Below are 55805 nucleotides of genomic sequence, written 5' to 3'. Positions count from 1 at the left end.
TTCCGACGCTGATCGGCCATGCGCTTGCTGGCGACGCTGTTGGGCGGGCTGATGGTCGCAGGCGCTGTTGCCTGGTATCTCGGATGGCGCCCCCCGGCGGCGTGGAACCCCTGGGCGGCGCTCGATGTGCGTCAGCCGCCGAACCTGCTGACGGCCTACAAGCTGTCACGCCTGCGTGACGACCCGGATCTGTGTCGACAGGCACTGCAAACCTCCGCGCTGCGTTATCGGGAACAGGCCGACAGTCCGGAAACGGCGCGTTGTCCGTTACGCAACGTATGGCGTATCGAAGCTGGCGAGGCGCGGTTGAGCAGCAGCTTTCTCGCCAGTTGTCCGCTGGCGGTGGCCTATGCGCTGTTCGAGACTCACGGCCTGCAGCCTGCGGCGCAGCGTGTGTTCGGCCAGTCGGTGGCACAGGTGGATCACCTGGGCAGCTTTGCCTGTCGCAATGTCTATCATCGCGAGCAGGGGCGGCTTAGCCAGCACGCGACGGCCAATGCCCTGGACATCAGCGGTTTTCGTCTGAAGGATGGCCAGCGCATCGTGCTCGCGCGAGACTGGCAGGCGGGCGGGACGAAGGCGCAATTCCTGCGCGAAGTGCGCGACGCGGCCTGCGAGAGCTTCAGTACGGTGCTTGGGCCTGACTACAACGCCGCCCACGCCAATCACTTTCATCTGGATGCGGGGCGGTGGCAGGTCTGTCGCTGATTCAGGCGTGTACGCGCACGTTGTTCAGCACCACCGGGCGCGCCCAGTGGGTGTCGAACTCCAGGTCGGTCTGCTGTTTGGCGAGGGTTGCGTCGTCGAAGGGTTCCGGGGCCGGCTCTAGCAGGTACTTTTCCAGTTCGGCGATCGGCAGGTGCAGCGGACGCGGCGAAGGCGCCGGGCCCGGCTCGGGCGAAGGATGGCCCTGGTTCATCACCAGCGGACGCAGCCAACTGCCGTTGAGGTCGAGCTGGCGCTGCTGCTCGATCAGTTCGCTGGCGCTGAAGGGTTCGGGGGCCGGCTCCAGCAGGTTGGCTTCCAGTTCCGCCTTGGGCAGGAACAGCGGCTCGGGCGGACGCACCTCGGTATCCTGAACCGGCAGCGCGCGCTGAATTTCGATCAATGCCAGCGCCTTGGCGCCACCTAGTGGCTCGCCGCTGTCCTTGTCGTACTGGCGAGTCAATGCCTGGCTGAAGCTGTCCTGCTCTTCTGCGGACTGCTCGGCCATCGCGCGGGCGAAGAAGTCCTGCCACAGGTGGCTGACGCCGCCCAGTGCCTGGGTATTCTGGCGACCGTAGTTGCCGACTGGCGACAGGTAGGTCAAACCGATGGGAAGAGTATCTGACATGGCAGTCGCGCGCGTTGTGCTCTGGCAGAATAGCGGATAGAGCTTTTATCGGCCGTGGCCGGGGTTTCATTAATTTTTTCGAGTGCGGGATCGGATGGCAGAGCAAGAGCAGGGCACAGGTATCAGGGTCGAGGCGCTGTCGGCGTCGTTCCAGGCGCAGGCACAGGAATGGGCGCAGCGTCTGGGCCTGCCGCAGGTGGATGACGCGGCGGAGTTCGCTGTGCAAATCGGTGCTGATGGTCTGCAGATCCAGCAATTGGGCCCGCAGGCCCCCGGCCCGGTGCGGGTAGATTTCGTCGAAGGGCAGGCGGCGCATCGGCGCCTGTTCGGCGGCGGCAATGGACAGATGATCGCAAAGGCGGTCGGTATTGCCCAAGGCGTTCGCCCCCAGGTGCTCGATGCCACTGCGGGCCTGGGCAAGGATGCCTTCGTGCTGGCGAGTCTGGGCTGCCAGATGACCCTGATCGAACGCCAGCCGCTGATTGCTGCGTTGCTCGAGGATGGCCTGGCGCGTGGGCGCCTGGATGCCGAAGTGGCGCCGATCGTCGAGCGCATGCGCCTGCTGACCGGCAACGCCATCGAGCGCATGCGCGATTGGCAGGGCGAGGCGCCGCAGGTGATCTACCTTGACCCGATGTTCCCGCATCGTGACAAGAGCGCGCTGGTGAAGAAGGAAATGCGCGTGTTCCGCCCGCTGGTGGGCGACGACCTGGATGCTCCTGCACTGCTGGAGGCGGCGTTGGCGCTGGCCAGCCACCGGGTGGTGGTCAAGCGCCCGCGCAAGGCGCCGATCATCGACGGGCCAAAGCCGAGCCATAGCCTGGAAGGCAAGTCCAGCCGCTATGATATCTATCCGAAGAAGGCGTTGAAGGCTTAGGGTAAGCCAGCTCTTGAGCATGGCTTTCCAAGGTGTTTGCAATGTGATTGCGTGAGGGCTGACAGGTGCTTGCCTGAAGTTTTTCAGCGCCTACAAGATCGAGCGCCGCGCGGGCGGCGCTCGATCTCATAGGCGCTAAAACCCCTTCGACTAGCACCTGTCAGCCTCTACGCAACCCCCTTAAAAAGCATGACCCCTACCCGCAACTGCCATACGCCCGCATGAACACCCCAACCACCTCGCGCACATGCTGCTCGGCTTCCTCTCCGGCCAGCGGCGGTGCGCAGCCCAGCAGCAGGCGGTAATCGGCAGCGCCCTTGATCAGGCAGAAGAAATGCTCGGCGGCGCGCAACGGATTCTCGATCCGCAGCAACCCACGCTCGTCGACACAGCGCAGCAACGCCTCCATCTCGGCCAGCACCCGCTTGGGCCCCGCCTCGTAGAAGAACTGCCCAAGCCCCGGGTCCTGGCTGCCCAGGGCCATGATCAGGCGCGTGAGCTTGACCGACTCGTCGCTGCTGATCAGTGCCTGGAAGCCTCGGGCGATGTTGAGCAGCACCTCTTCGATCGGCACCCCCTCGGGCAGCTCGAAGATCAGGTCGGGCAACTGCGTTTGGCAGGTAGCCATGACTGCCGAACCGAACAGTGTCTGCTTGTCGTTGAAGTGGCTATAGACCGTGAGTTTTGAAACACCTGCCGCCGCAGCGACCGCATCCATGCTGGTGTTGGCATAGCCAAGGCTGAGGAACAGCGACTTGGCGGCTTCGAGGATGGCCTCGCGCTTGGCGAGATCCTTGGGCCGGCCAGGGCCTGTGGGTGCGTCGATGGGCATTGGAATCCGTGTCTGTCTGATGAAGCGCTCATAGTACCGGGTCGCGCGGCTCGCGGCTGCTACGCACGTCGCGGCGCAAATACATTTTTCTCTCATGCACCTGCTTCCCGGAGTCGTTTCGCTGACTTAATATACCCGCCCGTATAATTATTCGATGCGTCCTCTGCGAAAGGTCTTCCATCATGTTGCGTCGTGCGTCGCCCCTCGTCCTGCCCCTTGCCTGCCTTCTGCTGCTCACTGCCTGCGGCCAGGAGGCTGCTGCACCCGCGGCCCCGCGTCCGGCACTGGTGATCCAGCCCCAGCCCACCGGCGCCTCGGCCGACAGCTATCCGGGCGAAGTACGCGCCAGGTTCGAGCCGGAACTGGCGTTCCGTATTGGTGGCAAGGTCAGCAAGCGCCTGGTCGAGGAAGGGCAGCGGGTCAAGGCCGACCAACCACTGGCCGAGCTCGATCCACAGGATGTGCGCCTGCAGTTGGAGGCCAACCGCGCGCAGATGGCGGCCGCCGAAGCGAACCTGTCGCTGGTGCGGGCCGAACGCGACCGTTACCAGAAGCTGCTCGACCGGCAGATGGTCAGCCATTCCCAGTTCGACAATGCCGAGAACCTCTACCGTGCAGGTCTTGCCCGCCTCAAGCAGGCCAAGGCCGAATTCGACGTGGCCGGCAACCAGGCCGAATACGCGGTGCTGCGGGCGCCGCAGAACGGGGTGATCGCCAAGCGCCAGGTCGAAGTCGGCCAGGTGGTTGCGGCGGGGCAGACAGTGTTCACCCTGGCCGCCGATGGCGAACGTGAGGTGGCCATCGGCCTGCCCGAGCAACAGTTCGCGCGTTTCTCGGTAGGGCAGGCGGTCAGTGTCGAACTGTGGTCGCACCCCGAGCAACGCTTCGAGGGACGTATCCGCGAGCTGTCGCCGGCGGCCGATCCACGCTCGCGCACCTTCGCTGCGCGAATCGCCTTCACATCGACGCAAGCCCCGGCAGAGCTGGGCCAGAGTGCCAAGGTGTACATCGCCCACGCCGAACACTCGCCGCTGTCGGTGCCGCTGTCGGCGGTGACTGCCGAGCAGGGCCAGGCTTATGTCTGGCGGGTTGGCAAGGACAATCGACTGGAGCGTGCGCCCGTGCGTCTCGGCCCTTATGGCGCAGACAGCGTGCCGGTGCTCGAAGGGCTGGGCGCCAGCGACTGGGTGGTCGCCGCGGGTGGCCACGTGCTGCGCGAAGGCCAGGAGGTACGGCCGGTCGATCGCAGCAACCGTGTGGTGAACCTGGCGATCAAGGAGTAAGTCCCGATGGGTTTCAACCTTTCCGCCTGGGCGCTGCGCAATCGCCAGATCGTATTGTTCCTGATGATCCTGTTGGCGGCCATTGGCGCCATGTCCTACACCAAGCTGGGGCAGAGTGAAGATCCACCCTTTACCTTCAAGGCCATGGTCGTGCGTACGCTGTGGCCTGGTGCCACCGCCGAAGAGGTGTCCCGACAGGTCACCGAGCGCATTGAAAAGAAGCTGATGGAGACCGGCGAGTACGACAAGATCGTCTCGTTCTCCCGTCCGGGTGAGTCCCAGGTCACGTTCATGGCCCGCGACTCGATGCATTCGAACGAAATTCCCGAGCTGTGGTACCAGATCCGCAAGAAGGTCGCGGACATTCGTCACACCTTGCCACCGGAGGTGCAGGGGCCGTTCTTCAACGACGAGTTCGGCACCACCTTCGGCAATATCTACGCCCTGAGCGGGGCAGGCTTCGACTATGCGGTGCTCAAGGATTATGCCGACCGCATCCAGATCCAGCTGCAGCGGGTCAAGGATGTGGGCAAGGTCGAGCTGATCGGCTTGCAGGACGAGAAGATCTGGATCGAGCTGTCCAACACCAAGCTGGCGACCCTTGGGGTGCCGCTGGCGGCGGTGCAGCAGGCGTTGCGCGAGCAGAATGCGGTGAGCACCGCGGGCTTCTTCGAAACGCCCAGTGAGCGCTTGCAGCTGCGGGTCAGCGGGCGCTTCGACAGCGTCGAGCAGATTCGCCAGTTCCCCATCCGTGTAGGCGACCGAACCTTCCGCATCGGCGATGTCGCCGAAGTCCATCGCGGCTTCAACGACCCTCCTGCGCCACGTATGCGCTTCATGGGCGAGGATGCCATCGGCCTTGCCGTGTCGATGAAGGACGGCGGTGACATCCTGGTACTGGGCAAGGCGCTGGAAGCCGAGTTCGCCCGCCTGGCGCACAACCTGCCGGCGGGCATGGAGCTGCGCAAGGTGTCCGATCAGCCGGCAGCGGTCAAGGCTGGGGTCGGCGAGTTCATCCAGGTGCTGGTCGAGGCACTGGTCATCGTGTTGCTGGTGAGCTTCTTCTCGCTGGGGGTGCGCACGGGGTTGGTGGTGGCGCTGGCGATCCCGCTGGTGCTGGCGATGACCTTCGCCGCGATGCACTACTTCGGCATCGGCTTGCACAAGATTTCGCTGGGGGCGCTGGTACTGGCCCTGGGGTTGCTTGTGGACGATGCGATCATTGCGGTCGAGATGATGGCGATCAAGATGGAGCAGGGCTACGACCGGCTCAAGGCGGCGAGCTATGCCTGGTCGAGTACCGCCTTCCCGATGCTGACCGGCACGCTGATCACCGCTGCGGGCTTTCTGCCGATCGCCACGGCCGCGTCTAGCACCGGCGAGTACACCCGGTCGATCTTCCAGGTGGTGACCATTGCCTTGCTGACCTCGTGGGTCGCGGCGGTATTGTTCGTCCCCTACCTGGGCGACCGCCTGCTGCCGGACCTGGCCAAGCGCCATGCGGCGCGTCACGGCAATGGCGAGCATACGCCCGACCCTTATGCCACGCCGTTCTACCAGCGTGTGCGCAGGGTGGTGGAGTGGTGCGTGCGCCGTCGCAAGACCGTGATCGTGCTGACCATTGCCGCTTTCATCGGCAGCATCGTGCTGTTCCGCTTCGTGCCCCAGCAGTTCTTCCCGGCGTCGGCGCGGCCTGAGCTGATGATCGACCTGAAGCTGGCCGAAGGCGCTTCGCTGGCCAATACCGCCGAGCAGGTCAAGCGTCTGGAGGCCCTACTCAAGCAGCAGGACGGTATCGACAACTACGTGGCCTACGTCGGCACCGGCTCACCGCGTTATTACCTGCCGCTGGATCAGCAACTGCCGGCGGCGAGCTTCGCCCAGTTCGTGGTGCTGGCCAAGTCGCTCAAAGACCGCGAAGCCCTGCGCAGCTGGGCCATTACCACCCTTGAGCAGGAATTCCCGCAATTGCGCTCGCGGGTCACGCGCCTTGAGAACGGTCCGCCCGTGGGTTACCCGGTACAGTTCCGGGTCACCGGTGAGCACATCGAGAAAGTACGCGCCCTGGCCCGCGAGGTGGCGGCCAAGGTGCGCGAGAACCCGCATGTGGTCAACGTGCACCTGGACTGGGAGGAGCCGAGCAAGGCGGTGTTCCTGGCGATCGACCAGGACCGTGCCCGCGCGCTGGGGGTGAGTACCTCGCACCTGTCCAGTTTCCTGCAGAGTTCACTGACAGGTACCACCGTCAGCCAGTACCGCGAGGACAACGAACTGATCGAGATCCTCCTGCGCGGTACCCGCGAGGAGCGCAGCGACATGGGTAGCCTGGGCAGCCTGGCGCTGCCGACCGACAACGGCCAGAGCGTGGCGTTGTCGCAGGTGGCGACGCTGGAGTACGGCTTCGAAGAGGGCGTGATCTGGCACCGCAATCGACTGCCGACGGTGACCGTGCGTGCCGACATCTACGACAAGGAACAGCCGGACAGCCTGGTCAAGCAGATCCTGCCGACCCTGCAGCAGGTGCGCGAGCAGTTGCCCGACGGCTACCTGCTGGAAGTCGGCGGCACGGTGGAGGATGCCCAGCGCGGTCAACGCTCGGTAAACGCGGGCATGCCGCTGTTCATCGTGGTGGTACTGAGCTTGCTGATGATCCAGCTGCGCAGTTTCTCGCGCACGGTGATGGTGTTCCTCACCGCGCCGTTGGGGCTGATTGGTGTGACCCTGTTCCTGCTGGTGTTCCGCCAGCCGTTCGGCTTCGTGGCGATGCTTGGCACCATCGCGTTGGCAGGGATGATCATGCGTAACTCGGTGATCCTGGTGGACCAGATCGAGCAGGACATCACCGCTGGGCTGGACCGTTGGCAGGCGATCATCGAGGCCACGGTGCGGCGCTTCCGTCCCATCGTGCTGACCGCCCTGGCGGCGGTTCTGGCGATGATCCCGCTGTCGCGCAGCGTGTTCTACGGGCCGATGGCGGTGGCGATCATGGGTGGTCTGATCGTGGCCACGGCGCTGACGCTGTTGTTCCTGCCGGCGCTGTATGCGGCGTGGTTCAGGGTGAGGAAGAACGCCTGAGGCCGACCTTCAGACCGCCGCGATTTCCTCGGCGGTCAGCGTCCTGAACGCACCTGGCGCCAGGGCCGGGTCCAGATGGATCGGCCCCATGCTTTCGCGGTGCAGGCCGATCACCTTGTTGTCGAAGTGGCCGAACATGCGCTTGACCTGGTGATAGCGCCCTTCGACGATCGCCAGCCGCGCGCTACGTGGGCCCAGAATGTCGAGTTGGGCGGGCAGGGTGGTGAGGTCTTCGAAGGCGAAGTAGAAGCCTTGGCGGAATTTGTCGATGTAGTGCGCGCCGATTTCGTCCTCGGTCTCGACCAGATAGATCTTCGCCTGCTTGGTGCGTGGTTGGGTCAGGCGGCGTGACCATTGGCCGTCATTGGTCAGGATCATCAGGCCGGTGGTGTTGTAGTCCAGGCGCCCGGCAATGTGCAGGTCGTCACGCAGGTCGGGCGGCAGCAGGTCGAGTACGGTGGGGTGCTGCGGGTCGCGGGTGGCGCTGACGCAACCGGCGGGCTTGTGCAGCATCAGGTAGCGTGCCGGGCGCCCGGCCTGCAGCAACTGCTCATCGACCTCGACTCGGCTGAATTCGCGCACCTCGTGGCGCGGGTCGATCACCGGCTGCGCGTCGACCCACACACGGCGCTGCACCAGCAGCACGCGCACCTGCTGGCGGTTGTACTGGGGGAAGTTGGCGAGAAATCGATCCAGGCGCATCGTACAAGTCTTAGAGAGGCTGCCGCTGGTCGGCTGCCTTGAGCTGTTCGTCGACTGCTGCACAGCGAGGGCACAGACAGGCTTTGTTACGCAGTTCGTCGGGAAGCGCTTCGAGCACAGCGGAGTCGATGCTGACGCTGAAACACCAGCAGGCCTGGGTGGCACTGCGCGGGTCGGCCAGGGCGCACTGGTTGGCGGCGCCGCAGGCGGGGCAGCGCTGGCTGTCGTTCATGGGGGCTTCCGGGTATTCGAGGTAGATCTGCACAGAGGCGCGCAGTATATCTGCTGACAGCTTTTGTCGCGCCTCTGTCCATTTGTATTTCCGGATCGTTCTGTCTGTTTCAATTTGTTGCGCAAATGGCACCGGATCTCGGGCGCACTGTCTTACTCAGTGTCGATCAACGTGTTGCGATCGACGTCCGCCAGCGCCGCTGTGCCGGGCAATCCAGCGGTCCAGGAGGCCGCCATGTACCCTCGAATCCTGTTGGTCGTTCTGCTTGGCCTGATGACCAGTGCCTGCGCCCCATACTACGGGGGCGGGGGCCATTACCGCAGCGAGTACTACACCGCTGACCGGTACGCCTACCCGGGTTACTACTATCGTCAGGACCGTTACTACGTCGCGCCCCAGCCTCGGTATTACTACCAGACGGCACCGCGTTACTACCGTCCAGCGCCGGCGCCTTACTACCGGCCCTACACGCCACCGGTGGTGAACCAGTGGCATGGCAATCCGCGTTATGACTACGGCAACCGCCAGCGCTATGACTATGGGCGTGACCGCGATCGCCAGGACTATCGTGGTGGTGGGCGGGATGATCGCTGGCATTCCAATGGGCAAAGGGACCGGGGGCGCGGGGATCGCAACTGGCAGCGATAGGATCAGCCCAGATCTGCCAGCGGGTGTCGCCCCTCCCAGACTTTAGCGAAATGCGCGTCGACCACCGCCGCTGGCACCTTGCCGATATCCGGCCAGTGCCAGCGCGGTTGGTTGTCTTTGTCGAGCAAGCGAGCACGCACCCCTTCGCTGAATTCCGGATGCCGACAGCAGTTCAGGCTCATGGCATATTCCATCTGGAACACCTGGGCCAGCGACAGGTGACGGGCGCGGTGAAGCTGTTCCCAGACCAGATGACCCGTGAGCGGGCAGCCTTCATGCAAGCGCTCGCCCGCCTTGGCCAGCAGTGGATCGGCGTGTTGTCTCAAGCCGCACACGGCCCGCCAGGCGGCTACCGGGTCAGCGATATCGAGCAGCGCATCGATCACGGCGCGGCGGGGCAGCCACTGCGCCTCGGGAAGTTCGCCCCAGGCGCGATGCTGCTCGGCCCTGAGCAGGCTGTTCAGTTGCAGGTCGGTCTGTTCCTGCCAGTTCAGTTGCAGCAGTTCTTCAATCAGCGCCGCCTGCTGCGGCTCGCCGAGGAAGCGGTCTGCCAACCCCAGGTCAAGGGCGTCACGGGCATTGATCGGCGCACCGGTCAGCGCCAGAAACAGGCCAAGCTTGCCCGGCAGGCGGCTGAGGAACCAACTGGCACCGACATCCGGATACAGACCGATGCTCACCTCCGGCATCGCCAGGCGGCTGCTGGGGGTGACGATGCGTACATTGGCACCCTGCAACAGGCCCATGCCGCCGCCCAGCACATGACCGTGGCCCCAGCACAACAGCGGCTTGGGGTAGGTGTGCAGCAGATAGTCGAGGCGGTATTCGGCGGCGAAAAAGGTTGCCGCCAGCGGCGGCACGCTGCCGGGATGCTCGCGACAGGCCTGTACCAGCGCCCGTACATCGCCGCCTGCGCAGAAGGCCTTTTCGCCATCGCCGCGCAGCAGCACGCAGACCACGCCCGGATCGCGTGCCCATTCGCGCAGGTGCGAATCGAGCATCTCGATCATCGGCAGGGTCAGGGCGTTCAGGGTCTTGGCGGCATCCAGGGTGGCGATGCCGATACGGGCGCCATCGGCGCCGGTGAGTACCTCGCAATGAATGGACATGGACAACCTCGCGCAAGTCGTCGCACAAGTATGGCTTGCCTGGCCGATCGTGCTTGTCACCGGTCGGAGCGATTGACAAGCCGGGGCGGCTTTCCTAGTGTCGCGCCCACTCTGATTCAGGATGGCGCCATGACCGACGACGATCGCATCAAGCTCGAACCTAGCTGGAAGGCCGCATTGCGTGCCGAGTTCGACAAGCCCTACATGCAGCAGCTGCGCGAATTCCTGCGCCAGGAATATGCCGCGGGCAAGGAGATCTATCCACCTGGGCCGCTGATCTTCAACGCCCTCAACACCACGCCGCTGGACAAGGTGAAGGTGGTGATCCTCGGCCAGGACCCTTACCACGGCCCCGGCCAGGCCCATGGTCTGTGCTTCTCGGTGCAGCCGGGCGTGCCGACGCCGCCTTCGCTGGTGAACATCTACAAGGAGCTGCAGCGCGACCTGAACCTGCCGATCCCCAATCACGGCTACCTGCAGAGCTGGGCCGAGCAGGGGGTGTTGCTGCTCAACACCACCATGACCGTCGAGCGTGCCAATGCTGCGTCGCATGCCAAGAAGGGCTGGGAGTTCTTCACCGACCGCATCATCGAGCTGGTCAGCGAGCAGTGCGAGAACGTGGTGTTCCTGCTGTGGGGGGCCCATGCGCAGAGCAAGCAGAAGCTGATCGACGGGACCAAGCATCTGGTGCTCAAGTCGGTGCATCCGTCACCGTTGTCGGCGTATCGCGGGTTCTTGGGCTGCGGGCATTTCAGCCGGACCAACGGCTTCCTGCAGCAGCGCGGATTGGAGCCCATCAACTGGGCGGTGCCGCCGTTGTAAGGGCTTGCGGTCGGGTTGGTCTCTTCGCGGGCAAGCCTGCTCTCAGCCAGTAGGAGCGGGCTTGCCCGCGAAGAGGCCGACCGCTCAATCGCCCTGGCGCACCCAATACCTGAACATCGGTTCTGCCAGAAACAGCACGAACAGCAGCCGCATCACCTGCAATGCCGTCACCAGCGGCACCGACAGTTGCAGGGTCTCCGCCGTCAGACTCATCTCGGCAATCCCCCCCGGCATCATCCCCAATGTCAGCGAACGCAGGTCCAGGTGGCTGAACAGGCTCAGCACCCAGGCCGCTCCACCTGCGATCAGCATGCACAGGGCCGTCGCCACCAAGGTGCGCCCCAGGAATGCCGGTGCACGGCGGAAGAACGCGCGGTTGAAGTGACAGGCCAGGCCACTGCCGATCAGCCACTGGCCGATCTGGCTGGCGCCGTTGGGCAGGCCGATCTGCAGGTTGTTTGCCAGGCTGATGCTGGCGGCCACCAGCAGTGGCCCGAACAACCAGGGGTTGGGCTGGCGCAGGCGCTGCCAGAGCAGCGCCATGCCGATGCTCAGCGGCGCGATCAGCGCCAGCCAGCCCCAACTGACGCTGCCGGCATGGTTCAGCGCCACGCCATTGCCCAGCAGCAGCTTGAACAGCGCCGGTACGCACAGCACCACCGCCAGCACGCGCAGGCTCTGCGCTGCCGCTACCTGGCTGAGCACTGCGCCGTTGCGCGCGCCGAGGTTGACCATCTCGCCCGAACCGCCGGGCATGCTGGCAAAGAATGCCGTGGCACGGTCCTCACCGGAGCGGCGCAGCAGCCACACGCCGACGCCGCTGGAGACCGTGGTCAGCAGCGCGCCGAAGAAGATCAAGCCGAAATGGCTGGCAACCTGTTCGATCACTTCCGGGGTGAAGTGCAGGCCGATACCGATACCGATGACCCACTGCCCGCATTTGCGGCCGTTGGGGATTTCCGACAGCTGCCAGGGGGTGAGGCAGCGTACTGCGATGATTGCCAGCAGCGAGCCGACCATCCACGGCAAAGGCCAGCCGACCTTGCTGGCGATGAAACCGCCAGCAAGTCCGACCAGCCCGGTGGCCCAGAACAGCGGCAACGACCGATCAGGCATCAGCCATGGCCCGGCGCTGCAGGCTGCGGCGGCGCCAGATGCGCAGCAGCGGGAGGGCCAGCATGCAGAACACCAGTGCCCACACGCTCATGCTGATCGGGCTCGACCAGAGGATGCCCAGCTCGCCGTTGGAGATCGACAGCGCACGGCGCAGGTTCTGCTCCATCAGCCCGCCGAGGATGAAGCCCAGCAGGATCGGCGACAGCGGGAAGTCGAGCTTGCGCAGGATGTAGCCCATGATGCCGATGCCAACCATCAGGAACAGGTCGAAGGTGGTGGCGTGCACGGCATAGACGCCGATCGCGGTGATGATCGCGATCACCGGCACCAGCGCCCAGTTCGGCACGGCAAGGATGCGGGTGAAGATGCGGATCATCGGGATGTTCAGGATCACCAGCATGATGTTGGCGATGAACAGCGAGGCGATCAGGCCCCACACGATGTCAGGCTGCTGTTCGAACAGCAGCGGGCCGGGGGTGATGTTGTACAGGGTCAGTGCACCGATCATCACGGCGGTGGTGCCCGAACCTGGTACGCCCAGGGTCAGCATTGGCACCAGGGCGCCGCAGCAGGATGCACCGATGGCGGTTTCCGGGGCGGCGAGGCCACGGGCATCGCCCTTGCCGAACTTGCCGCTGGTCCCGGCGATACGCTTCTCGGTCATGTACGCCACGGCGCTGGCCAGGGTGGCACCGGCACCGGGCAGCACGCCCATGAAGAAGCCGAGCAGGCCGCAGCGAATGTTGACGACGAAGACCGAGGCCGCTTCCTTGAGGTTGAACAACATGCGCCCTGTGGCCTTGACGGCCTGGTGGCCATGGTGGGTCTTTTCCAGCAGCAGGAGAATCTCACTGATGGAGAACAGGCCCAGTACCAGCACGACGAACTGGATACCGTCGGCCAGGTGCACGCTGTCACCGGTGAAGCGGTACACGCCGCTGTTGGCGTCGATGCCGACGGCGGACAGGAACAGGCCGATCAGCGCGGCGATGAAGGTCTTCAGTGGCTTGTCGCCGGCCATGCCGCCGAGGGCGACGATGGCGAACACCATCAACACGAAGTACTCCGCCGGTCCGAAGGCGATCGCCCATTTCGCCAGCAGCGGGGCGAACAGCACCATGCCGCAGGTAGCGATGAAGGCACCGATGAACGAGCTCCAGGCCGACAGTGACAGGGCGACACCGGCCAGGCCCTGGCGGGCCATCGGGTAGCCATCGAGGGTGGTCATCACGGTCGAGGCTTCGCCCGGGATGTTCAGCAGGATCGAACTGATCCGGCCGCCGTACTCGCAGCCCAGGTACACCGCGGCCAGCAGGATCAGCGCCGACTCCGGCGGCAGGCCGAGGGCAAAGGCGATGGGGATCAGCAGCGCCACGCCGTTGATCGGGCCCAGGCCTGGCAACAGGCCGACCACGGTGCCGATCAAGGTGCCGCTCAGGGCAGTGACGAGGTTGTAGGGGCTCAGGGCGACGCCGAAGCCCTGGCCGAGGTAGCTCAAGGTATCCATGTGTCAGTTCTCCAGTACGTCGAGCAGGCCGAGGGGCAGGGGGACGTCCATCACCCGGTCGAACAGCCAGTAGAGGAAGATGCTCATGCCCACCACCACCATGGCGCTGTGCAGCCAGCGGCCGCCATACAGGCGGGCCATGGGCAGGCCGGCGAGGACGGCGCTGAGGATGAAGCCCAGCGACTCGAAGGTGGCAGCGAAGACGATCAGCAGGCCGATGCAGGCGGCGATCTTGGTGAGGGTCTCGCGGTCCAGGGGAACTTCGTCGTCCTTGTGCACGATGGGCGTCGGACGAATCGCCAGATACAAAAGGCCCAGGCTCATCAGGCCGAGCATCAGCAGCGGATAGGCACGCGGCCCTACCGGCTCATAGGAAAACGCCGCCTGGTACGGCCAGGCCATGACGGCCAGGGCGGCGCAGACTGCCAGCAGGACCAGGGCGAAGATGCGTTGCAGGATCATGAAGGAATCCTCGATAGAAGCGGCTTTCATGCTTCCCTGTGGGAGCGGGCTTGCCCGCGAATGGAACAGACCAGGCAACGATGCTGCTGCGACTGGCGAATTCGCGGGCAAGCCCGCTCCCACAGAGATCGCAGGGGCTTACTGAATCAGGCCGAATTCCTTGGCCAGGGTCTTGTAGTCGGCGACCTGCTTCTTCACGTAGCCATCGAGCTCTTCACCGGTCATGGCGAACGGGAACAGCTCGCGCTGGTCACGCAGCTTGGCGAAGTCTTCCGAGGCCAGCAGCTTGTCGAACGACTCCTTCCACCAGGCGTAGTCTTCGTCGCTCACCTTCGGGCCGAGGTAGAAGCCGCGCACCACCGGCCAGACGATGTCGTAGCCCTGCTCCTTGGCAGTCGGGATGTTTTTCATTTCAGGCTCGTCCAGGCGATTTTCCGAGAACACCGCGAGGATGCGCATGCTGCCGCTCTGGATGTGTGGCATGGAGTCGGAAATGTCGGTCGAACCCACCTGGATATGGCCGCCGAGCAGCGCGGTGGCGATTTCGCCGCCGCCTTCCAGGGCGACGTAGCGCAGGTCGCGCGGGTTGATGCCGGCAGCCTTGGCGATCAGCGCGGTCTGCATCCAGTCCTGGCTACCCACGGTGCCGCCGGAACCGATCACCACCTTGCTCGGGTCCTTTTTCAATGCCGCAACCAGGTCATCGAGGGTCTTGTAGGGCGAGTCGCTTTTCACTGCGATGGCGCCATAGCTGGTGCCGACGGCGGCCAGCCATTTCACCGCGTTCTCGTCGAAACGGCCGAACTTGCCCTGGGCCAGGTTCAGCAGCGAGCCACTGGACCAGGCGACCAGCGTGCCACCATCGGCCGGACGCTGGGCCACCACGGCGTTGTAGGCCACGGCGCCAACACCGCCTGGCATGTAGGTGACGCGCATGGGCTTGCTGAGGATCTTCTCCTCGACCAGTGCGCTCTGCACCAGTTTGCAGGTCAGGTCGAAACCGCCGCCGGGCGAGGCCGGGGCGATGCATTCTGGGCGTTTCGGTTCGGCGGCCAGGGCGTTGCCTGCCAGCACCAGGCAGCCGGTGGCAAGGACGAGTCGGCGTAGTGAAAGGTTCATCGTCTATCTCCGTGAGCGTTGTTGTTATGGGTTACCACAGGGCCACGCTGTAGCTGACCAGCAGGCGTACTTCATCGGCGTCGCGGGCGAAGTTGGAACGGAAGGTGGCGTTGCGCAGGCGCACTGCGACGTTCTTCAGCGGACCGCTCTGCACCACATACTTGAACTCGGTGTTGCGCTCCCATTCCTTGCCTTCGCTGCCATCGGCGCGGCTGACATTGTCGCCGTTGATGTAGCGGGTCATGAAGGTCAGGCCGGGGATGCCCAGGGAGGCAAAGTTGTAGTCGTAGCGGACCTGCCAGGAGCGCTCGTCGGCGCCGGCGAAGTCGTTGATCTGGACGAAGTTGACCAGGTACGGGTCGGCGCCGTCGACATAGGGGAAGGCGCTGTCGCCAGACAGGTGCTGGTAGGCGGCGCTGAACTTGTGGCCGCTGAGCGCGTAGCTGAGCATGCCGTTGACCGTGGTGTTGTCGATCTTGCCGGCCAGGGCCTTGCCCTGTTCGTCGCTCTTCGACAGGCGCAGGTCGGCGCCGAAGGTGCCCGGGCCCCAGGGCTGGGTGGCGACCATGCCGACGAAGTGCTGACGGTAGATGTCGTCGAGCTGGGCGAAGTGGTAGCTGCCGGTGATGCGGTCGGTGAACTTGTAGTCCAGGCCGCCCAGGTCGAAGTGATCGGCGCGGAACGTACCACCGAAGCGGCCGTTCTTGTTGTTCAGCGCCAGGTCTTCCCAGTTGGTGTCGTCACGGTCCTTGGCCTTTTCCAGGCGCCCGCCGGTGAAGGTCAGGTTCTTGATCTCGCGGGAGGTGAGCACGCCGCCTTCGAAGGTCTGCGGCAGGATGCGCCCGTCGTTGGGCTGCAGCGTCGGCAGTTCCGGGATCAGGGTGCCGACCTTGAGTTCGGTCTGGGAGATCTTGACCTTGCCGGTCAGGCCGAGCTTGGAGTACTCGTTGGCCGCCTTGCCGTCGTCGTGGGTCGGCAGCAGGCCGGTGCCTGTGCGGTCCTTGCTGGAGTCGAGCTTGATGCCGAGCATGCCCAGGGCGTCGAGGCCGAAGCCCACGGTGCCGTCGGTATAGCCGGATTCGAAGTTGAGCATGAAGCCCTGGGCCCATTCGTCGCGCTTGGATTGCTGCGAACTGGTGCCATCGCGGAAGTCGCGATTGAAGTACATGTTGCGGGTTTCGAAGGTGGCCGTACTGTCTTCGAAGAAGGCGGCCTGGCTCATCGGGGCGACGCCGGCAAGGGCGATGGCGCTCACGAGCGTGGAAGGGCGGGCGGAAAGGGACCGGCTGGGCTGCATTGACAGCATCGTCGTCTGACTCCGTTTTATTGTTCTTATTGGTTGCACCTTGCTGGTGCTTTTTTTCGGCGCGTGGCGCGACCGTGGTGCGATGCTAGGTAACGAACCTTTCGCTAACCTTTCAGCGAGAAAGGTTTGTTACAAGGGGCTTCACAGAGTCGGCGACGGCGGTACACTCCGCGCCACCGCCCAACCCGAGCAGGGAGAATCCAATGCGTGTGCTGCTGGTCGAAGACCATCTGCCGCTGGCTGAAAGCGTGGCCCAGGCCCTCAAGAGCCAGGGCTTGACCGTGGATGTGCTGCACGACGGCGTGGCCGCCGACCTGGCCCTGGCCAGCGAGGATTACGCGGTTGCCGTGCTCGATGTCGGCCTGCCGCGCATGGACGGCTTCGAGGTGCTGGCGCGCCTGCGCTCGCGGGGCAAGACCCTGCCGGTGCTGATGCTCACCGCGCGCAGTGACGTCAAGGACCGCGTGCATGGCCTGAACCTTGGGGCCGACGACTACCTGGCCAAGCCTTTCGAGCTCACCGAGCTCGAGGCGCGGGTCAAGGCACTGCTGCGCCGTAGCGTGCTCGGTGGCGAACGTCAGCAACGTTGCGGGCCCCTGGTGTACGACCTGGACACGCGGCGCTTTGCGCTGGGTGACGAGCCGCTGACCTTGACCTCGCGTGAACAGAGCGTGCTCGAGGCGCTGATCGCCCGTCCCGGGCGGGTGATGAGCAAGGAGCAATTGGCCGCCCAGGTGTTTGGCCTGGACGAGGAAGCCAGCCCCGATGCCATCGAGATCTATATCCATCGTCTGCGCAAGAAGCTCGATGGCCATCCGGTGGCCATCGTCACCTTCCGCGGTCTGGGCTACCTGCTCGAGCATCGTGATGCGTGATAACGGCAGCCTGCGCGCGCGCCTGCTCGGCAACCTGGCGCTGTTGCTGGTGGTGCTGATGTTGGCCAGTGGCCTGAGCGCTTACTGGAATGGCCGCGAGGCCGCCGACACCGCCTATGACCGCACGCTGCTGGCCTCGGCGCGGACCATTGCCGCCGGCCTCTCCCAGCGTGATGGCACGCTCAGCGCCGATGTGCCCTATGTCGCGCTGGACACCTTCGCCTACGACAGCGCCGGACGCATCTACTACCAGGTGCTGGATATCCACCAGAAGTTGATTTCCGGTTACGAGAAGCTGCCGCCGCCGCCGCCTGGCACGCCGCGCACCGACGACTATCCGGCACTGGCGCGCTTCTACAACGCCACCTACCTGGGGCAGGACGTGCGCGTGGTGAGCCTGCTCAAGGCTGTCAGCGAGCCGAACATGAACGGCATGGCCGAGATTCGCGTGGCCGAGACCGAAGAGGCGCGGGTGAGCATGGCGCGTGGGCTGATGGCCGATACCTTGCTGCGCCTGGGCATGCTTGCGCTGGGTGCGCTGGTGATGGTGTGGTTTGCAGTCAGTGCTGCGCTGCGTCCGCTGGAGCGCCTGCGCACGGCGGTGGAAGCCCGTCAGCCCGACGACCTGAGGGCCCTGCCGGTGGTGCAGGTACAGCATGAGCTGGGGCCGCTGGTGCGGGCCTTGAACCATTTCACCGAGCGGCTGCGTGGGCAGTTCGAGCGCCAGGCGCAGTTCATCGCCGATGCCGCCCACGAGTTGCGCACACCGCTGGCGGCGCTCAAGGCGCGGGTGGAGTTAGGCTTGCGCTCGCGGGAGCCCGAGGAGTGGCGCCAGACCTTGGAGTCCGCGGCCCAGGGTACTGATCGCCTTACCCACCTGGCCAACCAGCTGCTGTCGCTGGCCCGGGTGGAAAATGGCGCGCGGGCGATCGCCGAAGGCGGTGCAAAGCGCCTGGACCTCAGCCAGCTGGCCCGCGAACTGGGCATGGCGATGGCACCGCTGGCCCATGCCCGTGGTGTTGCCCTGGCGCTGGAAGCCGAGGCGCCGGTGTGGCTGAAGGGAGAACCGACCTTGCTCAACGAGCTGCTCAGCAACCTGGTGGACAATGCACTGGCCCATACGCCGATGGGCGGCAACGTGATTCTGCGGGTGCTGGCCCCCGCCGTACTGGAGGTCGAGGACGATGGCCCGGGGATTCCACTGGATGATCGCGAGCGTGTGTTCGAGCGCTTCTACCGGCGCAGTGCCCAGGGCAGTGGGCTGGGGTTGGCGATCGTCGGCGAAATTTGCCGTGCGCATCTGGCGCAGATCAGCCTGCATGATGGCGACAACGGCGGTTTGAAGGTGCGGGTGAGTTTCATCGCGGATTGACCGCCGCACCCGCGGCATTCAGCGCAACATGTCACGCGCCTCGACCAGTTCCATCAGGTCCAGCTCCTTGCCCTCCGGCAGGCGCAGCAGCTTGTAGGCGGGCAGGCTGGTCAAGGGCTGGCCGCGCCCGCGCAGGCTGAGCGAACGGGCGATCTGGACGATGCCGATGTAGTCGATCTTGTCGGTCTCGCGCTCCAGGTTCTGGACCTGGCTGGGCAGGTTGACCAGTTGCTCTGGAAACTCCCAGGCGCTGAGGATCTTGTCGCCCAGCACCGGTTGGATCTGCTCGATCACATAGTGCAGGCACACGGGGTCGGACAGCAGCTCGTTGTGCTCTTCGGCGTAGATCAGCACCGGCAGGGCGCCGATCTGGTGCACGAGCCCGCCCAGGGTGGCCTGATCGGGTTTGAGGTGGGTGTAGCGCCTGCATATTTCGTAACTGATGCCCGCCACTTCCAGGCTGTTTTCCCAGATATCGCGCAACTTGTGCTCCACCGCCGCCGAGCGGGCATGGAAGATCTGTTCGATCACCAGGCCGATGGCCAGGTTGCAGCTGTAGTTGACGCCCAGGCGCGTGATCGCGGTGTGCAGGTCGGTGACCTCCACCAGTGCGCGCAGCAGTGGGCTGTTGACCACCTTGATCAGGCGCGCCGAGAGCGCGGCATCGCGACCGATCACGCGGCTCAAGGCGGCCACGCTGATTTCGCTGTCTTCGGCGGCTTCGCGGATGCTCAGGGCAACCTCTGGCAGCGTGGGCAGGACCAGGTCGTCGTTGTCGATGGCAGCGAGCAACTGCGCTTGAACCATCTCGGCCAGCTTGTTCATGGACTTCTCTACCGCAGTGGTGGGGCTGCCCCGCCGCAGCGGCGGGGCGGGCTGGTCAGCGCTGGATTTCCCGGTCGCGGTCCAGTTCGTAAGGCAGGTCCAGCAGGGTCAGGCGTGGCCCTTCGAGGCTGCCCAGGTGCAGGTTGTCATCTTCCACCGAGTCGGCGCTGAGCACTGCCAGCAGTTCGACACCTTGCTCGGCGGGTGCCGCGATGACTACCTCGCCGACCGACGAGCCGTGGGTGGGCGAGAAGATTTCTGCGCCTGGTGCGGGCGCTTCGTCCACGGGCAGCGAGAGGCGATACTGGCGACGCTTGAGCTTGCCCAGGTACTGCATGCGCGCGACGATTTCCTGGCCGGTATAGCAGCCCTTCTTGAAGCTCACGCCGTCGACGGCCTGCAGGTTGATCATCTGCGGGATGAACAGTTCACGGGTCGGGCCCATGACCTGGCCGATGCCGGCGCGGATCTGGCCCAGCAGCCAGGCATCCAGGGTGCCTTCGGGCAGCGCGGCGGCGAGGGTTTCGCGCACGTTGGCGGCCTGTTCGGCGGGCACCCACAATTCGACGCGAGCGGGCGAGACGGCGATGGCCAAAAGCCCTTCATGACGTACGGTGGCGCCGGCTGCCTGCGGTGTTTCAAGCCCCAGCGCCTGCAGCGCGGCATCGCCCTGCTGCAAGCCGAAGCGCACCCAGGCGGTACTTTCGTCGGTCAGCGTGGCCTTCGAAAAGACCGCATACTTCTTCAGGTCCGCCAGTTGCGCCTCGAGCAGTTCGCTGGCCATGGCAAGTAGGTAGCCATTGCCCTCGGGCAGGATGCGGAAACTGGATTGCATGCGGCCTTTGACCATGCAACGCGCGCCGAGACTGGCGTGCTGCAGATTCAGATAGTCGAGGTTGCAGGTCAGCTGGCCTTGCAGGAATTTTCCGGCGTCGGAGCCGCGGACAGCGAGGATGCCCTCGTGGGACAGGGGACAGAAGAAAGCGGAGTCGGCCATGGGTCATCGCGGTAGCTATAAAGACTGGCGGCCATCATAGAACGCCAGTAACAAAATAGGTAGGTGACTAGACCAATGCCTCGTGCCGCTGCGGTTGCAGCGCGGTATACTGCGCGACCATTCGAGGAGGGCCCCATGGTCGAACAAACTGAACTCAACCGGCTTTTCTGGCACAGCCGCCGCGGCATGCTGGAGCTGGACGTGCTGCTCGTCCCCTTCACTCAAGAGGTCTACCCGAACCTGAGCGAAGCGGATCGCGAACTGTATCGCCGCCTGTTGACCTGCGAGGACCAGGACATGTTCGGCTGGTTCATGGAGCGTAACGAATCCGAAGACCCTGAGCTGCAGCGCATGGTCCGCATCATCCTGGACCGTGTCCAGCCCAAGTGAGTGCTTCGAGTGCCGTTGGCAAGGCTCGCGCCTGCTGCTGACGGCCTATCTTTGCGGGCAGGCGCTGGCGCTCGCCACCCTGTGGTCAGTCGAGTTGCCCTGGTGGTTGGCAGCTTTTGCACTGATTGGCTGCCTCGCCCATGCCTGTTGGGTGATTCCCCGCCGTATCCTTCTGACTCATCCCGATGCCGTGACTGGCTTGCGCCGTGATGCGCGTGGCTGGCAGGCGTTCAGCCGTGCCCGTGGCTGGGAGCGGATAAGGTTGTGTCGTGACAGCGTCGCCCTGCCGCGGATAGTGGTGTTGCGCTTCGTGCGCGAGGGGCGGCGGGTTGCCCAGAGTCAGTGCATTCCAAGGGATGCGCTGACGGCGGATGAACACCGGCGGCTGCGTGTGCGCTTGAAGTTCAGCCGGCGCCGGTGGGTGATGGCGCCAGAGTGAGGTGAGAGTTGCCGACCTCCTCGCGGGCAAGTCGCCAAAGGCGAAAAGGTCGGCGCCAGGCTCAGGTCGGGCTGAGTACCGTATCCCTGGCCTCATCCAGCATCCCCGGATAATCCAGGGTGTAGTGCAGCCCACGGCTTTCCTTGCGCTGCATCGCCGAGCGAATCATCAGCTCGGCCACCTGCGCCAGGTTGCGCAGCTCGATCAGGTCGCGGCTGACCTTGTAGTTGCTGTAGAACTCGTCGATTTCGTCGAGCAGCAGACGCACCCGGTGCTCGGCGCGCTGCAGGCGCTTGCTGGTGCGCACGATGCCCACGTAGTCCCACATGAATCGCCGCAGTTCGTCCCAGTTGTGCGCGATGATCACGTCCTCATCCGAATCGGTGACCTGGCTGGCATCCCAACAAGGCAGGGCCTGCGGTCTGCTGACTTCGTCCAGGTGCGCCTCGATGTCCGCTGCCGCCGCACGTCCGTAGACGAAGCACTCCAATAGCGAGTTGCTGGCCATGCGGTTGGCCCCGTGCAGGCCGGTGAAACTGGTTTCGCCGATGGCATACAGGCCCGGCACGTCGGTGTGCCCGCGCTCATCGACCATCACGCCGCCGCACGTGTAGTGGGCCGCCGGTACCACGGGGATTGGCTGGCGCGTGATGTCGATGCCGAAGGTCAGGCAGCGTTCGTAGACCGTGGGGAAGTGGCTCTTGATGAACTCGACAGGTTTGTGGGTGATATCCAGGTACACGCAGTCCACGCCCAGGCGCTTCATTTCATGGTCGATGGCGCGGGCGACGATATCCCGTGGCGCCAACTCTTCACGTGGGTCGAAGCGCGGCATGAAACGCTCGCCGTTGGGCAGGCGCAGCAGTGCGCCTTCGCCGCGCAGGGCCTCGGTGATCAGGAAGCTCTTGGCTTGCGGGTGGTACAGGCAGGTGGGGTGGAACTGGTTGAACTCAAGATTCGCCACCCGACAGCCAGCGCGCCAGGCCATGGCAATGCCATCACCGCAGGCGCCGTCGGGGTTGCTGGTGTAGAGATAGACCTTGGCTGCACCGCCTGTCGCCAATACCGTGAAGCGTGCGCCGAAGGTGTCTACCTCGCCGCTGTTGCGGTCGAGCACGTAGGCGCCCAGGCAGCGGTCGCCGGGCAGGCCCAGGCGCCGCTCGGTGATCAGGTCCACGGCCACACGCTGTTCGAGCAGGTCGATGTTCGGGTGCTGGCGGGCCTGTTCCAGAAGGGTGGTGAAGATCGCGGCGCCCGTGGCATCGGCGGCATGGATGATGCGGCGGTGGCTGTGACCGCCTTCACGGGTGAGGTGGAACTCGAAGCCGCCGTCGTCGACGCCGTGGTGTTCGTCGCGCGTGAAGGGCACGCCCTGCTCGATCAGCCACTCGATGGCTTCGCGACTGTGCTCGACGGTGAAGCGCACGGCGTCTTCATGGCACAGACCTGCGCCTGCATTGAGCGTGTCCTCGACGTGCGACTGCACCGTGTCGGTGTCGTCCAGTACTGCGGCGACACCGCCCTGGGCCCAGAAGGTAGAGCCATTGGCGAGGTCGCCCTTGCTCAGTACGGCAACGCGCAGGTGGCTGGGAAGGTTCAGTGCCAGGCTGAGACCAGCGGCGCCACTGCCGATCACCAGGACATCATGTTGGAATTGTTGGCTCATGTCGGGACACTAGTAACTAGGGAAGGGGAGCGGCACAATAGGCATGCGTATATGGCATTGTGAAACTATTGGAAAAGTGCCGGGATGCCTTTATAGCAGCCCCCGGCGTCGGATTTCCAATGGCGGTTGCGCAGGCGCGGCGACTTTGTGGGAACTTTCCAGCACCCCTGCAAATCTCAAGAAGGCTGCCCGTCTGCCACGATTGCCGAGGCGATGCAGGACAGCAGCTCTACCCGGGCTGAAACCTGTGTATTCGAAACACCGATTATCGACGCAGCCGGCTGCGACCGCGCTGTGTCTTTTTCGTGCGAGCCGACCAGAGGCCGCAGGAAACTTGCTTGGAGGGGAGAACTTTTGCGCAAAGCCCGAGTCTATGGTTGCAAGCCTGAACGATGGCTGTCGCAACGCTCCTTTGAGTTCACTGAGGAGTGTTCATGCTAACCCAGGAAGAGGATCAGCAGCTTGTCGAGCGCGTGCAGCGCGGTGACAGGCGAGCGTTCGATCTGTTGGTGCTGAAGTATCAGCACAAGATTCTCGGGTTGATCGTGCGTTTTGTACACGACACCCATGAAGCGCAGGACGTGGCACAGGAAGCGTTCATCAAGGCCTATCGTGCGCTTGGCAACTTCCGCGGTGACAGCGCGTTCTACACGTGGCTGTACCGCATCGCCATCAACACGGCGAAGAATTACCTGGTGTCCCGTGGAAGACGGCCGCCAGACAGCGATGTGAGCTCCGAGGATGCGGAGTTCTACGACGGCGATCATGGTCTCAAGGATCTCGAGTCCCCAGAGCGCTCGTTGTTGCGGGATGAAATCGAAGGCACTGTCCATCGCACCATCCAGCAACTGCCCGAAGACCTGCGCACGGCACTGACCCTGCGCGAGTTCGACGGACTGAGTTACGAAGACATTGCGAGTGTCATGCAATGTCCAGTGGGTACCGTGCGCTCTCGAATCTTCCGCGCTCGGGAGGCCATAGACAAAGCCCTGCAACCCCTGTTGCAGGAAACCTGAGACAGCGGCGACAGCCAAGAGAGGAACCGCCATGAGTCGTGAAGCTTTGCAGGAATCGCTGTCCGCGGTAATGGATAACGAAGCGGACGAACTGGAATTACGTCGCGTGCTGAACGCGGTCGATGATGCCGAGACCCGTGCCACCTGGTCGCGTTACCAGGTCGCTCGCGCAGCCATGCACAAGGAACTGCTGCTGCCCAAGCTCGACATTGCCTCGGCCGTTTCGGCTGCGCTGGCCGATGAAGCCGTACCGGTCAAGGCCAAGCGTGGCCCGTGGCGCAGCATTGGCCGCCTGGCCGTTGCCGCCTCGGTGACCGTCGCTGTGCTGGCAGGTGTACGCCTGTACAACCAGGACGAGATCAACGGTGCGCAACTCGCTTCGCAGCAGCCTGTGCAGCAGGGCATCACCGTGCCACAGGCTCAGGGCCCAGCCGTTCTGGCAGGCTATAGTGAAAGCAGTGAGCAACCGACCGGTCCGATGGCCAACGGTGTGCTGCAGAATCAGGCTGGCTGGGATCAGCGTCTGCCAGGTTATCTGCGCCAGCACGCTCAGGAGTCTGCGCTGAAGGGCACCGAAACCGCTCTGCCTTATGCCCGCGCCGCCAGCCTGGAAAATCGCTAAGTAAGGAGGCTCATGCGCGCGCTACCTCTTCTGTCGCTGCTGCTCGGCAGTTGCATGACGGTGCCGGTATTGGCGGCCAACTCTTCGCCCGAGGCGAGCGAGTGGCTCAACAAGCTGGCACAGGCCGAGCAAGGGCAGAGTTACCAGGGTTCTTTCGTCTACGAACGTAACGGCAGTTTTTCTTCCCACGATATCTGGCATCGAGTCCAGGACGGCAAGGTCAGCGAGCGGCTGTTGCAGCTTGATGGCGCCGCCCAGGAAATCGTGCGGGTCAATGGCAAGGTGCAGTGCGTCAGTGGTTCCCTGGTCAGCGGGGTCGGTACACCGCCCGATTCCGCCCCGCGTTTACTCGATCCTTTGAAGCTGATGAGCTGGTACGACCTGGGTGTGGCTGGCAATGCCCGAATCGCCGGGCGCGACGCGGTGATCGTCACGCTCACGCCACGCGACCAGCACCGCTACGCCTTTGAGCTTCACCTGGATCGCCAGACCGGCCTGCCGCTGCGTTCGTTGATGCTCAACGACAAGGGGCAGTTGCTCGAGCGCTTCCAGATGACCCGCCTGGACACCGATGATGTGCCGACCGATCGCGACCTGCAGGCCAGTGCCGCGTGCAAGCCGGTGGAACGTCTTGCGGCGACCAAGTCCGAAACAGTCGCTGGCTGGCGTTCCGATTGGCTGCCGCCGGGGTTCGAGTTGGTCAACAGTGCTATTCGCCGTGATCCGGAACGCAACAGTACCGTCAGCAGCCTGATGTACGACGATGGGCTGGCACGTTTTTCGGTCTTTCTCGAGCCGATCAAGGAAGACGCCGGTACCGATACCCGTGCGCAACTGGGGCCGACTGTCGCTGTTTCGCGGCATCTGAACACGCCCAAGGGCAAGGTCATGGTGACCGTGGTCGGAGAGATTCCGCTGGGCACTGCCGAGCGCGTGGCGCTGTCGATGCGCGCCCAGGATGTCCAGGCACGGCAATGACCGTCGCAGACCCTTCCTACAAGCTGCCAGGCATGCAGCTGACATGAAATTAAAGCATTGTCATTTGCAATCAACTGGTAAATTTCCTATAGGTCAGACTCCCTGGAGTCTGGCCTTTCCTGCATCTGCAGGGGCCCTTCTGCTAACTACGCTCGTTGTGACGGGAGCCGTATGTCAATACCACGCTTGAAAACCTACCTATCGATGTTCGCCGCCGTGCTGATGCTCGGCCAGGTGCTCACCGCCCAGGCCGAAGAAGCCCTGCCGGATTTCACCACCCTGGTCGAGCAGGCCTCGCCGGCAGTGGTCAACATCAGTACCAAGCAAAAGCTGCCGGACCGTCGCGTGGCCGCTGGGCAGATGCCCGATCTGGAAGGCCTGCCGCCGATGTTCCGCGAGTTTTTCGAGCGCAACATGCCGCAGCAGCCGCGTTCCCCGCGTGGCGGCGACCGCCAGCGTGAAGCGCAGTCCTTGGGCTCGGGCTTCATCATCTCCAGTGATGGCTATGTCCTGACCAACAACCATGTAGTTGCCGACGCCGACGAAATCATCGTCCGCCTGTCCGACCGCAGCGAGTTGCAGGCCAAGCTGGTCGGCACCGACCCGCGCACCGACGTGGCGCTGCTCAAGGTCGATGGCAAGAATCTGCCGACCGTCAAACTGGGCGATTCCGAGAAGCTGAAGGTCGGTGAGTGGGTGCTGGCCATTGGCTCGCCGTTCGGCTTCGATCATTCGGTGACCAAAGGTATCGTCAGCGCCAAAGGGCGCACCTTGCCCAACGACACCTATGTGCCGTTCATCCAGACCGACGTCGCGATCAACCCGGGTAACTCCGGCGGCCCGCTATTCAACATGAAGGGCGAGGTCGTAGGTATCAACTCGCAGATCTTCACCCGCTCCGGCGGTTTCATGGGTCTGTCGTTCGCCATCCCGATCGACGTGGCGATCGATGTCTCGAACCAGTTGAAGAAAGACGGCAAGGTCAGTCGCGGCTGGCTCGGCGTGGTGATCCAGGAAGTGAACAAGGACCTGGCTGAATCCTTCGGGCTCGACAAGCCTGCCGGCGCCCTGGTGGCCCAGGTGCTGGAAAACGGTCCTGCGGCCAAGGGCGGCCTGCAGGTTGGTGACGTGATCCTGAGCATGAACGGCCAGCCGATCATCATGTCCGCAGACCTGCCACACCTGGTCGGCGGTCTTAAGGATGGCCAGAAAGCCAAGCTCGAAATCATTCGCGAAGGCAAGCGCCAGACCCTGGACATCACTGTCGGCGCACTCCCTGAAGACGATGCCGACATTGGCACCGGTGGTCAGGCCGGCGTGGAGCGCAACAGCAACCGCCTGGGCGTCTCCGTCGCCGACCTCAGCGACGAGCAGAAGAAGTCGCTCGAGCTCAAGGGCGGCGTGGTCATCAAGGAGGTTCAGGATGGCCCGGCTGCCCTTATTGGCCTGCGTCCGGGCGACGTTATCAGCCATCTGAACAACCAGGCCATCAGCTCGGCCAAGCAATTTACCGAGATCGCCAAGGACCTGCCGAAGAATCGTTCGGTATCGATGCGTGTGCTGCGACAAGGGCGCGCCAGCTTCATCACCTTCAAGTTGGCTGAATAGGCTGAGTGAAGGGTAGGAAAGGGCAGCTTCGGCTGCCCTTTTTCATGAGCGTGTCATGATTTTCTGTGGGAACATCAGCGAGCCGAGCAAATTCATGTCGCATTTGCAGGTGTGCGTGGCGATAGAGGAATCTCCCATATCCCTCCGGCTTGAGGTACAATTCCCGGCTATTTTTCCGCGGGCGTCCGGCTCGCAGCCTTTTCGAGTGTTGACCCGTGAGTGATTTGAGTCATATCCGCAATTTCTCCATCATCGCCCACATCGACCATGGCAAGTCGACGCTGGCCGACCGTTTCATCCAGATGTGCGGTGGCCTGACGGCGCGCGAAATGGAAGCCCAGGTCCTCGACTCCATGGACCTCGAGCGTGAACGCGGTATCACCATCAAGGCCCACAGTGTCACCCTGCATTACAAGGCGCAGGACGGCAAAACCTACCAGTTGAACTTCATCGATACCCCCGGCCACGTCGACTTCACCTATGAAGTCTCGCGTTCGCTGGCGGCGTGCGAGGGCGCGCTGCTGGTGGTCGATGCCGGCCAGGGCGTCGAGGCGCAATCGGTCGCCAACTGCTACACCGCCATCGAGCAGGGCCTCGAGGTCATGCCGGTACTGAACAAGATGGACCTGCCCCAGGCCGATCCGGACCGCGTCAAGGACGAGATCGAGAAGATCATCGGCATCGACGCCACCGACGCCGTGGCCTGCAGTGCCAAGAGCGGCATGGGCGTGGACGAGGTGCTCGAGCGCCTGGTACAGACCATCCCCGCGCCGGAAGGCGAGATCGACGCACCCTTGCAGGCGCTGATCATCGACTCCTGGTTCGACAACTACCTGGGCGTCGTGTCGCTGGTACGCGTGCGTCAGGGCCGGGTCAAGAAGGGCGACAAGATCCTGGTCAAGTCCACCGGCAAGGTGCACCTGGTCGACAGCGTCGGCGTCTTCACCCCGAAACACACCGCCACCGCCGACCTCAAGGCCGGTGAAGTGGGCTTCATCATCGCCAGCATCAAGGACATTCACGGTGCGCCGGTCGGCGACACCCTGACGCTGTCCTCGACCCCTGAGGTCGAAGTGCTGCCAGGCTTCAAGAAGATCCAGCCGCAGGTGTACGCCGGCCTGTTCCCGGTCAGTTCCGATGATTTCGAGGACTTCCGCGACGCCCTGCAGAAGCTGACGCTCAACGACTCGTCGCTGCAGTACATGCCGGAAAGCTCCGATGCACTGGGCTTTGGCTTCCGTTGCGGCTTCCTCGGCATGCTGCACATGGAGATCATCCAGGAGCGCCTGGAGCGCGAATACGACCTGGACCTGATCACCACGGCACCAAGCGTGATCTACGAGCTGGAGCTCAAGACCGGCGAAACCATCGTCGTCGACAACCCGTCGAAGCTGCCGGATGTCTCGGCGGTCGCCGATTTCCGCGAGCCGATCGTCACCGCGACCATCCTCGTGCCGCAGGAGCACCTGGGCAACGTCATCACCCTGTGCATCGAGAAGCGTGGCGTTCAGCGTGACATGCAGTTCCTCGGCAGCCAGGTGCAGGTGCGCTACGACATGCCGATGAACGAAGTGGTGCTGGACTTCTTCGACCGTCTCAAATCCACCAGCCGCGGCTACGCCTCGCTGGACTATCATTTCGATCGCTACCAGTCGGCCAACCTGGTCAAGCTGGACGTGCTGATCAACGGCGACAAGGTCGATGCCCTGGCATTGATCGTGCATCGTGACAACGCGGCCTACAAAGGTCGTGCGTTGACCGAGAAGATGAAGGAACTGATTCCTCGGCAGATGTTCGACGTGGCGATCCAGGCAGCTATCGGCGGCCAGATCATTGCGCGGACCACTGTCAAGGCGCTCAGAAAGAACGTACTGGCTAAGTGCTATGGCGGTGACGTCAGCCGTAAGAAGAAACTGCTGGAGAAGCAGAAGGCCGGTAAGAAACGCATGAAGCAGGTGGGCAACGTGGAGATCCCACAGGAAGCCTTCCTCGCTGTGCTCAGGTTGGATAGCTAGGTCCTATGTCGCTAAATTTCCCGCTGTTGCTAGTCATCGCCGTTGCTGTCTGCGGTCTGTTGGGTCTGATTGATCTGCTGTTCCTGGCCCCGCGCCGGCGAGCGGCGATCGCCAACTACCAGGGCAGCGTCAGCCAGCCCGAAGTTGCGGTGGTCGAACGCCTGAACAAGGAGCCGTTGCTGGTCGAGTACGGCAAGTCGTTCTTCCCGGTGTTGTTCATCGTGCTGGTGCTGCGCTCGTTCCTGGTCGAACCCTTCCAGATCCCGTCGGGATCCATGAAGCCGACCCTGGAAGTGGGCGACTTCATCCTGGTGAACAAGTTCTCCTACGGCATCCGCCTGCCGGTGATCGACAAGAAGGTCATCGAGGTCGGTGACCCGCAGCGCGGGGACGTCATGGTGTTCCGCTACCCGAGTGACCCGAACGTCAACTACATCAAGCGTGTGGTTGGCCTGCCGGGCGACCGGATCCGCTACACCAACGAGAAGCACCTGTACGTCAACGACCAACTGGTCGCCGAGCAACTGGTGGGCACCGAAGCCGGATCGTTGGGCAGTGCCGAGCTGTACAAGGAGAAGCTGGGCGCAGCCGAGCACCTGATCCGCAAGGAGATGAGCCGCTACCGCATGCCGCCGGACCAGCAGTGGACCGTGCCTGCCGGGCATTACTTCATGATGGGCGACAACCGCGACAACTCCAACGACAGCCGCTACTGGGACGATCCGAGCATCCCGCGCGAGCTGCAGGGCATGGTCCCGGACCGCAACATCGTCGGCAAGGCCTTCGCAGTCTGGATGAGCTGGCCCGAGCCCAAGCTCAGCCACTTCCCCAACCTGTCGCGGGTCGGCCTGATCCATTGATACCCTTCGGCGCTGTCAACAGACAGCGCCGAATGCATTTCTGACATAGGCTGTGTTCTCAGGGATGGGTAAATTCGCCGCTGCACGACGGCGTGACACAGCCAAACAGTCTTTCAGGATGTTGATTTGAACGCGTTTAACAACGAAGGGGTGGCTGCATGAGCGCTTCCCTCGAACGCCTGGAGCGCAAGCTCGGCTATACCTTCAAGAACCAGGATCAGATGCTCCTGGCACTCACGCATCGCAGTTATGCCGGGCGCAACAACGAGCGCCTGGAATTTCTCGGTGATGCGATTCTCAACTTCGTGGCGGGCGAGGCGCTGTTCGAGCGCTTCCCCCAGGCTCGCGAAGGCCAGTTGTCGCGCCTGCGCGCACGGCTGGTCAAGGGTGAGACCCTGGCCCGCCTGGCCCGCGGCTTCGACCTGGGCGACTATCTGCGCCTGGGCTCGGGCGAACTCAAGAGCGGTGGTTTTCGCCGTGAATCCATTCTTGCCGATGCACTCGAAGCGCTGATCGGGGCGATCTATCTGGACGCCGACATGCAGACCGCCCGCGAGCGCATTCTCGCCTGGCTGGCCGGCGAGTTCGATGGGTTGACGCTGGTCGACACCAACAAAGACCCCAAGACCCGTCTGCAGGAGTATCTGCAGTCGCGTGCCTGCGAACTGCCGCGCTACGAAGTGGTGGATATCCAGGGCGAACCTCATTGCCGCACCTTCTTCGTCGAATGCGAAGTGGTGCTGCTGAACAACAAGAGCCGTGGTCAGGGCGTGAGCCGGCGTATCGCCGAGCAGGTCGCCGCTGCCGCTGCACTGATCGCCTTGGGCGTGGAGAATGGCAATGACTGAGAACAATCCGACCCGCTGCGGTTACGTGGCCATCGTCGGCCGCCCCAACGTGGGCAAGTCCACGCTGCTCAACCACATCCTCGGGCAGAAGCTGGCGATCACTTCGCGCAAGCCGCAGACCACCCGTCACAACATGCTCGGCATCAAGACCGAAGGTGATGTGCAGGCGATCTACGTCGACACCCCCGGTATGCACAAGGCCAACGACAAGGCCTTGAACCGCTACATGAACCGCAACGCCTCGGCAGCGCTCAAGGATGTCGACGTGGTGATCTTCGTGGTCGACCGCACTCGCTGGACCGACGAGGACCAGTTGGTGCTCGAGCGTGTGCAGTACGTCACCGGCCCGCTCATCATCGCGGTCAACAAGACCGACCGCATGGAAGAGAAGGCCGAGTTGATCCCGCATCTGCAGTGGTTGCAGGAGCAACTGCCGAACGCCGAAGTGATGCCGATCTCGGCTCAGCAGGGGCACAATCTGGACGCCCTGGAAGCCCAGATCGCCAAGCACCTGCCGGAAAACGACCACTTCTTCCCGGAAGACCAGATCACCGACCGCAGCAGCCGCTTCCTGGCAGCCGAACTGGTACGCGAGAAAATCATGCGCCAGCTCGGCGCCGAGCTGCCGTACCAGATCACCGTCGAGATCGAAGAATTCAAACAGCAGGGGCATGTCCTGCACATCCACGCCCTGATCCTGGTCGAGCGTGACGGCCAGAAGAAGATCATCATCGGCGACAAGGGCGAGCGTATCAAACGCATTGGTTCCGAGGCCCGCAAGGACATGGAGGTGTTGTTCGACTCCAAGGTCATGCTCAACCTCTGGGTCAAGGTCAAGGGCGGCTGGTCCGATGACGAACGCGCCCTGCGTTCGCTGGGTTACGGCGACCTCTAAGCCTCGCCGCGCACCTTGTAGGAGCGGGCTTGCCCGCGAACACAGGCAACGCCTGTGCCATGCATCCACGGTGCCTGGGCTGGCCTCTTCGCGGGCAAGCCCGCTCCTACAGGTGTGCGCTTTGCCTGAGACCGAGTAACCGCTCATGGACCAACCCACCCCGCAACCCGCCTACGTCCTGCACAGCCGCGCCTACAAGGAAACCAGCGCGTTGGTGGACTTCTTCACCGCCCAAGGCCGTGTGCGGGCGGTGTTGCGGCGCGCGCGGGGCAAGGGCGGTAGCCCGGTGCGCCCTTTCGTGCCGCTGGAAGTCGAGTTACGCGGGCGGGGCGAGTTGAAGAACGTCGGTCGGTTGGATACGGTCGGCCTTGCCGGGTGGCTGCACGGCGACGCGCTGTTCAGCGGTCTGTATCTCAACGAGTTGCTGATGCGCCTGCTCCCTGCCGAAGCGCCGTTTCCTGCCCTGTTCGAGCATTACACCCTGACCCTCGAGGCGCTGGCTGCCGGCCGCCCGCTGGAGCCGCTGCTGCGGGCCTTCGAATGGCGTCTGCTGGACGAGCTGGGCTATGCCTTCTCGCTGACCCACGACGTGAACGATGATGCGGTCGTCGCTGAGGGGCGCTATCGGCTCCAGGTGGACGCGGGGCTGGAGCGGGTCGAGCTGTTTCAGCCTGGTCTGTTCAGTGGTACGGAGCTGTTGGCCCTGGCCGATGCCGACTGGGATGCCCCGGGCGCGCTGCTTGCGGCCAAGCGCCTGATGCGTCAGGCGCTGGCCGTCCACCTGGGGCCCAAGCCACTGGTCAGCCGGGAACTGTTTCGCAAGCGTTGAGCACGTCGTATGCTGTGGGGCTCAATCTTCAGGAGAGCCTTTCGTGACTCACAGCAACCGCATGCTTCTCGGCGTCAACATCGATCACGTGGCCACTCTGCGCCAGGCCCGGGGCACCCGCTATCCGGACCCGGTCAAGGCCGCGCTGGACGCCGAGGAAGCGGGTGCCGACGGTATTACCGTGCATTTGCGCGAAGACCGCCGGCACATCCAGGAGCGTGATGTGCTGCTGCTCAAGGACGTGCTGCAAACGCGCATGAACTTCGAGATGGGCGTCACCGAAGAGATGATGCTTTTCGCCGAGAAGATCCGCCCGGCACACATCTGCCTGGTGCCCGAGACCCGCCAGGAGCTGACCACCGAAGGTGGCCTGGACGTGGCAGGCCAGGAGGCGCGGATCAAGGCTGCAGTGGAGCGCCTGGCGCGCACCGGCGCCGAGGTGTCGCTGTTCATCGATGCCGACGAGCGGCAGATCGAGGCGTCGCGTCGCGTGGGCGCGCCGGCCATCGAGTTGCATACTGGTCGCTATGCCGATGCACAGACCCCGACCGAGGTAGCCGAGGAGCTCAAGCGTATCGTCGACGGCGTGGCCTTTGGCGTGGGGCAGGGGCTTATCGTCAATGCCGGACATGGCCTGCACTACCATAACGTCGAAGCAGTGGCGGCGATCAAGGGGATCAATGAGCTGAACATCGGCCATGCCCTGGTGGCCCATGCATTGTTCGTCGGCTTCAAGGCGGCGGTGGCAGAAATGAAGGCCTTGATCGTGGCGGCTTCGCGTTGATATTGGGGCGGCCTCGCGAGCTTGCGCGCGAAGCCGCCGCCATCACTCGGCCTGAAACACCAGGCTGAACCGAGTCGGTCCTTGCGCTGCGCTGCTGAGCTCGACCCGGCCTCCATGCAGTTGCATGATCGATTTCACGATCGCCAGCCCCAGCCCTGTACCACCCTCCAGACGCGAGCGACCACAGCCGGCCCGGTAGAAGCGCTCGAACAGATGCGCCAGGTGCGCCTCGTCAATCCCCGCGCCCTGGTTCTGCACCCACAACCAGACCTGGTCCTGGCGCCGCTCGATCCCCAGTTCGATCACCTGGCCCTGTGGGCTATGGCGGATGGCATTGCTCAGCAGATTCGACAGCGCTCGCTGGAACATCAATCGGTCGGCCAAGGCCGTGCCCCAGCCGTGTGCCCGTAGCTCGATTCCTTTCAGTTCGGCGCTGAGGTCGAACAGCTCCATCACCCGTGCGGTTTCATCGGCCAGGGACAGTGGCTTGAGCATGGCCAGTGCCTGGGGTTGGCTGACCTGGGCCAGGAACAGCATGTCATTGATGATGCGGTTCAGGCGGGTGAGCTCCTCGACGCTGTCCTCCAGCGCCTCGCGGTAGCGGTTGCCGTCGCGCTCGCGGGACAAGGTGACCTGGGCCTTGCCCATCAGGTTGCCGATGGGGGTGCGCAATTCGTGGGCCAGGTCGTCGGAGAACTGCGACAGCTGGCGAACACCCTGGTCGAGGCGATCGAGCATGATGTTGATGCTGCCGGCCAGCTCCGCGAGTTCCTGGGGCAGGCCACTGGTCGGCAGACGATGCGCCAGGTCGTGCGCGCAGATCTGCCCGGCGATACGGCGGAATCGGCGCAGGGGGGCGAGCCCACGCTGCACCAGTTTCCAGGCACCGATGCCGATCAGCAGCAAGAGTATCGGCAGCGCCAGCAAGGTCGAGTTCAGGTAGGCCTGGAGCAGCGCATTGTCGTCGGCGCGGTCCAGCGACATCATGACTCGCACCGGCTGGTCGTCGCGCAGGCGCATCAACTGGGTGACGGTGAGGATCTGCCGCCCGTCGCTGTCACGCCATTGCGTGAAGCTTGGCTGCTGCCCCGCGGGTAGCTGGCGCAACGCCTGCGCCTCCAGTGCCGGGCCCAGGCTCAGCAGCGATGGGTGCCGGCCGTTGATCGCCAGCACATTGAGACTGAGGTTGTCGTGCCCCATCACCAGGTCGAGCAGGGGATGAGCGCGGGCGCCAAGGTCGTCGCTGCGCAGGTCCACCCGCAGGTTGTGCTCGACTTGCAGCATCTTGCGCGCCAGGTCGCGACGGGCGCGGCTGTCCAGCTCGTGGTCGAGGGCAAACACTGCCAGGCAGGCCAGCAGCAGTACCAGCGCGGCGCCCATCAGGGTGACCGAAAGCCCGAGGCGCAGCGACAGGGTACGGCCCTTCACGCGCGTGCCTCGAGCACGTACCCCACGCCGCGCAAGGTGTGTATGAGCTTGTGCTCGAAGGGGTCATCGATCTTCGCCCGCAGACGGCGGATCGACACCTCGACCACATTGGTGTCGCAGTCGAAGTTCATGTCCCACACCAGCGAGATGATTTGCGTGCGTGAGAGCACCTCGCCGCTCTGGCGCATCAGCAGATGCAGCAGGGTGAACTCCTTGGCGGTCAGGTCGATGCGCTGGCCGCCGCGCCAGGCGCGATGACGGCCGGGATCGAGTTCGAGATCGGCGACCTTCAGGGTGTCTGGTTGCAGATGCTGATCGTTGCGCCGCAGCAGGCTGCGGATTCGCGCCAGCAGTTCCGGAAACTCGAAAGGCTTGAGCAGATAGTCGTCGGCGCCCAGGTCCAGGCCCTTGACCCGGTCGGCCAGGCGACCATGGGCGGTGAGCATCATGATCCGAGTCGACGATTCGGCGCGCAGGCGCTGTAGCACGCCCCAGCCATCGAGCTCGGGCAGATTGACGTCGAGGATCACCAGATCGTAGCTGTGCTGGCGCGCCAGGTGCAGGCCGTCGGTGCCCGTGTATGCGCAATCGACCACGTAGCCGTTTTCGCGTAGGCCCTGCTGCAGGTAGTCGGCGGTACGGGGTTCGTCCTCGATGATCAATAGGCGCATGGTGGGCTCTGAGGAGTTGAAAGGGCGCGATTCTCAAGCCTGTAGGGGCTTTAGGGTCAAGCTGCAGGATGTTACGGCATGAGAATGCGTTGTCGGCGCAGATAACCGATTTGTAATGCGGGCGTCATCTGGCTGCCTGTTTGGGGCCCTTCGCTTGGAAACACCGCCCGCAGGACCACATTGCAAGACTGTAATGCCGGGCTCACCTTGGCGTTAGCTGCCGCTGGCTAGGATGGCGCTGTCTGAACGGTGATCATGAGGCAAGCACGATGAACCTGATCAAATATCTGCTGCTGGCGACCCTCGCGATGGGCAGCACCAGCGTTTTCGCCGAAGGTGGCGCGGAGCGTTCACAGCAGTTCGTGGATACCTTTCTCAAGGAGCAGGAGCGGCTGTTCGGCGACCGGCAGCAAGTGCTGGTCAAACGTGAGCGCCAGGCGCAGGAGACGGCCCGTGAGGTAGCCAAGGACTAGCGGTAGTCAGGCACCGGCGCTGCGACAGCTCCTCGCTGCTGGTGAACTTGGGCGCCCTTCGGGGCGCTTTTTTTATTTACGCGCCAGGAGCGTGGCGCGGCGGGGGGCCGGGAGGCCTTCGATGGTCTTGCTGTGGTCGTTCGGGTCGAGGAAATCGGCCAGCGACTGATAACGCATCCAGTCGGTGCTGCGCTGCTCCTTGACGCTGGTGACGCTTACATCCACGCAGCGTACATCGCTGAAGCCGGCGCGGCGCAGCCAGCGCTCCAGCGCGGGTACCGACGGCAGGAACCAGACGTTGCGCATCTGTGCGTAGCGGTCCTCGGGCACCAGCACGTGCTGCTCATCGCCCTCGACCACCAAGGTTTCCAGCACCAGCTCCCCGCCTTTGACCAGGCAGTCCTTGAGCGCCAGCAAATGCTCGATGGGGGATCGACGGTGATAGAACACGCCCATCGAGAACACGGTGTCGAAGCCTTCGAGGTTGGCGGGCAGTTCTTCCAGGGCGAAGGGCAGGTGCCAGGCGGGCAGGTCTGGCAGGTATTTTTGCACCGCCTGGAACTGGCAGAAGAACAGCCAGTTCGGGTCGACACCGACCACCATGTCGGCACCAGCGCCGAGCATGCGCCACTGGTAGTAGCCGTTGCCGCAGCCCACATCGAGCACGCGTTTGCCCTTGAGGTTCAGGTGCGGACCGACACGCGACCACTTCCAGTCCGAGCGCCATTCGGTGTCCACGTGCACACCGAACAGGTCGAACGGCCCCTTGCGCCACGGCGAGAGCCCCATCAGCGCCTGGTACACCTGAGCACGGGTGGCGTCATCGCAATTGCTGTCCAGACGCAATCCGTCGACCAGGTCGATTTTCTCGGGCGTCAGGTCAGGCAGCGCATCCAGGGCGCCGCGCCAGCGCTCGAGGTCGCCATGGCCCTTCTCCAGCTTGGTGTCGAGTTGTGCTTGCAGCCCCAGGGACCAGGAAGCCAGTGGCGTGCCCGCCAGACGGCGGACGAGGGGAGACAGATCGATCATGGCAGGGCTATCAGCGAGGCGAAATTGAGGCATTGGAACCAGGGTACGACTTTCGAGAAGCCGGCGGCGTGGAGGCGCTCCTGGTGGGCTTGCAGGGTGTCGGGCTTCATCACGTGCTCGATGGCGCTGCGCTTCTGGGCGATTTCCAGATCGCTGTAGCCATTGGCACGCTTGAAGTCCAGGTGCAGGTCGTTGAGCAGGTCCTGTTCCTGTACGTCGTCGAAGCGCAGTTTCTCGGACAGGATCAGCGCGCCACCCGGCAGCAGGGCTTGGTGAATGCGTGCGAGCAGAGCCAGGCGCTGCTCAGGGGCAATGAATTGCAGGGTGAAGTTCATCGCCACTACCGAGGCGGGCTCGAAGGGCAGGGCAAGGATGTCGGCTTCGATTACCTGCACTGGCAGCAGTTCCTGGAACATCGAGTCCTGTGCGGTGAGGTACTGGCGGCAGCGTTCGACCATGGCTGCTGAGTTGTCCACCGCGATCACCCGGCAACCGTCGTGGCGCACATGGCGGCGCAGCGACTGGGTCACGGCGCCCAGCGAGGCGCCAAGATCGTACAGCGCGGTGTGGGGTTGAGCGAAGCGTGCGGCGAGCACGCCGAGGTTCTCGACAATGGTCGGGTAGCCGGGTACCGAGCGCTTGATCATGTCCGGGAACACACGCACCACGTCCTCGTTGAAGACGAAGTCGGGCACCTGCTCCAGGGGTTGGGCGAAAAGGCGGTCGGGGTCTTGGCTCACAGTGGGCTCGGGGAACAGACAAAGGCGACATTCTAGCCAAGCCATGCGGTGCTGCATACCGGGAGTGCGGCCAGTGATCGGTGGGTCTGGGAAGAAAGTGGTGACTCGAAAGAGCTGTATTTCTGCCAAGTGGAAGCGAATTGGATGTCACCAAGCCAAGTCTAGAGCCACGGAAGACGAGTGGGGCGCGACGTATGGTGAGGCTTGCTCTGCGCTGTACTGGCGGAGCACCTCATCCGACCCTCAAAGGACGATCACTATGGAAGTGCTAGAGAATGAGTCGTTAGCAACTCTCGACCCGCAGCTGAAAGCAGAGCTGATACCGCTGCAATACATCGAGACGATCAGCGATCCGATAAAGACTGACCAGCAACCTGGGTTGATCTTCAGCCGCGAAAACCTGCTGGTGATCAAACGCTACGTCAAGGCCGTGGATTCGTTTCCGGGCGCATCGGAGCCAATCAGCGAGTGGATCGACTTCGTGAAGCTGGGCCTGGATGGCGAGGGGGTTAGTAGTTTTATCTCCGACTTGAACCAGCATGCCGAAGGGTGGGAGCCATTAGAGCGCGAAACTCAAGCCCTTAGCGTGAAACTGGAAAATTTCGCGCAGACGTTCGCCACCGAAGGCGCGCTGCTCGTGAGTGAAATCCGCAGTATGCACGGCAATAGTCTCTCCGATATCGAGGATGCGGTGTTGGAGCAACTGGAGACAGTACCGCTTGATGAAAACGAACGTACGCTTAAGGCTGAATCCATCCTCGGCGCGATCGAGGATATCAAAGAGCTGATCGACAGGATGTCGAGGGATATTGATCAGGTTCAAACGCGTGCAGATCGCTTCTATAAGGATGTCGAAGATATTTTGCTGCCAAAGTTGGCAGTGCTGGATTCGACGCTTGACATTGCCGGTGCCGGCGAAAGGGAAGCAGCGCTTGCAGACAACTTGCGAGTATTGGACCAGGAAATCGAGTATCAGTCTTCGATCATTTCCGGCTTCACGGGCTATACCCTGTTTGGGCTGACATTTTCGCTCCTGGGGGTTGGGCTAACCTATTCGCTGTTCGGTGAACTGGCAAAGTCTGCGAAACAAGATAAGCAGAAGCTGCTGGAACGTCGCGAAGCGCTGGTGATGGAGATGCAAGCGTTTACCCCGCAGTTGGCGAACCTGGCCACACTGTCGGGTCTGCTCAATGACATCAAGAGCCGACTCAAAGAGGTCAATACGGCCGCCTGGAACCTGCGCTACGTTATCCGCACCTTGAGTGACCATACAAAAGTCTCCCGTGACGAACTTGACCTGCTCGATACCAATGTCAGCGTGGAACGATTTGCGCGTCGGATCGATCGTGTGGTCCGCCCGTGGCACAAGATTGGCAATATTTCGCACGAGTTGGCATTGATTTTTAACGACGTCATGAACAGTTTTAATCAGGAGAATTGATATGGATATTAGCAGCCCGATGATTGTGAAATACCCCGATGTGTCTGCAATGCGATTGATGCAAGGTGAAATTTCCAAGTTTGTGAATATGCAGGCAAAACATCTGAGCTCGTCTATCCGGGAGAATGTCTCGGATTTGCTGAGGCTGCTCAGGGAGTGCGACGCTCAAATGAAAGACCAGGTATTGAGTGCCACGCTCAATCTTGCGCACCAGAATTGGTCGGAGATAAATGCCGCAGCCGTGAGTTCGCAAAATGGCCAGAACCAAGGCATCAAGAAAGATATCGAAGACGAGCTGGTGCGTCTGCGGGGTCGATTGAAGGCGTCGTTGCAGGTGTTGGGCCAGCGAGTCAGCGCAATACAGGTTTATCGCCTGTCGGAATTGGAGGAGCGCCGTTCACAGCTGGCAGGGACCAAGGAACGTATGCAAGCCAGTGTCGACCACCTGCTGGAAGTGGTTGCAGGCATGGAGCGTCAAAAGAACGAGCTGGACCAGATCATCAAGACGTTCGAAGTGCCAACGCTGCTCAGTACTATCAAGGGCATGATTCCGACAGAGGAGGAAGTGGACCTGTTGATGAGCAGCATCAAGAACCCCACGGTGAGCCCTGAACTGGTGAAGGCAGCCGTCAAGAAGTTCGAGGCCAATCTGGATGTCATAGGCGAAGGACGCAAGTTCTCGGATCTTGTGTCAGCCCGGGCGACGTGTGTAGGGCAGATTGCCGAACAGCGACAGGCATTGTCGTCGTTGCAGAGTTTGTTGCAACAGGCTGTTCAAGAACATGACGAACTGGTCACTGCTGGCAATGTCGACAGTTGGCGTGATCGCTGGGTACTGGAAGCCCAAAAGCTGACGACGACTTGGCAGAGCCATCAGGCTGCTGCACAACAGGCGACTGAATTGGGCACGCTTGGCAATGCCCTCATGGCGTTGTCCGTCTACCTGGCGGAGGTACGCCGCAACTTCGAGACCGTCTGAGCGCACGCATCGCTCCAGGTTTCAACGCACGGTTATCTGGCACTCGAAGGTTTGTACGGGCGCGACCTCAGGGGCCCAGGGTTGTTGGTAGATCAGGGCAAGCGTGGCAGTACCCTCGGCCTTGGCCTGGAAGCGCCAGTTTGAAAGACCTGCACTGCCGACGATACCGGCCTCTTCCGGAGTGCTGTATACCTCTGGGCCCAGGCTGCGTAGCACGCTTGAGGCTGGGTCCTTGAGCGTCCAGCGATAGCCGGTGGAAGGATTGCTGGCCAGCGACAGCGATAGAGTCTGACCGACCTGCAGGCGCTTGGGACATTCGCTGTCGGCATCCAGCTCGACGGTTTGCCGCGGTTGCTGCGCGCAGGCGGCGAGCAAGCTGAGACTCAAGGGGAGCAGCAGGCGGGAGAGGGTCATGGTGGCTCCTGAGGCGGACGATGGCCTGAGGATAACCGATGCGCTTGTGTATGTGGGGCTCTGTGGGGCCATCGCGGGCTTGCCCTGCGATGGCCCCTCAGAGCCCTGTGTTTATCAGAACAACACTTTCGCCACGTCGGCAAAGCGCTTGGCGAAATGCACCGTCAGCCCTTCGCGCAGGTAGTCGGGCAGTTCCTCGAAGTCCCCACGGTTCGCCTCCGGCAGGATCAGTTCGAAGATCTTCTGCCGCTTGGCGGCGATCACCTTCTCGCGTACCCCGCCAATCGGCAGTACCTGCCCGGTCAGTGTCAGCTCGCCAGTCATCGCCACGCCTTTTTTCGGTGCCTGGTCGCGCGCCAGTGACAGCAGGGCGCTGGCCATGGTCACGCCAGCGCTGGGACCGTCCTTGGGCGTGGCGCCTTCGGGGACGTGCAGGTGGATGAACGCTTCGTTGAAGAAGCCTGGGTCGCCGCCATACTGCTTGAGGTTCGCGCTCACGTAGCTGTAGGCGATTTCTGCGGACTCTTTCATCACCTCACCCAGCTTTCCGGTGAGCTTGAAGCCCCGGTTGAGCGTATGGATGCGTGTTGCCTCGATCGGCAGGGTGGCGCCCCCCATGCTGGTCCAGGCAAGGCCTGTGATCACGCCCTTGCCCGCCAGTACTTGCTCGCTGCGGAACACCGGCATGCCCAGTGCTGCCTCGAGGTCCTTGGTGCCGATCTTGAGCTTGGCATCCGGGTTCTCCAGTAGCTTGACCACTGCCTTGCGCACCAGCTTGCCGAGCTGTTTCTCCAGTTGACGCACGCCAGCCTCGCGGGCGTAGCCTTCGATCACCAGGCGCAGGGCGCTGTCGCTGATGCTCAGGCTGGTCTTGGCAACGCCAGCCTTGTCCAGCTGCTTGGGCCACAGATGGCGTTTGGCAATGGCCAGCTTCTCTTCGGTGATATAGCCGGACAGGCGAATCACTTCCATGCGGTCGAGCAGCGGGCCGGGGATCGAATCCAAGGTGTTGGCAGTGCAGACGAACAGCACCTTTGACAGGTCCAGACGCAGGTCCAGGTAGTGGTCGAGGAAGTCGACGTTCTGCTCCGGATCCAGGGTTTCGAGCAGTGCCGAGGCGGGATCGCCCTGGTAGCTCTGGCCCATCTTGTCGATCTCGTCGAGCATGATCACAGGGTTCATCACCTCGACATCCTTCAGTGCCTGTACCAGTTTGCCGGGTTGGGCGCCGATGTAGGTACGGCGGTGACCCTTGATCTCGGCTTCGTCGCGCATGCCGCCGACACTGAAGCGGTAGAAGGGGCGCCCCAGGGATTCGGCGATGGATTTGCCGATGCTGGTCTTGCCAACGCCCGGCGGGCCGACCAGCAGTACGATCGAGCCGCTGATCTCGCCTTTCCAGGCACCGACGGCGAGGAACTCGAGGATGCGCTCCTTGATATCGTCAAGCCCGGCGTGGTGCTGATCGAGCACTTTGCGTGCGTGCTTGAGGTCGAGCTTGTCCTGGCCGTATACCCCCCAAGGCAACGCGGTGGCCCATTCGAGGTAGTTGCGGGTCACAGCGTATTCCGGCGAGCCTGTTTCGAGGATCGCCAGCTTGCCCATTTCCTCGTCGATGCGCTTTTTAGCCTGCTCGGGCAGGGTCTTGCCTTGCAGGCGCTGTTCGAACTGTTCGAGGTCGGCGCTGCGGTCGTCCTTGGTCAGGCCCAGCTCCTGCTGGATGACCTTGAGCTGTTCCTTGAGAAAGAACTCACGCTGATGCTCGCCGATCTGCCGGTTCACTTCGGCGGAAATCTCGTTCTGCAACCGCGCAACCTCGACTTCCTTGCGCAGCATCGGCAGGACCTTCTCCATGCGCTTGAGCATGGGGACGCAGTCGAGCACTTCCTGCAACTGGTTGCCGGTGGCAGAGGTCAGGGCAGCGGCGAAGTCGGTGAGGGGCGAGGGGTCGTTGGGGCTGAAGCGGTTGAGATAGTTCTTCAGCTCTTCGCTGTACAGCGGATTGAGCGGCAGCAGTTCCTTGATCGCATTGATCAGGGCCATGCCGTAGGCCTTGACCTCGTCGGTGGGCTGCGCGGGCTGGTGCGGGTACTCGACTTCGACCAGGTAGGGTGGTCGATGGTGCTTGAGCCAGGTGCGGATGCGTACGCGGGTCAGGCCCTGGGCGACGAACTGCAGCTTGCCGTTCTCGCGGCTGGCATGGTGCACCTTGACCAGGGTGCCGTATTCCGGCAACGCCTTGGTGTCGAAGTGGCGGTGGTCTTCGGGCGGCGTGTCCATGAAGAACAGGGCCAGGGAATGATGATCGGTCTTGGCGACCAGGTCGAGGGTTTCGGCCCAGGGTTCCTCGTTGACAATCACCGGCAGCACTTGCGCGGGGAAGAACGGACGGTTGTGGATCGGGATCACGTAGACCTTGTCCGGCAGTTGCTGGCCGGGCAGGGCAAGGGCGCGGCTGGTCTCGGCCTTGGCCTCGAGGTGTTCGATTTCGCTCTGTGCGTCGGGGTGTTCCGGGAAATCCTGCTGGTCGCTCATGGGGCACCTGCGTGAATGACTATGGTGCTTAGATGGGGCGGGGAGGGATGGGTTTCAATGGTAGACGAAGGCAGGAGGGGAAGGCTTTCATCTTTGCCGGCCGGTGCCGGGCCGCTCGCGGGCCTGCCCGCGAAGGCGGCGGTGTGGCCACCGCCGCAGTCGAGGCTTATTCAGCCAGTTTGTAAGCGATGATGTAGTCGCCCATCTTGGTGCCTAGCGAGCCATGTCCTCCGGCCACGATCAGCACATACTGCTTGCCGTCCTTGCCCGTGTAGGTCATTGGCGTGGCCTGGCCACCGGCTGGCAGGCGAGCGCTCCACAGTTCCTTGCCGTTGTGCACGTCATAGGCGCGCAGGTACTGGTCCAGGGTGCCGCTGAGGAAGCCCACGCCACCGGCGGTGACGATCGAGCCACCCATGCTTGGTACACCCACCGGCAAGCCGATCGGTACAGGGGTGCTGTCACGAGTGGTGCCGTTCTTGCGTTTCCACACCACCTTGTTGGTGAACAGGTCGATAGCGGCCACATAACCCCAGGCCGGTGCCTGGCACGGCACGCCCAGTGGCGACATGAACGGGTGCATGGTCACGGCATACGGGGCGCCGGTGTTCGGCTGCACGCCGCTGGTCTCGCTTTCGCGCTTGCTGCCTTCGGCTACCTGCTCGCGCGGGATCATCTTCGACACGAACGCCATGTAGTTCGGCGAGGTGAACAGCAACTGACGCACCGGGTCGACCGACACGCTGCCCCAGTTGAACACGCCGACGTTGCCGGGATACACCAGCGAGCCCTGTTCGGACGGCGGGGTGTACTGGCCTTCGTAGCGCAGCTCGCGGAACTGGATGCGGCACAGCATCTGGTCGAATGGCGTGGCGCCCCACATGGCCTGTTCGGTCAGCTCGGGGCCGAGCAGGTTGAGGTCGGAGCGGGCTTGGGTCGGCGCCGTGTGATCGCCCTTGACCGCGCCTTGCGGTACCGGGATCTCGCGGATCGGCACGATCGGGGTGCCGTCACGACGGTCGAGCACGTACAGGCTGCCCTGCTTGGTCGGCACGATGACCGCAGGCTTCACGCCGTCGTCGGTCTTCAGGTGCACCAGGGTGGGCTGGCTGCCCACGTCCATGTCCCACAGATCGTGGTGGGTGAACTGGTAGTTCCAGCGTGCCTTGCCGGTGGCCAGGTCCAGGGCGACCACGCCAGCGCTGTACTTCTCGGCGCCTGGGGTGCGGTTGGCGCCCCACTGGTCAGGGGTCTGGTTGCCCAACGGCAGGTAGATCATGCCCAGGTCTTCATCGACGCTGGCCAGCGACCACATGTTCGCCGAGTTGCGGCTGTAGGTCTTGCCCGGCGCCAGGGGCTTGGTGTCGTCGGGGTTATTGCTGTCCCAGTTCCACACCAGGCGGCCGTCGTGCACGTCGTAGGCGCGGATCACGCCGGACGGCTCGTTGGTCGACTCGTTGTCGGTGACATGCCCGCCGATGATCACCAAGTCACGGGTGATCGCCGCTGGCGAGGTGGAGTAGTAGCCGCCGGCGGTGAATGGGCCGATGCCGGTGGTCAGGTCGATCGCACCCTGGTTGGCGAAGCCTTCGCAGACCTTGCCGTTGTCGGCGTTGATCGCGATCAGGCGGGCATCGGCAGTGGGCAGGTACAGGCGTCGTGGGCAAGTCTGGGCAACGACCTGGCCGGCATCGGAGATCTTCGGCGCAGGGCTGCCGTCACGGCTGACGTAGCGGTTCTCGTCATAGTACGAAACGCCGCGGCAGGTCATGTGGGCGAAGCCCTTGAAGGTCTTGACCGGGCTCTTGACCTGCGGGTCGAAGCGCCAGATTTCGGCACCGGTGTCTGGGTCAAGGGCCAGCACCTTGCTGTGCGCGGTGCAGGCATAGAGCATGCCGTTGGCCTTGAGTGGGGTGTTCTCGTTGGTCAATTCGACCGGGTCGTTTTCGGTCGGCAGGTCGCCGGTGCGAATGCGCCAGGCTTCTTCCAGGCGATAAGCGTTCTGCGGGGTGATCTGGCGCAGGGGCGAGTAGCGGTCGCCGTGTTCGGTACGCCCGTAGGCCTGCCATTCGCCGTCCGGCATGGAAGGGGCTGCACTGGCCATTTCGCTGCTGTCACGCCCCAATTCGCCGAAGATCTCCCCGGGATGGGTGAACTGGCTACCAACTGCGGTTGCGCCGGAAGCGACCACGGCGGCGGCCAGCAGGGCGCCGTTGACCTTAGAGGCAGGCCCAAGCAGCGGGCGGCGCGCCCAGGGCAGCAGCAGGACCACGCCGAGGGCGAACCAGATGGCCAGGCGTGGCACCAGTTGCCACCAGTCCAGACCCACTTCCCATAGCGCCCAGGCGGTGCTGGCCAGCAGCACCACGCCATACAGGCCAAGGCCGATGCGGCGCAGGGCGATCAGCAGGATGCCCGAAAGGGCAAAGCCGATCCCGCCGATCAGGTAGTAAAGGGATCCCCCCAGCTGGCTCAGCTTGATACCGCCTGCGATCAGGGCCAGGCCCATCAGCAACAGCAGCACGCCTACGAGGCGCGGTAGCCAGCGGGTTCCATTCTTGGCACCGTCAGTGCTCATCGCATGTTCTCCGTTCGTTCAAGGTTGGGTTCAGAAACTGCTCTGGATCTTCAGGCCGCCGATCAGCGCGTCATCGACCTGCGACACCCCGCCCGGATGGCGGATGTACTGCAGGTTAGGACGCACGGTGAGCCAGTCGGCCAAGTGAATGCCGTAGTAGAGTTCGGCGCTGTATTCGGTGTCCTGGACGGGCAGGAAGCCGGGATTGTCGTAGTCGACGACGGCGTTGGCCTGGTTGGCCAGGCGCGCGTTCTTGCGGTAGGCGGGGTTGACGTGCACGCGGGCGAGGGCGAAACCGATGTCGTCCTTGGCGCGGGCATCGAAGGGCCCCTTGTACACCACACCTGCCTGAACGTAGTTGTCGATGGCATTGGTCTTCTTGTCATGCATCGTTGCATTGGCGAACAGGCTTAGCCCGCGGGAGGCGTCCGAGGCGCGCGAGGTCACCTGCTGCTGGGCGCCGAGCCAGAAACCATGCTTGCTGGCGCTGCTGCGGTAAGCCTGGCCGCTCAAGGCCGCCGGTTGGCCGTTGCCGTCCTTGTAAACATCCTGTGCCTTGGCATTACTGTAGTAGTAGCCGGCGCGATATTCCCCTTTCAGGCCATTGACCCTTGGGGTCCACACCAGTTCGATCGGCATCAGCGCACCTTGCGTACCGCTGCCACTGAGCTTGAAACCATTGCCGGATTCAAGGTTGGAGGGATTCTGTTCGAAGACGCCGACCTGCGCGTAGAGGTCGTCAGTGAGGTTGTACTTCACCCGCAGCGCCCATTGGCTGACCGGCCAGTTGTACCAGATGCCACCCACCCAGTTACCCACCTGGGAACCGCAGAACGCCAGGTTCTGGAAGTCGCAGGGGAAGCTGTTGAAGTCCTCGCCTTCACCGAAGCGGCCGACCTTCACGTCCAGTGCGCCATCGAAGTATTTCTGCTTGATCCACATTTGTGTCAGACGCCAGGTTTCGCCGCGGCCCCAGACTTCCTGGGCGGAGGTGAAACCTCCCACGCGCGGGTCGTTGATCCGGTCGTTGCTGATGTTCTGGCCGTGGCGTTCGGTGACCGTCAGCTGGAATTCGCTGTCGTGCCAGCCGAGGATCTTTTGCAGGTCCAGATGGGCGCCCAGGGTGAACTGGTCGCTGTAGCGTGCGGTGCGATCGTGATCGAAGCCGCCGTGCAGGTTACTGCCCATTTCGCCGGTGTAGCCGAAGGTGAAGTCGTAGCCCTGCGCCTGGAGTGCGGTGCGGGTACCGTCCCAGTCACCGAACATCCAGGGTGAGTCTTTGGCGAAGGGCGCGTCTGCGCTGGCGCTGGGCGAAAAGCCGCTGAGCAGGGCGGTGAGGGCGAGGCCCGGGTATGGATTCTTCGGCAGTTGAAGCATGAGATAGCGCTGTCTTTTGATTATTGAGAAAAACGCAAGCGCATCGAGGAGCGAACGCTTCGATGGAAACGGTGGAGGGTTTATTAGTGAAGCGTTTCAGCTTGCGGTGCGGAGGATATAGGGGAAGTTGTAAGAAAAAAAGACAAAATGTCGCAGGGGATTGTTGTCGCAGACGTAATAGTGGGTGCAGTTCCTGTAGGAGCGGGCTGGCCCGCGAAAAAAACACCACGCTGTCTGGCACGGGCGACGCCCGTGTTCGCGGGCCAGCCCGCTCCTACTCGGATTGGGCTGGCCTTTAGATTTTGAACAAGACAGTTGCGCCTGCAAGCAGGTCAGAAGCTGGTGCGCAGCCCGACTTCGACGCTACGCCCCGGTGCCGGCGCGATATCGCGCAGGATGGAACTGGCGTAGCGCACGGTCTGGTCGGTCAGGTTCTCGCCACGCACGAAGGCGAGCCACTGGCTCTGGCCAATGTCGAAGCGATAACCGACGCTGGCGCCGAGGGTGGTGTAGCCGTCGGTGCCGTGTTCGTTGTCCGGCTTGCGGTGCTGCGAGGCGGCGTGTTGCACGTCCACGCGCGCCTGCCAGCGATCCAACTCCCACAGCAGGCCGGTGCCCAGCCGCAGCGGGGCGATGCGTGGCAGTGGCTCGCCGGTGTCGAGGTTCTTGGCGCGGGTATAGTCGCCAGACAGCTCCAGGGTGAAGCTGCCGTAGCGGTTTTCCAGCAGCTTCCAGCGATCCTGGGCCTCGATACCGTAGAAGCGCGCACGCACGCCCTGATACAGGTACTCAGGAATCCCGCCGTCGTCGTGGTCATGATCATGGTCGTGGTCGTCGTCACCATGGTCATGATCATGACCTTCACGCAGATTACCGCTGCCGATCAGGCCGATGTAGTTGCGAAAGTGGCTGTAGAACACGCCGACACTGCCCTTGTGCGTGCCGTTGTCGAAGCGCAGTGCCAGGTCGCCGGAAATCGCCTTCTCCTTGTTCAGGTTCGGATCGCCGACTTCATAGGCGCCGGTGGCCACGTGCGCGCCGTTGGCATACAGCTCGTAGAAGGTCGGTGCGCGCTCGGTGTAGGCCAGGCTCGCCGCCAGTGCCCAGACCGGATCGAGCTGGTACACCGCGCCCGATGACAGGCTTGCGGCATTGAAGCTGGTCGATTTGTCGGCACCGACGAAGTTCTTGTTACCCTTGGCATCCGGATCGATGCGGGTGTGCTCCAGGCGTGCGCCCAGGCTCAGGTTCAGGCGTTCGGTGGCCTGCCATTGCTCGAGCATGAACAGCGCCAGGCTGTCGGTGTCGGTGTGCGGCACGAAGGCTTCTTCGCCCAGCGCCGAGAACTCGTTGCGACTGACCTGGGCGCCGATCACCCCTTCGACGGGGCCGATCGGCTGGTGGCGGGCTTCGATGCGCGCCTCATAGCCTTTGTTCTTGAAGGTGGTGTGGACCTCGCCCTCTTCGATCTCGCGGTGTTGGTAGTCGGTGTAGCCGGCGTCGACCTTGACCGAACTGAACGGCCCTTCGAGGTCGCGCAGTTCCGAGGCGAAGGCGTAGTGGTCCTGTTGCATGTCCAGGCGCACGCCGGGCTCGGCCACCGAGCCGTAGTTGCTGTCGTAGCGGCTATAGGACAGGCCTGCATAGCCATGGTCCCAATGGTAGGAACCACCGATGGCGCCGCCGTCCTGGCGGCCGTCGCTGTTTTCCAGGCGATGCTTGCTGCCGGGTTCGTCGGCGTCGCGCACCTTCGCGCTGCGTGCATAGCCGGGGATGCGCAGGTCGTTGAACTGACGGCTGTTGGCGTCCAGGTGCAGGGCGAAATTGCCGTCGCCGGCTTCGAGCTTCCCAGCACTGCTGCGCGTGGTGTCGGCGCCGCCATAGCGCAGCTCGCCTGCACCATGGATGCCATCGATAGGCGAGTCGGGAATGCGGTTGTCGAAGGTGTTGACTACACCACCGATGGCGTTGCCGCCGTAGAGCAGCGCAGCCGGGCCACGGACGATCTCGACGCGTTCGACGGTGACCGGGTCCAGCGGCACGGCGTGGTCATAGGACAATGACGAGGCATCCAGGGCACCGACGCCGTTGCGCAGGATGCGGATGCGGTCGCCATCCAGGCCGCGGATCACCGGGCGACTGGCGCCTGGACCGAACCAGGTGGAGGCGACACCGGGCTGTTTGTTGAGGGTTTCACCGAGGCTGCCGTGCTGCTGTTGCAGCAGGTCATCGCCTTCGAGCACGGTGCTTGGGGCGGCGAGCTGGCGGTTGCCGAGCGGGTTGGCGGTGATCACCTGGGGTTCGAGCTCCACCGCCTGGCTGGGCGATGACGCCAGCCACAAGGCGACAGCGAGGGGAGAGAGGCGCAGGGACTTGGACAACATGAGCGCGTGACGTTCCTTGGCAGATATTTATAGTGAAGATACGAATGGATACAATATAACATTTCTATTTCATCACAGAGGTTTCCTGTCTGGCCAGGGGTTTGTGCTGTGGAAGGCTCTGGCCTGGGCTGGGAGCGCAGGCGGTCCGCATCCTTGCACACCAGCCCACTACACTCGTGTAAGGTGCGCATCTTTCAACGCGGGAGCACTGCATGAGCACGGCCCAACACAACGCACTGCACGGCAAGACGCTGGAGCAGATCCTCACCGAGCTGGTGGCCCACTACCAATGGCAGGGGCTGGCCGAGCGCATCGACATCCGCTGCTTCAAGAGCGACCCGAGCATCAAGTCGAGCCTGACCTTCCTGCGCAAGACGCCCTGGGCGCGGGAAAAGGTCGAGCAGCTGTACATCAAGCTGTCACGCAAGGCTTGAGGGTGCCGCGTCCCTGGCTGACCCTGGCCGCGCTGCTCGGCTGGACGGGGTTGGCGGTGCAGTTGTATCTGGTGCTGCTGGCGCGCTGGCAGGAGCAGGCCAGCTTGATCGGTGGCATGGTCAATCTGTTCGGCTATTTCACCGTGCTGAGCAACACCCTGGTGGCCACGGTACTGAGCCATGCGGCGTTCGGCCGTGAGACGGCGGCGCGGCGCTGGTTCCTGACGTCGGCGGTGAGCTCCGGTGTGCTGGTCAGTATCGTGCTGGTGGCAGTGGCCTACAGCCTGCTGCTTCGGCACCTGTGGCAACCCGAGGGTTGGCAGTGGCTGGCCGACGAACTGTTGCACGACGTGATGCCGCTGGTGTTCGTGCTGTACTGGTGTCTGGCGGTGCCCAAGGGGCGCTTGCGGCTATGGCACCTGGGCGCCTGGAGCCTGTACCCGTTGGTGTATTTCCTGTTCACCTTGTGGCGGGGGCATGAGATCGGGGTCTACCCCTATCCCTTCGTCGATGTGGCGAGCCTGGGGTATGGGCGGGTGCTGATCAATGCGCTGGCGGTGTTGGCGGGGTTCTGGGGGATCGGGTTGCTGGTGATCGGGATGGATCGGTGGTGGGGGCGGGTGAAGGGATGAGTCGGGACGAGTCGCTGCGCCGCGCCCCGCGACAGGGCCGCATCGGTCTTACTGGCTACTCATCATCCGCAGTGCCCTCTGCGCGCCAGTAAGCAGCTGCCTTGAGCGCATCCTCGGCCACGCCCTTTTCCAGCAGCAAAGCCTTGGCCTGCCGGGTCAGGCCCTTCTCCAGCGCTACCCAGCCATACAGCCGGCCCTGCGGCAACGCGAGGTTTTTCACCAGGCCGAGCAGGTCCTCTGCCTGCCGACGTACCCAGATGACCTCCACCTGCGCCTTGCTCGGCAGCGGCTGGCGCTCCTGTTCATCCTCGATCTGGATGACCGCCAGCACCTGGCGTCCGGCCGGCAGCTCCTCGAGCCGTCGGGCAATCGCGGGGATGGCGGTTTCGTCGCCGATCAGCAGGTAGCTGTCGAAGATGTCCGGCACCACCATCGACGCGCGTGGGCCGGCGATATCGAGGTGCTGGCCCGGCGCGGCCTGGGCAGCCCAGGTCGAGGCAGGGCCGTCGCCATGCAGGACGAAGTCGATGTCCAGCTCCAGGGCGTCCAGGTCGATGCGCCGCGGTGTGTACTCGCGCATGGTCGGTCGTACGCCGCCGTCGCGGCCCAGGTTGCGGGCCTCGATCGCTTGTTGCTCCTCGGGCGTGCAGCCGAACAGCACCTTGACGTGGTCGTCCGTGCCCAGGCTGGTGAAGCCTGCCAGTTCCGCACCGCCCAGGGTGATACGGCGCATGCGCGGGGTCAGGTCGGTGACCCGCAGCACCTGCAGACGGCGTTGGCGGATCTCGTGGTTGACGCGATGAATGGTGTCGCTCATGGGGTTTTCTCCTGAACGGAATCGGTCGGCCCGCCTGCGATGGCCCTGGCCGTGTCGTTGAGCAGGCCGCGTACCCGCTCGATTTCCTCGGGTGTCCAGCGGCCGCTGTGCATGTGCAGGGCATGGCGCAGATTGCCGACCGCCTCGTTGATCTCTGGCGGCCGGTCATGTCCGCGCAGGGCACGCTTGCTCAACTCGATGCGCATGCGTACGCCGTCGAGGGCGACGGCTTGTTCGGCGAGTGATTGGCGACCGACTTCGGTGATGACATAGAGGCGCTTGCTGCCCTGAATCTGGCCACTGATCAGCTCGGCTTCCTCAAGAAAGTTGAGGGTCGGGTAGATCACCCCGGGGCTGGGGCTGTAGCTGCCATCGAATAGCCCTTCGATCTGACGAATCAGGTCATAGCCGTGGCCGGGTTGCTCGGCGAGCATCGACAGCATCAGCAGTTTCAGATCGCCAGGGGCGAACACCCGCGGGCCGCGCTCACCGCGACCGGGGCGGCGCTCGAAAGGATCATGGGGGGCGTGGTCACGCATGAGGTGCAGGCTCCTTGTGTTTCGATATATCGCAAGATATTACTCAAGATATATCTAAACACAAGGCTTCAAATGCAGATGATTATCATCTGGTTTTTTGATGGGTGCCTTGCCTGTCAGTGCATCGCCAGTTGCGGCGCCTTGCATTCATTGGGGTTTCCCGGCTCCAGGTATGGCATGAGAATCGGCGCCATACCCTTGAGTACCTGCACGGGCAGCGCCGAGGTGAACTTGAACGACTCCGCCGTGCGTCCCGGCACGAAGGCGGTGAGCGTGCCGAAGTGGTTGTCGCCGAGGAAGAACACGAAGGTGGCAGTGCGGTTCAGCGAGCGTGAGCCGATCAGCCGTCCGCCGGCGCCGTAGCTCTGCAGGCGGTTGTCACCCGTCCCGGTCTTGCCACCCATCACCAGCAAGGTACCGTCGTGCAGCTTGAAACTGCCGGAAATACGCCGCGCGGTACCGGCATCGACCACCTGCGACATCGCGCCTTTCAGGGCCCGCGCCACTTCCACCTTGAGAATTCGTTGGCCGCGGTCGGGGTCGCTGATCAGTTTGGTTTCATAGGGGGTGCCGGCCGCGAAGTGCAAGGTGTCGATGCGCAGGGTCGGCAGGCGTACGCCATCGTTCTGGATGATGCCTACCAGTTCGGACAGCGCCGCAGGGCGGTCGCCCGAGCTGCCAATGGCCGTGGCCAGTGACGGTACCAGGTGATCGAAGGGGTAGCCGACGCGCTTCCAGCGCTGGTGGATGTCGAGAAACGCCTCGATTTCGACCATGGTGCGGATGCGGCTGTCACGGGCGCCCTGGTGACGGCTCTTGAACAACCAGCTGTACACCTCCTGACGCTCGAAGCGGCTGGCGTTGACCATCTCGGTGGGGGTGGCGCCAGGGTTTTTCAGCAGGTAGCCAAGCAGCCACAGGTCCAGAGGGTGGACCTTGGCGATGAAGCCCTGATCGGGCAAGTCGTACTTGCCGGGACCGTAGGCGGCGTACATTTCAGAAAGGCGGCCATCGTTGAGCTTGGCCATGGCGGCCTTGTCCTTGGCGCTGTGCGCGCGGACGAAGGCGTTGAAGGTTTCCTGGCCGGCCTCGGGGAACAGGTAGCGGTGCACCGCCGCCAGGCGCTGGGGGGTGACGCGCATGCTGTCGAGGAAGGTGTCCAGGCGTTGCTGGGAGGTCTTGCGCTGGTACTTGCGCCAGAAGCGCATCAGGTAATTGGTGCCCTCGCGATCGGCGAAGCGTGCCAGGTACTCCTGGCGGCGCGGGTCGGCGTCATCCTTGAGCAGCGGCTCGCGGTTGTACGGTTGCTGGTAGGTGACGTAGCGCACCAGATCGCGCATCAGGCGGATGAACGGCAGGTTGATCGACTCGCGCAACGCGTCCTTGAGGGTCGGGTTGCGGCCGTTGTCCTCCTTGCGGAAGTTGTTGAACACGTGCATGCCGCCACCGGTGAAGAATGCCTCGCCGGTATTGGCCGAGTACTTGCGCTCCAGCGCGGCGTCGAGCATGGCATCGAGGTTCTGGTTCTTGCTGTTCTGCATCAGCCATTCCAGTGACCACTGGGTGATGCGGTCCAGGTCGGCCACCTCTACTTTCTTGAGCTCGGCTACCGGCTTGCCGGCGTACTTGTCGTGCAGCTCGGCGACGATTTCAAGGTACGTGGTCAGCACTCGCAGCTTGGCGGTCGAACCCAGTTCCAGCTTGCTGCCCTCGTTGATGTCGAACGGTTGGTTGGTGCTGTCGGTCTGCACCCGAACCCGCGAGCCGTCGGCGGTGCGCTCGAACAGGGTGAAGCTGTAGCTGACCTGGTCGGTGGTCTTGCTGGTCAGCAGGCGCTCGCCGATCAGGCCCATCTGCGCGGCGAACTCGGGGTCGGCGAGGTTCTTCAGGTACTGGCTGACCTGGGTCTGCAAGTCGGCTTGCAGGGTGCTTGTGGCGGAGAGGTCGAGGCGATCGAGGTCGTACAGCGGGCGGTTGAGCATGGCTGCCAGGCGGTTACGGGCCAGGCTGATGCCCTTGTTGGTGATGATCGGCACGATGGTCGGCTGAGCCACCCAGTCGCGGTACACCGCCTTGCTGGCCAGCGCGGCGTCGGCCAGCGGGCGATCGATGATGCCGTTGGCAGCGAGCACGCGGATATGCGAGTCGGTGAGCTCGGCCAGCTCGACGCGGCCTTTGGACAGGTAGTGCGAAGGCCGACGCTGGGCAATCATCAGTGACAGCACTTCACGCAGCGCCAGGCCGCGAGCGGCCATGCTCTGGGCGTCGGTTTCGGTCGCGGTGAGCGCCTTGTTCACCTCGGCGAAGTCTGCGCCGTACCAGACCCGTAGCCCTTCGGCCATGCCATGCACTTCACCGTGCCCGGGTACCGCCGAGAGCGGCACGCTGTTCAGGTAGTCGCGCACGATGCGCTGGCGCGCCTCGGTGGTGTCCGGCCCGCCCTGATAGGCGCGCACGCTGGCAGAAATCATCTGGCGGATCTTCTCGGCGCCATTGACTGTCAGGCCGTCCGGCGAGTGCCGGTATTTTTCCAGTTGTGTGGCCAGGGTGCTGCCGCCCGCCGACTGGCCGGGCAGGGCCAGGTACTTGGCGACCTGGCTGTAAGCAGCCTTGGCGAAGCGTGGCCAGTCTACCGCCGGGTTGTTCTGCGGGTCCTTGCTGTCGAGCAGGTCGCGGTTCTCGATGAACAGCAGGCTGTTGACGATCACCGGTGGGATCGAGGCGAAGTCGTCGTACAGGTGCTGGGGGTAGTGATACTGGTAGAGGGTGTCGCCGCGGCAGTCGGTGATCGACAGGCCGGCTTGGATCTTCTCGACGTAGGGCACGAACAGGCCGTGGTCGACATAGCGCATCAGCGCCGGGGAGAAACGCACCTGCTCGCTGATCAGGTAGTCGCGCTTGAGCAGACGCGGCAGGAACTGGCCCAGGGCGCTGTAGCCCAGGCGTTTGTCGAAGGGGCCGTCGCCTGGGTAGACGATCGCGTCGCTCGGCCCGCGCTCCAGCGAGTAGGTGAGGGTGCTGGCCAGGCGGCTGAATTCACGCGATTGCAGGTCCGAGCTCTGCACCTCCTCATAGACGGCAAAGCCCACCGCCACCATGGCCACCAGCACGATCAGGATGATCAGTCGCCACCACAACCGACGCTGACGAGGTGGCTTCGGCTGTGGTGGCTCGGCCAGAGGTGCTTCGGGTGCTTCCGTTCTGGTCTGTTCCGATTGCCACAGTGCGCCCATAGAGTTCAGTCCGGCCAAGTATTTTCGTCTTGCTTGTCTGAAGCTTAGACGCTGGCCGGACTTGGTGAAAAAATTGTGAGGGCGATGAACGGTGTACCCGGATCAGGCCGCGGCTTCGCTGTGCGGCTCGAAACTGTCGGCGCGGGCCAGTTGCCACATCCGCGAGTAGAACTGCCCGTCCACCTCGCCGGTCAGTAGTTCGCCGGGCTTGAGGAACACGTGCATCTGCGAGAACAGCTTGATCTCGGTGGCGGAAATACGCCGCACCAGGTGCTTGGCCTCCAGTTGCGCAGGGTGCTCGAGGCCTGCAGCGGCCAGCATTTCGGCCAGGGCGCGCAGGGTGTTGTGGTGGAAGTTGAGCACCCGCTGGGCCTTGTCGGGCACCACCAGTGCGCGCTGGCGCAGGGCGTCCTGGGTAGCAACGCCGGTCGGGCACTTGTTGGTGTGGCAGCTCTGCGACTGGATGCAACCGATGGCGAACATGAAGCCGCGTGCAGAGTTGGCCCAGTCGGCGCCGATGGCCAGCACGCTGGCGATGTCGAAGGCACTGACGATCTTGCCACTGGCGCCGAGCTTGATCTTGTCGCGCAGGTTCAGGCCGACCAGGGTGTTGTGCACGAACAGCAGGCCCTCGCGCAGGGGTACGCCGATGTGGTCGG

The 55805-nt window shown here is 63.5% G+C and carries 52 protein-coding genes (1 of these 52 only partly in view); 26 read left to right on the top strand and 26 right to left on the bottom strand.

Going from position 1 to position 55805, the window contains the following annotated elements; genetic code table 11:
* On the top strand, positions 1-12 hold the final stretch of the coding sequence (locus VA602_RS02080; RefSeq protein WP_323452347.1) for an isocitrate lyase/PEP mutase family protein. Its footprint begins 819 nt before the window's first position; only the last 12 of its 831 coding nucleotides appear in the window; the start codon falls outside the window, past its left edge; it ends in the stop codon at positions 10-12.
* A gap of 6 nt (positions 13-18) precedes the next feature.
* Positions 19-708: an extensin-like domain-containing protein gene (locus VA602_RS02075; protein ID WP_153773979.1), complete on the top strand. Its 690-nt coding sequence runs from the start codon at positions 19-21 to the stop codon at positions 706-708.
* 1 nt (position 709) lies between these two features.
* Here the strand turns inward: VA602_RS02075 and VA602_RS02070 are convergent, their stop codons facing one another.
* Positions 710-1333 carry a hypothetical protein gene (locus VA602_RS02070; protein WP_054895054.1) on the bottom strand — a complete coding sequence of 208 codons (624 nt, stop codon included), beginning with the start codon at positions 1331-1333 and terminating at the stop codon, positions 710-712.
* Positions 1334-1427: 94 nt separating this feature from the next.
* On the opposite strand from VA602_RS02070, the gene VA602_RS02065 reads away from it, so the two are divergent.
* Positions 1428-2210 (top strand): class I SAM-dependent methyltransferase, encoded by a 783-nt coding sequence (locus VA602_RS02065; protein WP_054895053.1) that lies wholly within the window; start codon positions 1428-1430, stop codon positions 2208-2210.
* Between the two features lie 196 nt (positions 2211-2406).
* Here VA602_RS02065 and VA602_RS02060 read toward each other — a convergent pair whose 3' ends face one another.
* Complete coding sequence (locus VA602_RS02060) at positions 2407-3042, bottom strand: TetR/AcrR family transcriptional regulator (protein WP_054891858.1); 636 nt, start codon at positions 3040-3042, stop codon at positions 2407-2409.
* Between the two features lie 182 nt (positions 3043-3224).
* Here VA602_RS02060 and VA602_RS02055 point away from each other — a divergent pair, with 182 nt between their 5' ends.
* On the top strand, positions 3225-4325 hold the full coding sequence (locus VA602_RS02055) for an efflux RND transporter periplasmic adaptor subunit (protein ID WP_200603177.1): 1101 nt from the start codon (positions 3225-3227) through the stop codon (positions 4323-4325).
* A 6-nt stretch (positions 4326-4331) separates the two neighbouring features.
* Positions 4332-7400, top strand: a complete 3069-nt coding sequence (locus VA602_RS02050) for an efflux RND transporter permease subunit (protein ID WP_323452346.1) — start codon at positions 4332-4334, stop codon at positions 7398-7400.
* A gap of 9 nt (positions 7401-7409) precedes the next feature.
* On the opposite strand, the gene VA602_RS02045 is transcribed toward VA602_RS02050, so the two are convergent.
* Together VA602_RS02045 and VA602_RS02040 are read right to left on the bottom strand one after the other, a co-directional pair.
* Positions 7410-8102: a pseudouridine synthase gene (locus tag VA602_RS02045; protein ID WP_323452345.1), complete on the bottom strand. Its 693-nt coding sequence runs from the start codon at positions 8100-8102 to the stop codon at positions 7410-7412.
* A gap of 10 nt (positions 8103-8112) precedes the next feature.
* Positions 8113-8334, bottom strand: a complete 222-nt coding sequence (locus tag VA602_RS02040; protein ID WP_153773982.1) for a cysteine-rich CWC family protein — start codon at positions 8332-8334, stop codon at positions 8113-8115.
* Positions 8335-8568: 234 nt separating this feature from the next.
* Between VA602_RS02040 and VA602_RS02035 the strand changes: the two genes are divergently transcribed.
* Positions 8569-8982, top strand: a complete 414-nt coding sequence (locus VA602_RS02035) for a hypothetical protein (protein WP_323452344.1) — start codon at positions 8569-8571, stop codon at positions 8980-8982.
* Between the two features lie 2 nt (positions 8983-8984).
* Here the strand turns inward: VA602_RS02035 and VA602_RS02030 are convergent, their stop codons facing one another.
* Entirely contained in the window at positions 8985-10091 is a 1107-nt protein-coding gene (locus VA602_RS02030; protein WP_323452343.1) for an enoyl-CoA hydratase/isomerase family protein, read from the bottom strand.
* 129 nt (positions 10092-10220) lie between these two features.
* Here VA602_RS02030 and ung point away from each other — a divergent pair, with 129 nt between their 5' ends.
* A complete protein-coding gene (gene ung, locus VA602_RS02025) occupies positions 10221-10913 on the top strand; it encodes a uracil-DNA glycosylase (protein WP_323452342.1) in 693 nt (230 codons plus the stop codon).
* Between the two features lie 84 nt (positions 10914-10997).
* Here ung and VA602_RS02020 read toward each other — a convergent pair whose 3' ends face one another.
* The 5 genes from VA602_RS02020 to VA602_RS02000 form a co-directional block, all read right to left on the bottom strand.
* Positions 10998-12029 carry an AbrB family transcriptional regulator gene (locus VA602_RS02020; protein ID WP_323452341.1) on the bottom strand — a complete coding sequence of 344 codons (1032 nt, stop codon included), beginning with the start codon at positions 12027-12029 and terminating at the stop codon, positions 10998-11000.
* Entirely contained in the window at positions 12022-13536 is a 1515-nt protein-coding gene (locus VA602_RS02015) for a tripartite tricarboxylate transporter permease (RefSeq protein ID WP_054891849.1), read from the bottom strand. The genes VA602_RS02020 and VA602_RS02015 overlap by 8 nt, the downstream gene beginning before the upstream one ends.
* Before the next feature lie 3 nt (positions 13537-13539).
* Positions 13540-13998, bottom strand: a complete 459-nt coding sequence (locus tag VA602_RS02010; RefSeq protein ID WP_063546661.1) for a tripartite tricarboxylate transporter TctB family protein — start codon at positions 13996-13998, stop codon at positions 13540-13542.
* A 138-nt stretch (positions 13999-14136) separates the two neighbouring features.
* Positions 14137-15117: a Bug family tripartite tricarboxylate transporter substrate binding protein gene (locus tag VA602_RS02005; protein WP_323452340.1), complete on the bottom strand. Its 981-nt coding sequence runs from the start codon at positions 15115-15117 to the stop codon at positions 14137-14139.
* 31 nt (positions 15118-15148) lie between these two features.
* A complete protein-coding gene (locus tag VA602_RS02000) occupies positions 15149-16423 on the bottom strand; it encodes an OprD family porin (RefSeq protein WP_323452339.1) in 1275 nt (424 codons plus the stop codon).
* A 203-nt stretch (positions 16424-16626) separates the two neighbouring features.
* Between VA602_RS02000 and VA602_RS01995 the strand changes: the two genes are divergently transcribed.
* Both VA602_RS01995 and VA602_RS01990 read left to right on the top strand, forming a co-directional pair.
* Positions 16627-17298, top strand: coding sequence for a response regulator (locus tag VA602_RS01995; protein ID WP_054891845.1), 672 nt, complete (start codon positions 16627-16629; stop codon positions 17296-17298).
* On the top strand, positions 17291-18670 hold the full coding sequence (locus tag VA602_RS01990) for a sensor histidine kinase (protein ID WP_054891844.1): 1380 nt from the start codon (positions 17291-17293) through the stop codon (positions 18668-18670). The genes VA602_RS01995 and VA602_RS01990 overlap by 8 nt, the downstream gene beginning before the upstream one ends.
* A gap of 18 nt (positions 18671-18688) precedes the next feature.
* Here VA602_RS01990 and VA602_RS01985 read toward each other — a convergent pair whose 3' ends face one another.
* Entirely contained in the window at positions 18689-19495 is an 807-nt protein-coding gene (locus VA602_RS01985; protein WP_054891843.1) for an HDOD domain-containing protein, read from the bottom strand.
* Between the two features lie 55 nt (positions 19496-19550).
* Positions 19551-20492 carry a CAF17-like 4Fe-4S cluster assembly/insertion protein YgfZ gene (gene ygfZ, locus VA602_RS01980; RefSeq protein ID WP_323452338.1) on the bottom strand — a complete coding sequence of 314 codons (942 nt, stop codon included), beginning with the start codon at positions 20490-20492 and terminating at the stop codon, positions 19551-19553.
* A 135-nt stretch (positions 20493-20627) separates the two neighbouring features.
* Between ygfZ and VA602_RS01975 the strand changes: the two genes are divergently transcribed.
* Complete coding sequence (locus VA602_RS01975; protein ID WP_054891841.1) at positions 20628-20882, top strand: FAD assembly factor SdhE; 255 nt, start codon at positions 20628-20630, stop codon at positions 20880-20882.
* The gene (locus VA602_RS01970; RefSeq protein ID WP_323452337.1) at positions 20866-21321 is read left to right on the top strand and encodes a protein YgfX; all 456 of its coding nucleotides are present in this window, start codon (positions 20866-20868) and stop codon (positions 21319-21321) included. The genes VA602_RS01975 and VA602_RS01970 overlap by 17 nt, the downstream gene beginning before the upstream one ends.
* Positions 21322-21382: 61 nt before the next feature.
* On the opposite strand, the gene nadB is transcribed toward VA602_RS01970, so the two are convergent.
* Entirely contained in the window at positions 21383-22987 is a 1605-nt protein-coding gene (nadB, locus tag VA602_RS01965; RefSeq protein WP_323452336.1) for an L-aspartate oxidase, read from the bottom strand.
* Positions 22988-23421: 434 nt separating this feature from the next.
* Between nadB and rpoE the strand changes: the two genes are divergently transcribed.
* The 10 genes from rpoE to pdxJ all read left to right on the top strand — a co-directional run bounded on the left by rpoE (position 23422) and on the right by pdxJ (position 33442).
* Positions 23422-24003, top strand: coding sequence for an RNA polymerase sigma factor RpoE (gene rpoE / locus VA602_RS01960; RefSeq protein ID WP_003252049.1), 582 nt, complete (start codon positions 23422-23424; stop codon positions 24001-24003).
* A 31-nt stretch (positions 24004-24034) separates the two neighbouring features.
* On the top strand, positions 24035-24625 hold the full coding sequence (locus VA602_RS01955; RefSeq protein WP_125930590.1) for a sigma-E factor negative regulatory protein: 591 nt from the start codon (positions 24035-24037) through the stop codon (positions 24623-24625).
* A 12-nt stretch (positions 24626-24637) separates the two neighbouring features.
* Positions 24638-25603, top strand: coding sequence for a MucB/RseB C-terminal domain-containing protein (locus VA602_RS01950; RefSeq protein ID WP_323452335.1), 966 nt, complete (start codon positions 24638-24640; stop codon positions 25601-25603).
* 204 nt (positions 25604-25807) lie between these two features.
* Positions 25808-27211, top strand: a complete 1404-nt coding sequence (locus VA602_RS01945; RefSeq protein ID WP_371264425.1) for a DegQ family serine endoprotease — start codon at positions 25808-25810, stop codon at positions 27209-27211.
* A 215-nt stretch (positions 27212-27426) separates the two neighbouring features.
* Positions 27427-29226, top strand: coding sequence for a translation elongation factor 4 (gene lepA, locus VA602_RS01940; RefSeq protein WP_054891836.1), 1800 nt, complete (start codon positions 27427-27429; stop codon positions 29224-29226).
* Positions 29227-29231: 5 nt separating this feature from the next.
* Positions 29232-30086 carry a signal peptidase I gene (gene lepB / locus VA602_RS01935; protein ID WP_200603182.1) on the top strand — a complete coding sequence of 285 codons (855 nt, stop codon included), beginning with the start codon at positions 29232-29234 and terminating at the stop codon, positions 30084-30086.
* Positions 30087-30244: 158 nt separating this feature from the next.
* Positions 30245-30934, top strand: coding sequence for a ribonuclease III (gene rnc / locus VA602_RS01930; protein WP_054891834.1), 690 nt, complete (start codon positions 30245-30247; stop codon positions 30932-30934).
* Positions 30927-31829 carry a GTPase Era gene (gene era, locus VA602_RS01925; RefSeq protein ID WP_054891833.1) on the top strand — a complete coding sequence of 301 codons (903 nt, stop codon included), beginning with the start codon at positions 30927-30929 and terminating at the stop codon, positions 31827-31829. Before rnc ends, era begins: the two co-directional genes overlap by 8 nt.
* Before the next feature lie 145 nt (positions 31830-31974).
* The gene (gene recO / locus VA602_RS01920; protein WP_054891832.1) at positions 31975-32658 is read left to right on the top strand and encodes a DNA repair protein RecO; all 684 of its coding nucleotides are present in this window, start codon (positions 31975-31977) and stop codon (positions 32656-32658) included.
* Positions 32659-32719: 61 nt separating this feature from the next.
* Positions 32720-33442 carry a pyridoxine 5'-phosphate synthase gene (pdxJ, locus tag VA602_RS01915; RefSeq protein ID WP_232233620.1) on the top strand — a complete coding sequence of 241 codons (723 nt, stop codon included), beginning with the start codon at positions 32720-32722 and terminating at the stop codon, positions 33440-33442.
* Between the two features lie 42 nt (positions 33443-33484).
* Here the strand turns inward: pdxJ and VA602_RS01910 are convergent, their stop codons facing one another.
* A complete protein-coding gene (locus VA602_RS01910; RefSeq protein WP_323452334.1) occupies positions 33485-34870 on the bottom strand; it encodes a heavy metal sensor histidine kinase in 1386 nt (461 codons plus the stop codon).
* A complete protein-coding gene (locus tag VA602_RS01905) occupies positions 34867-35541 on the bottom strand; it encodes a heavy metal response regulator transcription factor (RefSeq protein WP_151925358.1) in 675 nt (224 codons plus the stop codon). Before VA602_RS01905 ends, VA602_RS01910 begins: the two co-directional genes overlap by 4 nt.
* Before the next feature lie 269 nt (positions 35542-35810).
* Between VA602_RS01905 and VA602_RS01900 the strand changes: the two genes are divergently transcribed.
* Positions 35811-36014, top strand: coding sequence for a hypothetical protein (locus VA602_RS01900; RefSeq protein ID WP_054891828.1), 204 nt, complete (start codon positions 35811-35813; stop codon positions 36012-36014).
* 72 nt (positions 36015-36086) lie between these two features.
* Here VA602_RS01900 and cmoB read toward each other — a convergent pair whose 3' ends face one another.
* On the bottom strand, positions 36087-37043 hold the full coding sequence (gene cmoB / locus VA602_RS01895; protein ID WP_323452333.1) for a tRNA 5-methoxyuridine(34)/uridine 5-oxyacetic acid(34) synthase CmoB: 957 nt from the start codon (positions 37041-37043) through the stop codon (positions 36087-36089).
* Complete coding sequence (gene cmoA, locus VA602_RS01890; RefSeq protein WP_153773993.1) at positions 37040-37783, bottom strand: carboxy-S-adenosyl-L-methionine synthase CmoA; 744 nt, start codon at positions 37781-37783, stop codon at positions 37040-37042. The genes cmoB and cmoA overlap by 4 nt, the downstream gene beginning before the upstream one ends.
* A gap of 259 nt (positions 37784-38042) precedes the next feature.
* On the opposite strand from cmoA, the gene VA602_RS01885 reads away from it, so the two are divergent.
* Both VA602_RS01885 and VA602_RS01880 read left to right on the top strand, forming a co-directional pair.
* Entirely contained in the window at positions 38043-39224 is a 1182-nt protein-coding gene (locus VA602_RS01885) for an alpha-xenorhabdolysin family binary toxin subunit A (RefSeq protein ID WP_323452332.1), read from the top strand.
* 1 nt (position 39225) lies between these two features.
* On the top strand, positions 39226-40203 hold the full coding sequence (locus VA602_RS01880) for an alpha-xenorhabdolysin family binary toxin subunit B (RefSeq protein ID WP_323452331.1): 978 nt from the start codon (positions 39226-39228) through the stop codon (positions 40201-40203).
* A 21-nt stretch (positions 40204-40224) separates the two neighbouring features.
* On the opposite strand, the gene VA602_RS01875 is transcribed toward VA602_RS01880, so the two are convergent.
* From VA602_RS01875 to VA602_RS01855, 5 genes are all read right to left on the bottom strand, one after another.
* Positions 40225-40617 carry a protease inhibitor I42 family protein gene (locus tag VA602_RS01875; RefSeq protein ID WP_054891823.1) on the bottom strand — a complete coding sequence of 131 codons (393 nt, stop codon included), beginning with the start codon at positions 40615-40617 and terminating at the stop codon, positions 40225-40227.
* 114 nt (positions 40618-40731) lie between these two features.
* Complete coding sequence (lon, locus tag VA602_RS01870; protein WP_153773996.1) at positions 40732-43152, bottom strand: endopeptidase La; 2421 nt, start codon at positions 43150-43152, stop codon at positions 40732-40734.
* Between the two features lie 166 nt (positions 43153-43318).
* Positions 43319-45730, bottom strand: coding sequence for a glucose/quinate/shikimate family membrane-bound PQQ-dependent dehydrogenase (locus VA602_RS01865; protein ID WP_323452330.1), 2412 nt, complete (start codon positions 45728-45730; stop codon positions 43319-43321).
* 30 nt (positions 45731-45760) lie between these two features.
* Positions 45761-47107, bottom strand: a complete 1347-nt coding sequence (locus VA602_RS01860) for a carbohydrate porin (protein WP_323452329.1) — start codon at positions 47105-47107, stop codon at positions 45761-45763.
* 332 nt (positions 47108-47439) lie between these two features.
* On the bottom strand, positions 47440-49491 hold the full coding sequence (locus VA602_RS01855; RefSeq protein ID WP_323452328.1) for a TonB-dependent receptor: 2052 nt from the start codon (positions 49489-49491) through the stop codon (positions 47440-47442).
* A gap of 212 nt (positions 49492-49703) precedes the next feature.
* On the opposite strand from VA602_RS01855, the gene VA602_RS01850 reads away from it, so the two are divergent.
* The gene (locus VA602_RS01850) at positions 49704-49925 is read left to right on the top strand and encodes a VF530 family protein (RefSeq protein ID WP_063543406.1); all 222 of its coding nucleotides are present in this window, start codon (positions 49704-49706) and stop codon (positions 49923-49925) included.
* Positions 49926-49927: 2 nt separating this feature from the next.
* On the top strand, positions 49928-50557 hold the full coding sequence (locus tag VA602_RS01845; protein WP_323452327.1) for a Pr6Pr family membrane protein: 630 nt from the start codon (positions 49928-49930) through the stop codon (positions 50555-50557).
* Positions 50558-50612: 55 nt separating this feature from the next.
* On the opposite strand, the gene VA602_RS01840 is transcribed toward VA602_RS01845, so the two are convergent.
* The 4 genes from VA602_RS01840 to VA602_RS01825 all read right to left on the bottom strand — a co-directional run.
* Positions 50613-51374, bottom strand: a complete 762-nt coding sequence (locus tag VA602_RS01840; protein WP_197892666.1) for a siderophore-interacting protein — start codon at positions 51372-51374, stop codon at positions 50613-50615.
* A complete protein-coding gene (locus tag VA602_RS01835) occupies positions 51371-51913 on the bottom strand; it encodes a PadR family transcriptional regulator (protein ID WP_063543412.1) in 543 nt (180 codons plus the stop codon). Before VA602_RS01835 ends, VA602_RS01840 begins: the two co-directional genes overlap by 4 nt.
* Before the next feature lie 116 nt (positions 51914-52029).
* On the bottom strand, positions 52030-55146 hold the full coding sequence (locus VA602_RS01830) for a transglycosylase domain-containing protein (RefSeq protein WP_323452326.1): 3117 nt from the start codon (positions 55144-55146) through the stop codon (positions 52030-52032).
* 102 nt (positions 55147-55248) lie between these two features.
* A partial coding sequence (locus VA602_RS01825) for a glutamate synthase-related protein (protein ID WP_323452325.1) occupies positions 55249-55805 on the bottom strand: 557 nt, incomplete at its 5' end.

This window comes from Pseudomonas machongensis, from assembly GCF_034961125.1.
In the GTDB taxonomy this organism is placed as follows: domain Bacteria; phylum Pseudomonadota; class Gammaproteobacteria; order Pseudomonadales; family Pseudomonadaceae; genus Aquipseudomonas; species Aquipseudomonas machongensis.
This window is presented reverse-complemented; position numbering and strand designations above follow the sequence as displayed.

Bases quoted from the DNA above. Each gene is read 5' to 3' on its own strand.
- VA602_RS02075 (WP_153773979.1), top strand. From the start codon at position 19: ATGCGCTTGCTGGCGACGCTGTTGGGCGGGCTGATGGTCGCAGGCGCT.
- VA602_RS02070 (WP_054895054.1), bottom strand. From the start codon at position 1,333: ATGTCAGATACTCTTCCCATCGGTTTGACCTACCTGTCGCCAGTCGGC.
- VA602_RS02065 (WP_054895053.1), top strand. From the start codon at position 1,428: ATGGCAGAGCAAGAGCAGGGCACAGGTATCAGGGTCGAGGCGCTGTCG.
- VA602_RS02060 (WP_054891858.1), bottom strand. From the start codon at position 3,042: ATGCCCATCGACGCACCCACAGGCCCTGGCCGGCCCAAGGATCTCGCC.
- VA602_RS02055 (WP_200603177.1), top strand. From the start codon at position 3,225: ATGTTGCGTCGTGCGTCGCCCCTCGTCCTGCCCCTTGCCTGCCTTCTG.
- VA602_RS02050 (WP_323452346.1), top strand. From the start codon at position 4,332: ATGGGTTTCAACCTTTCCGCCTGGGCGCTGCGCAATCGCCAGATCGTA.
- VA602_RS02045 (WP_323452345.1), bottom strand. From the start codon at position 8,102: ATGCGCCTGGATCGATTTCTCGCCAACTTCCCCCAGTACAACCGCCAG.
- VA602_RS02040 (WP_153773982.1), bottom strand. From the start codon at position 8,334: ATGAACGACAGCCAGCGCTGCCCCGCCTGCGGCGCCGCCAACCAGTGC.
- VA602_RS02035 (WP_323452344.1), top strand. From the start codon at position 8,569: ATGTACCCTCGAATCCTGTTGGTCGTTCTGCTTGGCCTGATGACCAGT.
- VA602_RS02030 (WP_323452343.1), bottom strand. From the start codon at position 10,091: ATGTCCATTCATTGCGAGGTACTCACCGGCGCCGATGGCGCCCGTATC.
- ung (WP_323452342.1), top strand. From the start codon at position 10,221: ATGACCGACGACGATCGCATCAAGCTCGAACCTAGCTGGAAGGCCGCA.
- VA602_RS02020 (WP_323452341.1), bottom strand. From the start codon at position 12,029: ATGCCTGATCGGTCGTTGCCGCTGTTCTGGGCCACCGGGCTGGTCGGA.
- VA602_RS02015 (WP_054891849.1), bottom strand. From the start codon at position 13,536: ATGGATACCTTGAGCTACCTCGGCCAGGGCTTCGGCGTCGCCCTGAGC.
- VA602_RS02010 (WP_063546661.1), bottom strand. From the start codon at position 13,998: ATGATCCTGCAACGCATCTTCGCCCTGGTCCTGCTGGCAGTCTGCGCC.
- VA602_RS02005 (WP_323452340.1), bottom strand. From the start codon at position 15,117: ATGAACCTTTCACTACGCCGACTCGTCCTTGCCACCGGCTGCCTGGTG.
- VA602_RS02000 (WP_323452339.1), bottom strand. From the start codon at position 16,423: ATGCTGTCAATGCAGCCCAGCCGGTCCCTTTCCGCCCGCCCTTCCACG.
- VA602_RS01995 (WP_054891845.1), top strand. From the start codon at position 16,627: ATGCGTGTGCTGCTGGTCGAAGACCATCTGCCGCTGGCTGAAAGCGTG.
- VA602_RS01990 (WP_054891844.1), top strand. From the start codon at position 17,291: ATGCGTGATAACGGCAGCCTGCGCGCGCGCCTGCTCGGCAACCTGGCG.
- VA602_RS01985 (WP_054891843.1), bottom strand. From the start codon at position 19,495: ATGAACAAGCTGGCCGAGATGGTTCAAGCGCAGTTGCTCGCTGCCATC.
- ygfZ (WP_323452338.1), bottom strand. From the start codon at position 20,492: ATGGCCGACTCCGCTTTCTTCTGTCCCCTGTCCCACGAGGGCATCCTC.
- VA602_RS01975 (WP_054891841.1), top strand. From the start codon at position 20,628: ATGGTCGAACAAACTGAACTCAACCGGCTTTTCTGGCACAGCCGCCGC.
- nadB (WP_323452336.1), bottom strand. From the start codon at position 22,987: ATGAGCCAACAATTCCAACATGATGTCCTGGTGATCGGCAGTGGCGCC.
- rpoE (WP_003252049.1), top strand. From the start codon at position 23,422: ATGCTAACCCAGGAAGAGGATCAGCAGCTTGTCGAGCGCGTGCAGCGC.
- VA602_RS01955 (WP_125930590.1), top strand. From the start codon at position 24,035: ATGAGTCGTGAAGCTTTGCAGGAATCGCTGTCCGCGGTAATGGATAAC.
- VA602_RS01950 (WP_323452335.1), top strand. From the start codon at position 24,638: ATGCGCGCGCTACCTCTTCTGTCGCTGCTGCTCGGCAGTTGCATGACG.
- VA602_RS01945 (WP_371264425.1), top strand. From the start codon at position 25,808: ATGTTCGCCGCCGTGCTGATGCTCGGCCAGGTGCTCACCGCCCAGGCC.
- lepB (WP_200603182.1), top strand. From the start codon at position 29,232: ATGTCGCTAAATTTCCCGCTGTTGCTAGTCATCGCCGTTGCTGTCTGC.
- rnc (WP_054891834.1), top strand. From the start codon at position 30,245: ATGAGCGCTTCCCTCGAACGCCTGGAGCGCAAGCTCGGCTATACCTTC.
- era (WP_054891833.1), top strand. From the start codon at position 30,927: ATGACTGAGAACAATCCGACCCGCTGCGGTTACGTGGCCATCGTCGGC.
- recO (WP_054891832.1), top strand. From the start codon at position 31,975: ATGGACCAACCCACCCCGCAACCCGCCTACGTCCTGCACAGCCGCGCC.
- pdxJ (WP_232233620.1), top strand. From the start codon at position 32,720: ATGCTTCTCGGCGTCAACATCGATCACGTGGCCACTCTGCGCCAGGCC.
- VA602_RS01905 (WP_151925358.1), bottom strand. From the start codon at position 35,541: ATGCGCCTATTGATCATCGAGGACGAACCCCGTACCGCCGACTACCTG.
- VA602_RS01900 (WP_054891828.1), top strand. From the start codon at position 35,811: ATGAACCTGATCAAATATCTGCTGCTGGCGACCCTCGCGATGGGCAGC.
- cmoB (WP_323452333.1), bottom strand. From the start codon at position 37,043: ATGATCGATCTGTCTCCCCTCGTCCGCCGTCTGGCGGGCACGCCACTG.
- VA602_RS01885 (WP_323452332.1), top strand. From the start codon at position 38,043: ATGGAAGTGCTAGAGAATGAGTCGTTAGCAACTCTCGACCCGCAGCTG.
- VA602_RS01880 (WP_323452331.1), top strand. From the start codon at position 39,226: ATGGATATTAGCAGCCCGATGATTGTGAAATACCCCGATGTGTCTGCA.
- VA602_RS01875 (WP_054891823.1), bottom strand. From the start codon at position 40,617: ATGACCCTCTCCCGCCTGCTGCTCCCCTTGAGTCTCAGCTTGCTCGCC.
- lon (WP_153773996.1), bottom strand. From the start codon at position 43,152: ATGAGCGACCAGCAGGATTTCCCGGAACACCCCGACGCACAGAGCGAA.
- VA602_RS01865 (WP_323452330.1), bottom strand. From the start codon at position 45,730: ATGAGCACTGACGGTGCCAAGAATGGAACCCGCTGGCTACCGCGCCTC.
- VA602_RS01860 (WP_323452329.1), bottom strand. From the start codon at position 47,107: ATGCTTCAACTGCCGAAGAATCCATACCCGGGCCTCGCCCTCACCGCC.
- VA602_RS01855 (WP_323452328.1), bottom strand. From the start codon at position 49,491: ATGTTGTCCAAGTCCCTGCGCCTCTCTCCCCTCGCTGTCGCCTTGTGG.
- VA602_RS01850 (WP_063543406.1), top strand. From the start codon at position 49,704: ATGAGCACGGCCCAACACAACGCACTGCACGGCAAGACGCTGGAGCAG.
- VA602_RS01840 (WP_197892666.1), bottom strand. From the start codon at position 51,374: ATGAGCGACACCATTCATCGCGTCAACCACGAGATCCGCCAACGCCGT.
- VA602_RS01835 (WP_063543412.1), bottom strand. From the start codon at position 51,913: ATGCGTGACCACGCCCCCCATGATCCTTTCGAGCGCCGCCCCGGTCGC.
- VA602_RS01830 (WP_323452326.1), bottom strand. From the start codon at position 55,146: ATGGGCGCACTGTGGCAATCGGAACAGACCAGAACGGAAGCACCCGAA.